This window comes from Vogesella urethralis (genome assembly GCF_007644045.2).
GTDB classification, from domain to species: domain Bacteria; phylum Pseudomonadota; class Gammaproteobacteria; order Burkholderiales; family Chromobacteriaceae; genus Vogesella; species Vogesella urethralis.
On record NZ_VMDW02000112.1, the window covers coordinates 1 to 56,168 of the forward strand.

Here is a 56,168-nt window from a genome sequence, read left to right on the forward strand (position 1 = left end):
GCGCCTGCGGCTTATGCCGGGCTACGGCTATCGATCTGGCAGCTGGCGGTTGGCAATGCTGTCATGAAAAAGCCCGCTGGCGCGGGCTTTCTATTCTTTGTTGGTACTCAGAGCAGGCGGTGGAAGAGCTTGTCGAGCCGGAAGCGGTTGAGTCTGGCCAGCAGCTTGCGCACTTTGTCGGGATAGTGCTCCAGGCGTTCCAGCTGGCGGTAATGGCTGAGTACGCTTGTGTGCTGGCGGATATTGGCCAGTTCGCGCTCGGTGATGCTTTGTAGTTGACCGTGCTGGTCGTGGATGAGCAGGCCGTTTTCCAGGTCGAGCCGGAAGGCGCGCGGGTTGAGGTTGTTGCCGGTGATCAGCTGCAGGTGCTGGTCTACCCATACCCCCTTCAGGTGATAACTGTTATCGCCGTCTTTCCACAGCCTTAGCTGGAGCTGTCCCCGGTCGATGGCCCCCTGATGCTGCCGGGCGAAGCGGCGCAGGTTCATTTCGTACAGGTACGGCAGGCCGCCGATTACCTTGAACGGCTCGCTGGGCGGGATGTAAAAGTCGTTGGCAGTCTTGTCGCCGACGATGATTTCCACCTGCACGCCCCGCACTAGTGCCTGATCGATCGCCTTCAGCAGCGGTTTGGGCAGGTTGAAATATGGGGTGCAAATGCTGATGCGTTGCTGGGCGCTGTGCAGCAGGCGTTCCAGTAGTTTGTTGAAGCGGTTATTGCGGCCAACACCGACTATCGGGTGGATGCTGAGCCCGCTATTGCAGGGAGCACTATCGACCACTTGGTATTGGCTGCGCGCCAGCTGTTTGCGGAACAATCGGGTAGCGCGGTTCTGGCTGCCTTTGTCGACGGTGATGGGCTGATCCAGGCGTAGTACGGCAGGCGCTGCGGCCAGATAGTCGAGCATGTACCCGGACAGGCTATCTGCCAGCGCCGGGCTGTGAATCAGATGGTAGCGGTCAAAGCGGTAGCGTTCGCCGACGTGCAGGTAGACATTGTTGAGGCTGGCGCCGCTGTATAGCACGGTATCGTCGACGACGTAGCCTTTCAGGTGCATGACACCAAACAGCTCGCGGGTTTGCACCGGTACGCCATAAATGGCCAGCCTTGGCTGCGGATGAGCTTGTGCCTGTTGGCGGTACCAGGCGGCATTGCCTTCCTGTTTGCCATGCCCGATGAGGCCGCGGCGGGCGCGGTGTGCATCGACAAACAGTTTGATGTCCAGGCGCGGGTTGGCCGCCGCCGCTGCGTACAGTGCATCCAGGATCTGCTGGCCGCCTTCGTCTTGTTGCAGGTACAGCGCGCACAGGTGGATACGGCGCTTGGCTTGCCGGATCAGCGCCAGCAGGTGTTCTCGGTAATCGGCGGCGTGGTGCAGGATGCTGACTGCGTCGGGGGCAAGGGAAATGCCGGGCAGCGAGCGCAGGGGATCGGTTGGCGCAAGAAACAGCATGAGGCCTTAATCGGGTTGGAATGCGATTAAAGCATGCTACCACCAGTGATAAAAAAAAGGGCCGGTTTCCCCGGCCCCTTGTGCTTATTTGCCTGTCTTGAACTCTTGCCACAGGCGGGTGGTAAGGCGCTGGGTCTTGGCATCCATCGAGGGCATCACGAAGCTCTTGGCGACCACGTCCTTGCCCGGGAAGATAGACGGGTTGGACAGGTGCTTCTTGTCGATGAACTGGCGGGCGGCCAGGCTGCCGGGGGCGTAAGTCACGGCGTTGGCGTTGGCCGCAGACACTTTCGGGTCCAGCACGTAGTTGATGTACGCCAGGGCGTTGTCGACGTTCTTGGCGTCTTTCGGGATGACCATGCTGTCAACCCAGATGCCGACGCCGGCTTTCGGTACCAGCGGCTGGATCTTCACGCCATTCTTGGCTTCTTCGGCGCGGGTCTTGGCGATGTTCAGGTCACCACCGTAGCCCAGTACCAGACACAGCGAGCCGCCGGACAGTTCGTTGATGTAACCGGACGACGAGAAGCGGGTGATGTACGGGCGCAGCGGCTTCAGCAGGGCAGCGGCGGCTTTGTAATCGGCCTCATTGGTGGTGGCCGGGTTTTTGCCCATGTAGTGCAGCACGATGGGGAACACTTCAGCCGGGGAGTCCAGCATGCTGACGCCGCAGCTTTTCAGCTTGGAGACGTTCTCGGCCTTGAACAGCAGGTCCCACTCGTTGGCCGGCAGCTTGCCGCCCAGCGCCTTGTTGACCTTGTCGCTGTTGATGCCGATGGTGTTCATGCCCCAGAAGTAGGGCACGGCAAACTTGTTGCCCGGGTCGAAGCTGGTCATCAGCTTCATCAGTTCCGGGTCCAGGTCTTTGTAGTTAGGGATCTTGGCCTTGTCGATCGGCTGGTACAGGTTGGCCTGGATCTGTTTGGCGAGGAAGGTATTGGACGGGTGTACCAGATCGTAGCCGGACTTGCCGGTCAGCATCTTGGCCTGCAGGATCTCGTTGCTGTCGTAGACGTCGTAGCGCACCTTGATGCCGGTGCTTTTCTGGAAGTTCGGCAGCGTGGACTCGGCAATGTAGTCCGACCAGTTGTAGACGTTCAGCTCCTTGCTGGCGGCCAGGGCGGTACCGGATACGGCGGTGAGAGCCAGCGTGGTGGCCAGAGCCAGAGTGGTTTGCTTCATCAAGTTCTCCTTGCAGTGTGACTGCTTATTTCATGTCGCGGCTTGATTATGCCGATGGGCCAATTAAAAACCTTTGCACAAAATTGCTCAACTACTACCTGACGCAGCCCGCATTGTAGCGTGCGGGGTCAGGCTTGGGGGGCGAGATACGCCCATTCCCAGGGGGTAACCTGTTGCTGGAAATGTGCCTGCTCAAGCTGTTTGAGCTCGGCGAATACCTGACAGAACCCGCTGCCCAGCAGTTCCTGCAGCGCGTCGCAGGCTTGCAGCGCGGCTAGCGCTTTGGCCTGGCTATCCGGCAAGGTGGCTGCTGCCGCGTAGGCGCTGTTGCTGCACGGTGGCGTGGCCTCGCGTTGTTCACGGATGCCAAGCAAGCCGCAGGCCAGGGTGGCCGCCAGTGCCAGGTAGGGGTTGGCGTCGATACCGGGCAGGCGGTTTTCCACGCGCCGGGCTTGCGGGCCGCTTTCCGGCACCCGCAGGCCGCAGGTACGGTTGTCGTAGCCCCATTCCACGTTGATGGGCGCGGCGGTGTGCGGCGCCAGCCGGCGATAGGCATTGGGGTTGGCCGCAAACAGCAGCATGGCGTGCGGCAGATAGTGTTGCAGGCCCGCGATATAGTGGCGGAAGCGCGGATGCTCGCTGCCGTCTGCCTGGCTGAAGGCATTGCGGCCATCGCTGTCCAGCAAGCTCTGGTGGATATGCATGGCGCTGCCGGCGTGGCGGGCAAACGGCTTGGCCATGAAGCAGGCCTGCAGACCGTGCTGGCGCGCCAGGTTGCGTAGCGTGCGTTTGAGCAAAAACACCTGGTCGGCCAGTTGTAGCGCCGGGCCGTGCTGCAAGTTCAGCTCGTACTGGCCGTTGCCTACCTCGTGCAGCAGGGTGTCGGTGGCGATGCCTTGCTGGTGGCAGTGCTGTTCCAGCTCGGCAAAGAAGGCTTCGTGTTGCCAGGCGTGGTCCAGCGCATAGGCCGGCGATACCGGCTCGTTCTGGCTGCCGTCGGCGGCCAACAGGTAGAACTCGATTTCCGGCGCCACGACCGGTGTCAGGCCATCGGCCGCAAACGCGGCCAGCACACGTTTGAGCACGTTGCGAGGCGCAAACGGCACCGGCGCGCCCTGGCGGTCGTGACAGTCGTGGATAAGCTGGGCAATACGTCGCCCCGTGCTGGGCTTGAGGCTCAGCGTTGTATCGTCGGGCAGCAAAACCAGATCGGGGTCGGTTTCGGGTACCAGCTGTTGTTGCGGGTCGCCCATCCAGCTCTGGATCAGGCTGACTTGCGGAAAGCGCAACTCGCCGCTGGCGGGGTAGTGGCTAACCGGTACCAGTTTGCCGCGCGCCTGGCCGTTGAGGTCGGCAAACAGGCATTCAATGTGGGTGATGGCGTGCTGTTGCAGCCAGTCGTGCAGGGTGCTCATGGGCAGGGTTCCTTGAAAGTGTCGAGACGATAGCCGGTGCCAACAGGCCGGCATTGCCGGTGGCACTTAGCGGTTGCTCGAACACGCCCAGGGAAACATGGCAAGGAATGCGTACGGTACAAAGCGGTAGCAGGTAACGCATGACAGGCCCTTGCGGAGGAGACAGCCCACAGTTTTAGGGGCTGCCAGTGTTGGGTGTCAATTATATTTAACGGTTTTGTATGGTTATGCAAAGCGATGTGACAACGATGCGACGGTGAGCCGTGCGCGGCGACGGGAAATGTGCAAAAATCCTGCCAACTAACGAATTTGCAGGTTTTTCCATGCTGGACCGGGACGGATACCGCCCCAATGTCGGAATCATCCTCATCAATCACAAGCATGAGGTGTTCTGGGGCAAGCGGGTGCGCGAGCACTCGTGGCAGTTTCCGCAAGGAGGCATCAAACCTGGCGAAAGCCCCGAGGCCGCGATGTATCGCGAGCTGCTGGAAGAAGTGGGCTTGCTGCCGCAACACGTCAAGATCCTGGGTCGCACCCGCGACTGGCTGCGCTACGACGTACCCACCAACTGGGTGCGTCGCGAGTGGCGCGGTAGCTATCGCGGGCAAAAGCAGATCTGGTTCTTGCTGAAGCTGGTAGGCCGGGATTGCGATGTATGCCTTCGTGCGACCAATCACCCCGAATTTGACGGCTGGCGCTGGAATGATTACTGGGCGCCGGTCGACGCGGTGATCGAGTTCAAGAAAGACGTCTACGAGCGGGCGCTCACCGAGCTGACCCGTTTCCTGAAAGGGGTAGAAAGCCGTCGTGATTACCTGGCGCGCATCGCCGGGGACGCGCCGAGCTTGCCAGACGAGGGCTAAGGCTTGCATACCGAACCTTTGCCACGGCCACGCACTGCGTTTGCAGTCGTGGCCGTTGTCGCTGCCTGGTCTGCCTGGCAGCCACATGACACCACTACCTGGTGGATGGAGGCCATTCCGGCCGTCGTCGGCCTGCCGCTGGCGTGGTTATGCTGGGGCCGTTACCCGTGGACCAGGTTGGCCGCATGGGCGATGGCGCTGCACGCCATCATCCTGCTGGTGGGCGCGCACTACACCTACGCGCTGACGCCGCTGGGCTTCTGGCTGCAGGACGCGTTTGATTTCAGCCGCAACCACTACGACCGTATCGGCCATCTGGCGCAGGGCTTCTTTCCTGCCATCCTGGCGCGGGAAGTGATCCAGCGCGGTACCGGCCTGGCCGGCCGCTGGCTGGCGTTTCTGGCAACCTGCTTCTGCCTGGCGTTCTCGGCGTTTTACGAATTGATCGAATGGTGGGCCGCGCTGGCCCTGGGCGCCGGTGCCGACGCGTTCCTCGCCACGCAGGGCGACCCGTGGGACACCCAGTGGGACATGTTCCTGGCGCTGTGTGGCGCCATCCTGGCCCAGCTGCTGCTGGCCCGCCGTCACCAACAACAACTGGCGTCGCTGCTGCGGCGCCCATCGTGCTGACAGACACATGACACAACAACATTACGACGAATCCTCGGTACGCGTACTCAAGGGGCTGGAGCCGGTCAAAGAGCGGCCCGGCATGTACACCCGTACCACCGATCCCACCCACATCTGCCAGGAAGTGATCGATAACGCCGCCGACGAGGCGCTGGGTGGCTTTGCCCGCAAGATCGCGGTCACCGTACACCTGGATGGTTCGCTGACCGTGGAAGACGACGGCCGCGGCATTCCGGTCGGCCTGCACCCGCAGGAAGGTGTACCGGTGGTGGAACTGGTGTTTACCCGCCTGCACGCCGGCGGCAAATTCAACAAGAAAGACGGCGGCGCCTACGCCTTCTCTGGCGGCCTGCACGGTGTGGGGGTGTCGGTCACCAACGCGCTGTCCACCCGGCTGGAGGTAGAGGTCAAACGCGAAGGCGGCGTGCACCGGCTGGTGTTTGCCGGCGGCGACGTCATCGAGCCGCTGGCCCGTGTGGGCGACTGCGGCCCGCGCACCAGCGGCACCCGCGTGCGGGTGTGGCCGGACGGTAAGTACTTTGAAAGCCCGCGCTACTCGATGCCGGAGCTGGAGCGCCTGCTGCGCGCCAAGGCGGTACTGCTGCCCGGCGTGGCGGTCACGCTGACCATCGAGCGCCCCAGCGGCGACGAGGTGAAGGTGTGGCAGTACCCGGAAGGCCTGAAGAGCTATCTGGCAGAGCTGTGCGGTGACGACGAGCCGATTGCGCCGCTGTTTGCCGGCGAGGCGTACATCGGCGAAGACCACGAGCAGTTCGCCAAGGGCGAGGGTGCACAATGGGCGATGGCCTGGTTCGAGGACGGTGCCAGCGGTGAAAGCTACGTCAACCTGATCCCCACACCGTCTGGCGGTACCCACGAAGCCGGCCTGCGCGCCGGCGTGTTCGAGGCGGTGAAAAGCTTTGTCGACCACCACAACCTGCTGCCGCGCGGCGTCAAGCTGATGGCGGAAGACGTCTGGAGCCGCGTGCGCTTTGTGCTGTCGGCCCGTGTGCTGGACCCGCAGTTCCAGGGCCAGACCAAGGACAAACTCACCAGCCGCGACGCGCTGAAGCTGGTGTCCGGCCTGGCGCGCGACCCGGTAGAGCTGTGGCTGAACCAGCACGTGGAAGCCGGCAAGAAGATCGCCGAGCTGGCCATCCGCCAGGCGCAAAGCCGGCTTAAGTCGGTGAAGAAGGTCGAGAAGAAAAAAGGCTCCGGCGTGGCCGTGCTGCCCGGCAAGCTCACCGATTGCGAGAGCGAGGATATCGAACGCAACGAGCTGTTCCTGGTTGAGGGTGACTCGGCTGGCGGTTCGGCCAAGCTGGCACGCGACAAGGAATACCAGGCCATCCTGCCGCTGCGCGGCAAGGTGCTGAACAGCTGGGAAACCGACAAGGACCAGTTGTTCTCCAACGCCGAAATCCACGATATCTCGGTGGCCATCGGTGTCGACCCGCACGGTGTGGACGACACGCCGGACCTGAGCGGCCTGCGTTACGGCAAGATCGCCATCCTGTCCGACGCCGACGTGGACGGTTCGCACATCCAGGTGCTGCTGCTGACGCTGTTCTTCCGCCACTTCCCCAAGTTGATCGAACAGGGCCATATCTACATCGCGCAGCCGCCGCTGTTCCGCGTGGATGTGCCCGGCCAGGGCAAGAACCGCCCGCCACGCAAGCTGTACGCGCTAGATGATGGCGAGATGGACGCCATCCTCGACCGCCTGCGCAGCGAGGGCGTCAAGGAAAGCGCGTGGAGCATCTCCCGCTTCAAGGGCTTGGGCGAGATGAACCCGGAGCAACTGAAGGACACCACCATGAACCCGGACACCCGCCGCCTGTCGCGCGTGCAGGTACGCCCCGGCGCCATGCAGACCACACGCGACATGTTCATCATGCTGATGGGCAAGGGCGAGGCCAGCAGTCGCCGCAGCTGGATGGAAGCCAAGGGTAACGAAGCCGAAGTGGACATCTGAGCCCGCCCGCTATTGCGCTCATCTCCGGCCCTGCTTGCTGTTGCATGCAGGGCTTTTTGCTGGCCGGCCGACGGCGGTAAGGTTGGCCGCAGCCGCTTGCGCCAGCGCAAGGCGAGGTGGCTGTCTGGTACTACAATGGTCTGCATCCATCCGGGAGATCATCATGCCACGCCTGCTCTATCTGCAATCCGGCGGCCCTACCGCCGTCCTCAACCGTTCGGCGCAAGGCGTCATCGAAACCGCGCGTACCCTTGGCGTGCCGGTCTGCGCGGCGGCCAACGGCCTGGCCGGCTTGCTGGCAGGCCAGCTGTACGACTGCAGCGCGGCAGCGGCGGCCAACATCCAGCGCCTGGGCTGGCTACCCGGCGCCAGCTTCGGTACCAGCCGCCAGATTCTGGCACCGTACGCGGCCGACCCGCAGTCGTGGCAGCAGCTGGCCGACGTGCTGCGCCGCTTCGATATCGGCTATGTGCTGCTCAACGGCGGCAACGGTTCGATGGAAACCGCGCTGGCGCTGGGCGAGCTGGCACAACGTTTCGACCTGCCATTGCAAGCGTTGGGCGTGCCCAAAACCATCGATAACGACCTGGAAGGCACCGACTTCAGCCCCGGCTTTCCGTCGGCAGCCAAATATCTGGCCAGCAGCCTGCGCGAGGTCATCCACGATATGCGCAGCATGGCGCGCGGCCGGGTATTCATCATGGAAACTATGGGTCGCCACGTCGGCTGGTTGGCCGCAGCCTGCAGCCTGGCGGCGCCGGATGGCGAGCCGGCGCCCTTGCTGTTGCTGCCCGAAGTAGCGTTTGACGAGGCCCGCGTACTGCAGGCGGTGCAGCAACGGCTGGCGCGGGACGGTTACTGCGCCATTGCGGTGGCCGAGGGGTTGCGCCAGGCCGATGGCCGTTTCGTGGCGCAGATGCACGCCGACGCGGTGTACGGCCACGAGCAGCTGGGCGGCGCTGGCGCCTGGCTTGCGCAACGGCTGCAAGCACAGCTGGGCGTGCACGCCCACGTGGCGCTGGTGGACTGCCAGCAGCGCGCCGCCATGCACCTGGCTTCGGCTACCGACGCCAGGCTGGCCTACGCCGCCGGGGCCGCCTGCGTGCACTGGGCGCTGGCCGGGCAGGGCGGGGTGATGGCAGGTCTGCAGCGCAGTGCGGACGACTGGATCGTGACGCCGGTGCCACTGGCCACGGTGGCCGGGCTGGAGCGCCGGCTGCCGGCCGCGTTTATCGCGGAGGATGGCCTGGCGGTGACGCCCGCTTTTGCCGAGCACGTGCGGCCGATGCTGCAAGGCGAAGTGGCACTGCCGTACGTGGACGGTCTGCCGGATTACCGCACGCTGAGCTGGCCGGTGCTCGCAGGGTGACGGCTGCCTAGGCGGGCGGCATAATGGCAGGCCACCCTCACACCGGACCCTTGCCGTGTTTGCTGCCTTCCGCCGATTGCCCGCCAATGATGTTGGCCGCGACTTTGTCGTGGGTGACGTGCACGGCTGCTTCGAGACGCTATCGCGCCTGCTGGGGCAGGTGCTGTTCGACCCGCAGCGCGACCGCCTGCTGTCGGTGGGCGACCTGGTAGACCGTGGCCCCGGCTCGCTGCAGGTGCTGGACTGGCTGGCGCAGATGTGGCTGTTTGCCGTGCGCGGTAACCACGAGCAGATGGCGATCGATTACGACGCCAGCCCGGCCTGGCGCGAGCGTTACCTGCGCAACGGCGGCGACTGGTTCATCGATATGCCCGACGGCCAGCAGCAACGCTACCGCAGCGTGTTTGCTGCCATGCCGCTGGCGATGGAAGTGGAGGTGGGTGGACGCAGCATCGGCCTGATTCATGCCGACTGCCCGGAAGACGACTGGATTGCCTTCCAGGCGCGGCTGGCTTCCGGCGAGCTGGCGCCGTGTCGCAGTGGCCAGACCGTGCGCCACGAAGCGTTATGGTCGCGGCAACGCCTGCGCGGCGAGCCACGCCAGCGCGTCGCCGGTATCGATATGTTGTGCGTCGGCCACACCCCGGTGCAGCTGGCGCGGCAGCGCGACAACGTGCTGTACCTCGACACCGGCGCAGTCTACGGCCGGGCGCTGACGCTGCTGTGCCTGAACGATATGAGCATCCATACCCTGGCGTGCGACGAGTGCGCTTTCCCCGACGATTGAACCTGCCACCCTTTCCGGGCTGTCATGCCCGTTGCGGCCAACTATGCTGAAGCAGCGTTGTCGTGAACGGAGGCCCCATGCTGCGTTGCGTGCTGATAGCCGTGTTGCTTGGCGGCGTGTGCCTGAACCTGCGTGCGGAAACGGTGCGTTTCTATCTGCCGTCCCTGCCCGGTATCTATGAAGAACGCGACGGCAAGCCGGCCGGCCTGTACGCCGACTTGCTGCAGCACATGGCCGGCCATGCCGGGGTGAGCTTGTCGATGTTCATCGCCAGCCGCCCGCGCATCCAGCAATCGATGCAGCTGCAAGACGATGCCTGCAGTGCGGTGACGCTACCGGCCAACGTGCCGGCGCCAGCAGGCATGCAGTACGTGTTTCCGATGGGGCAGACGCAGGCGCAGCTGTTCACTCGCCCTGGCGACGCCCTGGCCCTTAGCGAGCTGGCGACAGTCACGCTGACGCAGCAGATGGTGTTTGGCGAAGGCGTGGCCAGCGTGTTGCAGCAACGCGGGCTGCCGGTGCCGGCACGCAGCCAGTCGTTGCAGGAGGCCGTGGCCATGCTGCAGGGGCAGCGTATCCGGGTGCTGTTTGCCACCCGTGCCGCGCTGTCGCGGCTGGCGCCAGGCACCTTGGCGGCCGGCCCGGAACTGGGCGCGCTGGTGTCGTGGTTTACCTGTTCGGTGCACATGCCGCCGGCCATGGTGCAGCGCCTGGCCAGCGCCTGGCGCCAGGTGCCGCTGCCCCGTTTTTAGGGCCCGACAAGCTTCCCGCTGCGGCGTTGTCGGGCTGGCGCCGGGCATCGCCCAGCGCAGCGCCGATCTGTACATTGGATAACTTCCCGCTCCTGCGCTGCTGCAAGCAAGCGTGTCAACAGGCTCTAGTCAGCCAGCGCAATCACCACCCGTTTGTTACGCGCGCCCTTGCTTTCGATTTTCTTCACCAGCACCTGGCCGATTTCACCGGTCTGGCGCACGTGTGTGCCGCCACAGGGCTGCAGGTCGATACCGTCGATGGCGATCAGGCGGATCTCGGGCAGGTCCAGCGGCGGCGTCACCGACATGGTCTTGATCAGCTCGGGCTGCGCGCGCAGGGCCTCGCCGCTGGTCATCTGCACCGTTACCGCATGGTTGGCCGCAATCAGCGCGTTCAGTTCGCGTTCGATGTGGTCGCGGTCCAGCTCCATGCCTTCCGGCAGGTCGAAATCCAGCCGGCCGCTATCGGCGGTGAGGTTGCCGCCAGTGACGCCGGCGCGGATCACGCACGACAGCAAGTGCAGGCAGGTGTGTACGCGCATGTGGCGATGGCGGCGCGCCCAGTCGAGCTGCAGCGTCACAGCACTACCGGCGGCCAGCTGCGGGCTGCCGGCGGCCAGCTGGTGCACGATCTCGCGGCTGGCCTTGTCGCGGCGGGTGTCGGTGATAGCCAGCTGGCTGCCATCGGCCAGTTGCAGCGTGGCCGTATCACCCGGTTGGCCGCCACCCAGCGGGTAGCACAGCGTGTCGGCCAGCACCAGGCCGCGCTCATCGTGGCTGAGGACGGTGGTGTGCAGCGTGGTCTGGTACGGGTCGAGGTAGAAACGTTCCGGCATGGTGGGCTCTCTGCAGTCGGTGGAGGAAGCGTATGCCTATAGCGTGAGGCCGCGGTGTGCACATTTCAATAGGCGGTACGGTTTGCCGCTGCGCGTCAAAATGCCGGATAATCGCCGCCTGCTTTTTTGACCCTTGGCTGCCGATGAGCTCACCGCACACGCTGGAACACTACAACCCGCCGCCCGATACCGGCCTGTCGTTGTTGTATCAGGACGACTACCTGCTGGTGGTGGACAAGCCGGCGGGCTTGCTGTCGGTGCCGGGGCGCGGCGAGGCGCGTCAGGATTGCCTGATCCAGCGTGTACAGCGGCGTGTGCCGGACGCGCTGATCGTGCACCGGCTGGACATGGGCACCTCGGGTATCCTGCTGCTGGCGCGGGGGGAGGCGATGCAACGCACGCTGTCGATGGCATTTGCCGGCCGCCAGCTGCACAAGCGCTACGAGGCGATCGTCTGCGGCCAACTACAGCCCGCCAGCGGCGACATCCACCTGCCGCTGATTACCGACTGGCCCAACCGGCCGCGGCAGATTGTTGACCACGCCATCGGCAAGCCGTCGCATACCGGCTACCAGGTACTGGCCTACGACGCCGAACGCGACGTCAGCCGCGTGTCGCTGACGCCGCATACCGGCCGCACCCACCAGCTGCGCGTGCACATGCAGGCACTGGGCCACCCGATCCTGGGCGACGGGCTGTACGCCACGCCGGAAGGCCTGGCCGCCGCGCCACGGCTGTTGCTGCACGCTTGCCAGCTGGGCCTGCCGCACCCGGTAAGCGGCGAATGGCTGCAACTGGACTGCCCGGCGCCGTTTTAGAACAGCAGCGCGGTGGCAAACACCGCCAGCATGGCAAAAGCGCAGGCGATCTTGATCACGGTGCCGGCCAGAAAGCCGATGAAGGTAGCCACGCCCACCTTGCCCGCTTGCTGCAGCGAGCGGCGCGCCTGCAGCTCGCCGATGACGGCGCCGACGATGGGCCCGATGATGGCGCCCACCAAGCCCAGAAACATGCCGACCAAACCGCCGATGAAGGCGCCGATCAGCGCCTGCCGGCTGGCGCCGCTTTTCTGGGCGCCCAGAAAGCCGGCCAGGTTTTCCATCACCATGCCGAATACCGCCAGCACGGCGATGATGATCAGTGCAGTACTGCCCACCACGGCAAATTCTCCCAGCCAGGCCGCCAGCAGCATGCCGCCGCCCAGCAGCGCCAGGCCGGGCAGGGCGGGGTAAATGGTACCGGCCAGCCCGATCAGCATCATGATCACCGCCAGCGCGTAGCCGGCCCAGCTCCAGTCAAAGCTCATGCTTGCTCCTTATGTTGACCTTGCTAAGTAAAACGGCGCCGCCGGAAGTTCCGGGGCGCCGTGGCGGCCAACCTTGCGCGAGTGCTTAGCCGGTGTATTCCAGCAGCAGCGTTTCCTGTGCACAACGGCCCTTGCCGCGGGCAACGCGGCGGCGGTAGCTGCCGTCCGATTGCATTTCCCAGGCGTTGGTATTGTCTTCCAGGTACATCTTCAGGCCTTCGCGGATGATGCGGCGCTTGAGCTTGGCGTCCAGGATAGGCACGCAGGTTTCGATGCGGCGGAAGAAGTTGCGGCCCATCCAGTCGGCGCTGGAGATGAACAGGTCTTCGGCCTTGTCGTTGTAGAAATAGAACACGCGGGTGTGTTCCAGGAAGCGGCCAACGATGGAGCGCACCGAGATGTTTTCCGACAGCCCTTCCACGCCCGGACGCAGCGCGCAGACGCCACGCACGATCAGCGTGATCTTCACCCCGGCCTGGCTGGCGCGGTACAGCGCACGGATCACCTGCGGCTCCAGCAGCGCGTTCATCTTGGCGATGATCTGCGCCGGGCGGCCGGCTTGTGCGTGCTCGATCTCGCGGTCGATGGCGCTGATGATCATGTTGTGCAGCGTGAACGGCGACTGGTACAGGTGCTTCAGTTCGCCGGCACGGCCCAGGCCGGTAATCTGCACGAACAGGTCGTTGACGTCGGTGGCAATTTCTTCGTTGCAGGTCAGCAGGCCGAAGTCGGTATACAGGCGGGCGGTACGCGGGTGGTAGTTACCGGTGCCCAGGTGCACGTAGCGGCGCAGCTGGCCTTCCTCGCGGCGCACCACCAGCAGCATCTTGGCGTGGATCTTGTAGCCGAACACGCCGTATACCACGTGGGCACCGGCGTCTTCCAGGCGGGTGGCCCAGCTGATGTTGGCCTCTTCGTCGAAGCGCGCCATCAGCTCTACCACCACGGTCACTTGCTTGCCGGCGCGGGCGGCGGCGATCAGCGAGTCCATCAGTACCGAGTCGGTACCGGTGCGGTACACCGTCATCTTGATGGCGACCACGGCCGGGTCGCTGGCGGCCTGGGTCAGCAGGTCGATCACCGGCTGGAAGGTCTGGAACGGGTGGTGCAGCAGGATGTCACCCTTGCGGATGGCCTCGAACAGCGGGGTTTTCTTTTCCAGGATGGCCGGCAGCGTGGCCTGGAACGGCGCAAACTTGGTTTCCGGACGTTCGACGAAGTCTGGCACCTGCATCAGGCGCACCAGGTTTACCGGGCCGTCCACGCGGAAGACGTCCGGCTTTTGCAGGCCGAACGTGGTGAGCAGGAATTCTTCCATGTGTGCCGGGCAGGTGTCGGCAATCTCCAGCCGTACCGCGTCGCCGTACTGGCGCTGGCGCAGTTCGCCCTGCAGTGCGGTACGCAGGTTTTTCACGTCTTCGTCGTCTACCGACAGGTCGCTGTCGCGGGTGACGCGGAACTGGTAGCAGCCTTTCACCAGCATGCCGGGGAACAGCTCTTGCACGTGCGAGTGCAGGATGGACGACAGGAACACGAAGGTGTCGGCGCCGTCCGGGGCCAGCTCGGCCGGCAGCTTGATGACGCGCGGCAGGATGCGCGGCGCCTGCACGATGGCAATGCCGGACTCGCGGCCGAAGGCGTCGGTGCCTTCCAGCTCCACGATGAAGTTCAGGCTCTTGTTCAGCAGGCGCGGGAACGGGTGCGACGGGTCCAGACCGATAGGGGTAAGGATGGGCATCAGCTCGCGGAAGAAGTAGTCGCTGATCCAGGCTTTCTGCGCGGCATCCCACTCGTTACGGCGCAGGAACAGGATGTTTTCGTCACGCAGTGCCGGGAAGATTTCCTCGCGCAGCAGGCGGTATTGCTCGCGCACCAGTTCGTGTGCCGCGGCCGATACCTTGGCCAGCGCCTCGGCCGGCGTGCTGCCGTCGGCCAGAATGCGGTCCGGCGTGATCTGGGCGGCTTCTTTCAGCCATGCCACGCGCACCTCGTAGAACTCGTCCATATTGGACGAAACGATGCACAGGAATTTCAGCCGCTCCAGGATGGGCAGGCGTTCTTCTTCAGCCTGTGCCATCACGCGGCGGTTGAATTCGATCAGGCCCAGTTCGCGGTTGAGGAGGTTGTCGTGTGGCGTGGTCATGGTTTATGCAATGCTGGTAATGGGTGGTGCAAAAAAAGCCCTCGGACGAGGGCGGGGGCTTATTGCTGCGGGGTAAAGCCGGCAACCTGGTCGGCGCCCTGGCCGTAGAAGTAGGCTTCCAGTTGCGCTGCCAGGTACTGGCGGGCACGCGCGTCAGCCAGGCTGAGGCGGTTTTCGTTGATCAGCATGGTCTGGTAACGCAGCCAGCCTTGCCAGGCTTCCTTGGAAACGTCGGCGAAAACGCGCTGGCCCAGTGCGCCCGGCAGCGGCGGGAAGTCCATGCCTTCGGCTTCGCGACCGAGCTTAACGCAGTTAACCATTCTTGCCATGATGCATTCCTTGCTAAAAGTGGTGACACGATAGCTTTTTATTGTGTCACAGAGATGACGGGTAACCAACCGTGACAGCAGCAGGGGTACGCCCCTGCCGCATCATTTTCTTGTGGCAGCTCAATCCTGCAGCGGTTTGATCAGCACCTTGGAGCGGCGGTTGTGGTTGTAGAGTTCCCGCCGTGCCGCCGGCAGGTCGTCCACGCTGGCGGGCAGGAAGCCGCGCTCGGCGAACCAGTGCGCCGTTTGCGTGGTGAGGATGAACACTTTTTTCAGGCCGTGCAGCCGGGCCTGGTCTTCCACGTGCTTGAGCAGGCGGTCGCCGAAGCCGGCGTTGCGGCGCTCCTGGCTGATGGCCAGGCACGCCAGCTCGGCCATGCCGTCTTCGCGGAACGGCAGCATGGCTACGCAGCCGTAGATGCGCTCGTCGTGCTCCAGCACGGCGTAGTGGCGGATCTGCATTTCCAGGTGTTCGCGGCTGCGCTTGATCAGGATGCCTTGTTCCTGCAGCGGGCGGATCAGCGCCAGGATGTCACCCACGTCTTCGATGGTGGCTTCGCGTACCTTCACCAGCGAGTCGCGCGCGATCATGGTGCCGGTGCCGAAGTCGGTAAACAGCTCTACCAGCAGCGCGCCGTCTTCGTTGTGGCTGACCAGGTGCGAGCGCACCACGCCTTCGCGGGTGGCGCGGATGGCGTAGGGCAGGCTGATGCGTACTTCTTCGCTGTCGATGCCGCGCTGCGAGATGGTTTCGGCCTGTTCGGCCGAGATGGCGCTGTGCAGCACGCCATCGGCGTCCACCAGGCCATTGCTTTGCACCATGAAGATCAGCTTTTCCGCTTTCAGCTCGATAGCCGTCTGGCAGGCCACTTCTTCCATGGTCATGTTGAATGCTTCGCCGGTGGGCGAGTAGCCGATCAGCGACATCAGCACCAGCTCGCCCAGGTCCAGGCGCTTGTTGATGGCGGCGGTGTCGATCTTGCGCACGCGGCCGCTGAATTGCATGTCGGTACCGTCGATCACCCCTAGCGGCTGTGCGGTGACAAAGTTGCCACCCGCTACGCGCAGGCAGGCACCGTGCATCGGCGAATTGGGCATGCCCATCGACAGGAAGGCTTCCAGGTCGTGGCGTAGGCCACCCACGGCCGACTTCACCGCTTCCAGCGTTACCGCGTCGGTCACGCGGCGGCCGTTGTGGAACTGGCGCGGCACGCCGCGCAGGCGCAGTTGCTCTTCGATTTGCGGGCGGGCACCGTGCACCAGCACCACGCGCACTCCCAGGCTGACCAGCAGGTTGATATCCTGCGCCAGACCGTACAGGTTGCCGCGTGCCAGGCATTCGCCATTGACGGCAATGACGAAGGTCTTGCCGCGAAAATTATTGATGTAGGGTGCTGCTTCGCGGAAAGCCAGCACGAAATCGGGATGCAGCATGGGCAGCTCCAAACAGCTGAGGCCGGAAAAAACGCAAGAGTAGCAGGAATGCCGTTGCCCTGATATGGCATGGCTGTTACGACAGGTAAGGTTGGCCGCAGGCGTCGGCGCGGCTTATTTTTCCAGCCGCAGTTCTTCCGGGGTCTCGTCCTGGTCGCCGTGCGGGTGCTGCTGGTACAAGCGGGAAAACGCCTCGCGCCCCTTGGTGGCGGTGGGCGGGCATTGCAGGTTGTCCAGCTGTACCTGTTCGCAGTAACAGGCGAGGTGGCATTGCAGGCGGTGGATAGGGTGCGCGGCAAGGTGGATGCCGGCCTGGTCGAGGACCGCCAGCAGTTGCACCAGCGATTGCTGCGGCAGGGCGTACAGCAGGGTGAGTTGGCCGCTCTGAACGTCGGCACGGGTACGAATGCCGCACTGCTCGGCCAGCAAATGCGCGGCGTGTGCGGTCTGGCTGGGCTCGGCCAGCCTCAGCGTGCGGCATTTGAAATGGTCGGCGGTCTGCATGGCGTGCTCCCGGACGGAACACGCCATGCATGCCCGTCAGTTGCCGGCTTTCTTCAGCAGGATCTGCTGCACTTTCAGTACATTCAAGGCCTGATTGAGCTGGGTGTCAACCGGCTTGCCCTCGTCGTCAACGGCCGGTTTGGCCGCCGGTTTGGCGGCTGGTGTCGTGGTGCCAGCCTTGCTGTTGGCCGGTTTGGCGGCCGGTGCGGCTTCTTCGCCCGTCGGGTTGCTCAGGTGCTTTTCCAGATCGGCTTCGCGGATGCGGATGCCGCTGTTTTCGCTACCGTCCTCGGCGATGATGTCCGGCGTGATGCCCTTGGCCTGGATGGAGCGACCGCTCGGGGTGAAGTAACGGGCCGTGGTGAGCTTGATGCCACCTTCGTTGGACAGCGGCAGTACCGACTGTACCGAGCCCTTGCCGAAGGTTTGCGTGCCGACGATCAAGGCGCGCTTGTGGTCTTGCAGGGCGCCGGCCACGATTTCGGAAGCCGAAGCGGAGCCGCCGTTGACCAGCACCACCAGCGGCACGGTTTTCAGTTCGGCCGGGGTTTTGGCGTAGTAGTCCGGAGTGTTGCCGCGAAGGTAGTACTTGCTGTTGGCGTACAGGCGCATCTGCGCATCGGCAACGCGGCCTTCGGTGTACACCACCAGCGCGTCTTTGGGCAGGAAGGCGCTGGAAACGCCGACTGCACCGTTCAGCAGGCCGCCCGGGTCGTCACGCAGGTCCAGCACCAGGCCTTTCAGCGGTGCCTTGTTGTCCTTGTACAGGCCGCTCAGCGCCTGGGCGAAGTTCTCGACCGTGTGTTCCTGGAACTGGGCCACCCGCACGTAGCCGAAGCCCGGCTCCAGCAGGCGCGATTTCACGCTCTTGGTCTGGATGACGGCGCGGGTGAGGGTAAAGACCAGCGGTTTGGATTCGGTCTTGCGGGCGATGGTGAGCGTTACCTTGGTGCCCGGCTTGCCGCGCATGCGCTTGACCGCGTCGTTCAGCGACAGGCCGCGTACCGGGGTGTCGTCGATCTTCACGATCAGGTCGCCGCTCTTGATGCCGGCCTTCTGTGCTGGCGTGTCTTCGATGGGGGCTACCACTTTCACCAGGCCGTCTTCGGCGCCGATCTCGATGCCCAGGCCGCCGAACTCGCCCTGGGTGCCTTCGCGGAATTCCTTGAAAGCCTGCGGATCGAAGTAGTCCGAATGCGGGTCGAGGCCGGACAGCATGCCCTTGATCGCTTCGTTGATCAGCTTTTTGTCTTCGACCGGCTCGACGTAGTCCTGCTTGATGCGGCCGAACACCTCGGCAAAGATGCGCAGCTCGCTCAGCGGCAGCACGCTGTCGTTCTTGTCGGCAAACGCCTGCACGCTGAGGGTGAGGGCACCGCCCAGTACGGCACCGGTGGTCATCAGGGCTAGCTTGCTTGTACGTGATAGGGTCATGTTCAGTGTCTCTGCCCGGGTCAGCGTGCCCAGGATTGGGGATTGATTGGTCTGCCCATGTAGCGCAGCTCGAAATACAGGCCGGTTTCGCCGCTTTCCATGCTGCCGGTGGTGCCCAGCACATCGCCGGCCTTGACCGCGGCACCGTTGCCGCGGGCCATGGCCGAGAAGCCGGTGTACACGGTGAGGTAGTTGCCGCCATGGTCGATGATCATGGCGTTGCCAAAGCCTCGCAGCCAGTCAGCATAGACTACCGTACCATCAGCGACAACGCGTACCGGCGTACCCGGCGCGGTGCGGATAAACAGGCCTTTCCAGCTATTGCCTTCGCCGCGTGCGGCGCCAAAGCGACCGGCCACTTCGCCGGCCACCGGCAGCTTCATGCGGCCTTGCAGGCTCTTGAAGGCGCGGCCGGCGGCACTGCCGTCTACCACGTCGTCCACCACTTCCGGCTTGGCCGGTTTGGCCGGTTCCGGCGGCGGTTTCTTGCCCTGCTTCTTGGCCTCGGCAATCTGCTGGCGGCGCTTCTCTGCGGCCAACCTGGCGGCCTCTTCACGCGCTTTCTTGGCGGCGGCGGCTTTCTTGATGGCTTCCTGGCGACGGCGCTCGATCTCGGCATTGATGCGCGCGATCAGCACGGTCAGTTGTTTCTCGTCTTCCTTCAGCTGCTGCAGCCGGGTTTGCTGGGTGCGGATGCTGGCGTCCAGTTGACTGACCTGCGCTTCGCGCTGGTTCTTGGCGGCCTCGATGCGGCGCTTTTGCTGCACTTTTTCGGCCGACATGCGGCCCAGGCGTACCAACTCGTCTTCCAGGCGCTCGGTAATGGCTTGCAGCTGAATTTCTTGGTCGCGCAGCTTGGCAATCAGTTCCTGCTGCGCGCGCGAAATATGGGTGTAGTAGGTGAGGTCGCGTGCGGCCTGGTTGGGGTCGCCCTGATTGAACATCAGGTTCATCGCGTCGTGCTGGCCGCGTTTATAGGTGCTGGCCAGCAGCTTGCCCACGCGCTGGCGGGTTTCCGCCACCTTCATGCGGATGCCCAGCAGCTCCTGCTGGTATTGCTCCAGCTGGCTGCTGGAGTTGCCTTGCTTTTGCTCCAGCACGTTCAGCGCGGCGTGGGTCGCCTCCAGCGCCTCTTCCGATTCAGCGATGGCGGTGGCGGTTTGCTTGCGCGCGGCTTCCTTCTGCGCAATGTCCTGCTGCAGGGTGGTAATGGCCTTGCGCACGCTTTGCAGATCCTGCTGCGGGGCAGCAGGATCCAGCGCTTTGCCGGCCGGCGCCGCGAAGGCGGCGGCACTGGCCAGCAGGGTTAGCGACAGCAGTGTTTTCACTGGAACTCGATCAGCGATTGGCCGGTCATGTCGGCCGGTTGTTCAAGGCCCATCATGGCCAGCAGCGACGGTGCGATGTCGCGCAGCGCGCCACCGTCCTTGATGCGGGCCGGGCGGCCAACGTACAGGAACGGCACTTTCTGCAGCGTGTGCTGGGTGTGCGGCTGATGGTTCAGGTTGTCGAACATTTGCTCGCAGTTGCCGTGATCGGCGGTAACCAGCACTTCGCCCCCGGCGGCCAGCATGGCGTCCACGCAGCGTTGCACGCAGCTATCCAGCGCTTCCACGGCTTTGACAGCGGCGTCGAACACGCCGGAGTGGCCCACCATGTCGCCGTTGGCGTAGTTGCAGATGATGGCCGCGTACTGGCCGCTCTGGATGGCCGCCACGATCTTGTCGGTGACTTCCGGTGCGTTCATTTCCGGCTGCAGGTCGTAGGTGGCCACCTTCGGCGACGGTACCAGGATGCGGTCTTCGCCCGGGTAGACCTGTTCTTCGCCACCGTTGAAGAAGTAGGTGACGTGCGGGTATTTCTCGGTTTCGGCAATGCGCAGCTGCTTCAGGCCCAGGCCGGACAGGTATTCGCCCAGGCCGTTGCTGATTTTCTGCGGCGCGTAGGCCACCGGGTGTTTGTAGGCTTCGCCGTAGCTGGTGAGGCTGGCGTACAGCGCAAACTTGGGCTGGCGTACGGCAAAGCCGTCGAAGGCCGGGTCGGTCAGCGCGGTGGTCAGCTGGCGGGCGCGGTCGGCGCGGAAGTTCATGAACACGGCCACGTCGCCATCCTGCATTTTCAGCGGCGCGCCGATGACCGTGGGTTTGACGAACTCGTCGTTCTCGTCGCGGGCGTAGGCGGCGGCCAGTGCCTGCAGCGCGGTGTCGGCGTGGAATTCGGCTTCGCCTTCTACCACGGCGCGGTAGGCGCCTTCCATGCGCTCCCAGCGCTTGTCACGGTCCATGGCCCAGTAACGGCCGCTGACGCTGGCTACGCGGGCGTGCGGGCAGTCGGCCAGTACGTCCTGCAGGCGTTGCAGGTAGATTTCGGCGCTACGCGGCGGCGTGTCGCGGCCATCGAGGAAGGCGTGGACGGCAATGCGGCCAACCCCGGCCGCTTCGGCGGCGCGGATCAGCGCAAAAATGTGGTTTTCGTGGCTGTGCACGCCGCCGTCGGACTGCAGGCCCATCAGGTGCAGCGTGCTGCCGTTGGCTTTGGCGGTGGCGATGGCTTGTGCCAGGACTGGGTTGCTGGCAAAGGTGCCGGCTTCGATATCGCAATCGATGCGGCTGATGTCCTGCTGCACGATGCGGCCCGCGCCGATGTTGAGGTGGCCCACTTCGGAGTTGCCGAACTGGCCGCCGGGCAGGCCGACATTGTGTTCGGAGGCGTCGATGGTGCCGTAGGGATAGCGTGCTTTCAGCGCGTCCCAGTTCGGGGTGTTGGCGGCGAGGATGGCGTTGTCGTCGCCTTCCAGGCGGTGGCCGAAGCCGTCGAGAATCAGCAGTAGAACGGGCGTAACCTTGCTCATAAGTCTTCCGTGCGGGCGATCGTAAGGGCGCATGCAGGCCGGCTGCATGCAGGACTGACTGGGATAGTATTGTATCGCGCCTTGCCTGTCAGTGCTGCCGCAGGGGGCTGTTGGTAGGCCGCATGCTACATGCCGTTACCTGCCACCGGCTGGCTTAGCGGCCTTTCTTGCGCCGGATGTACAGCGTCTTGTGTACGCGGGCCACCACCTCGCCCTGGCTGTCCACCACGTCCACTTCCAGCTCCGGCAGGTATTTGTCGCCACCCGCGGTGGCGCCCCGTACTTCGTCCAGCCAGGCGTCCTGCAGCTGGAAACGGGCGGTTACCACGCCCTTGCCGGGTTTGATGTAGTCGACGCGGCCGGCTTTGTCCCACACGATGTAGTCGTTGCACAGGTTTTTCAGCGTCATCAGCATGTAGAACGGATCAGTCATGGCGTACAGGCTGCCGCCGAAGTGCACACCGACGTAATTGCGGTTGGAGAGGCCCAGACGCAGGCGCACTTCTACCTGCTTCCAGTCGGGGGCGATGCGCGATACACGGATGCCTGCGCCCCAGAACGGTGGCCACAAGTTGAAGACGGTTTTGGCGAGACGATGGTTCATGTGTGTGATGTGAAACGATTGTTTTAATTGTGCCATCGTCGATAATTTGTGCTGCTGCGTCAAGCGCTTGCTCTGGCAGCAGCTTGCCGGGTTGGCCGCGGCTGCGGCCAACCCGGTTCAGAACGGCAATTCGCTCTGTGTACCGCGCAGCGGTTCGATGCGGGCGGCGGTACGGCCTTCCGCCAGCTGGATCTGTACCTGCTCGCCGTGTTGCAGCTCGGCGGGGGAGCGCACCACGCGGCCGTCGGCGTGCTGCACGATGGCGTAGCCGCGGGCCAGCACCGCCTCGGGGTTCATTGCCAGCAGGGTGGCTTCCAGCTTGCCCAGCGCCAGCGTGGCCAAGCCCAGTTGCTGATGGGTAGCTGCGCGCAGCACCTGGCCGGCGTGTTGCAGGTGTTGCTGCTGGCGCGCAATGTCGGGGCGTTGCGTCGTCAGCCGCTGCTGCAGGCTGGCCACGTGCCACTGTCGGCGTTGCAGGCCTTGTTGCAGGCTGCGTTGCAGGCGGCCTTGCAGGTTGGCCAGTGCCTGTTGCTGGCGGCGCAGTTTCTCGCCCGGGTGTTGTAGGCGGCGGCCCAGGTAGTCCAGGCGCTGCATCTTGTCGGTGAGCAGGCGGCCCAGCGCGCGTTCCAGGTGGCGGCGAGTGAGGTCCAGCTGTTGCTGCATGGCTTCACGGCTGGGCGATACCATTTCGGCGGCGGCGGTGGGCGTGGGCGCGCGGCGGTCGGCCACGAAGTCGGCGATGGTGAAGTCGGTTTCATGGCCGACACCGCTGACCACCGGCAGCGTGCTGGCGGCGATGGCGCGGGCGACGGCTTCTTCATTGAACGCCCACAGGTCTTCGATGCTGCCACCGCCACGGCACACGATCAGCACGTCGACTTCCTGGCGGCGGTTGGCCGCAGCGATGGCGGCGGCAATCTGCTGCGCTGCTGTCTGGCCCTGTACCTGGCAGGGGTAGAGCACCACGTCAATGCTGGGCATGCGCCGGCGCAGGGTAGTCACCACATCGCGCAGCGCCGCGGCGGCAGGGGAGGTGACAATGCCCACCCGGCGCGGGTTGGCGGGCAGGGCCTGCTTGCGCCGATTGTCGAACAAGCCTTCGCGTTCCAGCTGCGCCTTCAGCCGCTCGTAGGCTTCATACAGTCGCCCCAGGCCGGCGGAGCGCATGCTGTCGACGTTGATCTGATAGTCGCCACGCGCTTCGTACAGGGTGACGGTGCCGCGCAGTTCGACCTGCATGCCTTCCTGCAGCCGGAAACCCAATGCCGCCAAGCGGTTACGGAACATCACGCAACGAACCTGGGCGCCGGCATCCTTGAGCGAGAAGTAGGCGTGGCCGGATGCCGCGAGCGTGAGGTTGGAGATTTCGCCGCCAATCCACAGCGGCGGCAGGCCGCTTTCCAGCAGGTCGCGGGCCATGCGGTTAAGGGAGCTGACGCTGATGACGTCGTTTTGTGATGCGCCGAAAATCATGCTTGTCAAGTCATCCACAGAGCGGGTGTAAGAAAAGGAAAGCCGATTGCTTATGCATGCGGGGTGCGTGTGTCGGAATTGAAAAAATCAAAAACGTTTAAAAACAATGGCTTATCTTGGTGGTGTAATTTGTGTGCAATGTAGCTGCAGGCTTGTTTTTACAGGCACATAGCGCCTTGTCTGGCCGTCATCCACAGAGTTATCCACAGTTTTTGTGGATGGCTGGCAAAACGCCTGAAAAAATCAGTACTTACGCTACACAGCTGACAGTGGCTCTAAGTTGGCCGCCTGGTGGCAATCGTGTTGCGCCGCCGCCGCCTACCCGATAAAGTTTAGCGCTTGCTCAATAAAGGGAGAAATCTCTCGTGCTGTCTATCATTGAAGCCGCCGGTTGGCCGATCTGGACCATCATCCTCGCTTCCGTCATCTCCCTGACCATTACCATTGAACGATTCTACAGCCTGCGCAGCGCGCTGGTGGTGCCCAAAGGCTTGCTGGCGCAAACGCTACAGCAGTTGCGCCGTGGCGGCGCCAGCCGGGACATGGTGGCCGAACTGCGCAGCCACTCGCCGCTGGGCCGTCTGTTGGCCGCCGGCCTGCGCCAGGCGGGTGCCCCGCGCGACGTGATGAAAGAAGCCATCGAGGACGAAGGCCGCATTGTGGCTCACGAACTGGAACGCTATCTGACCACGCTGGGCACCATCGCGGCCATGGCACCGTTGCTGGGGCTGCTGGGTACCGTCATCGGCATGATCGAGATTTTCGGTTCGCAATCGCCCGCCGGCACCGACCCGCGCGTACTGGCGCACGGTATCTCGGTGGCGCTGTACAACACCGCCTTCGGCTTGATCGTGGCGATCCCCAGCATGATCTTCTACCGCCACTTCCGTGCCCGCGTGGATGACTTCCTGGTGGAAATGGAAGCCCAGGCTGTACGCCTGGTGGAAGCCATCCACGGCGACCGCCACGGCGACTAGGAGCGGCCATGAACTTTCGTCGACGCGGCCATCGGGAAGAGCCGGAAATCAATTTCATCCCGCTGATCGACCTGCTGTTGGTGATCCTCATCTTCCTGATGGTGACCACCACGTACTCGCGCTTTTCGGAGCTGCAGGTCAGCCTGCCGCAGGCCGAAGGCAAGGCCGAGGAAAAGAAAAACGCCGAACTGCGGGTAGAAGTGAGCCGCGGTGGTGACTATCTGGTCAACGGCCGGCGCCCGGACGATAAATCGGTCGCGGCGCTGGCCAAACTGCTGCAAACGCTGTCGAGCGGCAAGCAGAGCCCGGTGGTGATTATTAGCGCTGACGCCCAGGCCACCCATCAGGCCGTGGTGTCGGTGATGGAGGCGGCCCGCGTGGCCGGCCTGTCGCAGCTGACCTTTGCCACGCAAACGGTGACGCCATGAGCCGCCTGGAGCGGCACTGGTACCGCCCGGTCTGGTGGATGACAGCCCTTCTGGCCCTGCCTGAAGGGCTGTTTGCGCTGTTGGCCGCGCTGCGCCGCCTGCTGTACCGCTGTGGCATCAAGACCGTGACCACGCTGCCGGTGCCGGTGGTGATCATCGGTAACATCAATGTCGGCGGCGTCGGCAAGACACCCCTCACCGAAAGCCTGCTGCGCGATTTTGCCGCGCGCGGCGTCAAGGCCGGGGTAATCAGCCGCGGTTACGGCGGCAGCCACCGCCAGCCCACGCTGGTGTCGGCGGCGACGCCAGCCAGCCTGGTCGGCGACGAGCCCTTGCTGCTGGCGGCTACCGGCGCGCCGGTAGCGGTGGGGCGCGATCGTATCGCCGCCGCCCGCCTGCTGCTGGCGCAGCATCCGGACCTGCAGCTGATCCTCAGTGACGACGGCCTGCAACACTACGCGCTGGGCCGTACGCTGGAAATTGCGGTGCTGGACGGGGAGCGCGGGCTGGGTAACGGCCACCTGTTGCCTGCCGGCCCCTTGCGCGAACCGCCGGCGCGCTTGCGCAGCGTGGACGCCATCGTGGTCAACGGTGGTGATGCCGGGCAGTTGGCGCTGCCGGCCTCGGTACCGTGCTTTCGCCAGACGCTGGCGCCGGGGGCCTTCTACCGTGCGGCCAACCCTGCCGAAATCCGCTGCGCGGCCGATTTTGCCGCCGAACAGGTGGTGGCGCTGGCCGGCATTGGCAACCCGCATCGATTCTTTGCCACCCTGCAACAGCAGGGAGTGGTTTTGCAACGCAGCATCGCACTGCCGGATCACCATCCGCTAGCAGAATCGGACTTGCCAGCCGATGCCGACGCCGTCATCGTTACCGCCAAGGACGCGGTGAAGTTGCAGTGCGTCAATCATGCTAGACTATGGGTTCTGCCTGTCATGGCCAGGCTGGAACCCGATCTGGCCGCGTGGATACTGTCCCGACTGAAAGAAAGCAATGGACGCAAAATTTCTTGAAATCCTGGTCTGCCCGCTGTGCAAGGGCCCGCTGGTACTGAACAAGGCCAACCAGGAACTGATCTGCAAGGGTGACCGCCTGGCGTTCCCCATCCGCGACGGCATCCCGATGATGCTGGAAGGCGAAGCCCGCGAGCTGCCGCCAGAGGAAGAAGTGCAATGAGCGGCTTCCTGGTGGTGATTCCGGCACGGCTGTCGTCCAGCCGCCTGCCGGAAAAGCCGCTGGCCGACATCGGCGGCAAGCCGATGGTGGTACGTGTGGCCGAGCGCGCGGCGCTGTCGGCCGCCAGCCGCGTGATCGTGGCAACCGATCATCCAAGCATTGTCGCGGCCTGCCAGGCCCATGGAGTGGAGGTGGTGCTGACCCGCGCCGACCACCCCAGCGGTACCGACCGCCTGGCCGAAGTGGCCAGCCTGCTGGCGCTGCCCGACGATGCGGTGGTGGTGAATGTGCAAGGCGACGAGCCGCTGATCGACCCCGCCCTGATCGACGCCCTGGCGGCGCTGATGCAGGACGGTACGCTGCCGATGGCGACGCTGGCGCACAACATTCACCTCGCAGAAGACATGTTCAACCCGAACGTGGTGAAGGTGGTGGTGAACAAACAGGGCAGGGCGCTGTACTTCAGCCGCGCCCCCATCCCATTTGCCCGCGACGCCTTCGCGGCCGACCGCAACACCCTGCCGGCCGGCCTGCCGGTGTACCGACATATCGGCATGTACGCCTACCGTGCCAGCCTGCTGCATACCTACAGCCAGCTGGCGCCGGCACCGCTGGAGCAGTTCGAGGCACTCGAACAGCTGCGCATGCTGTGGCACGGTTTCGATATTGCTGTCGAATGCGTAGCAGACGCGCCGCCGGCCGGTGTGGACACACCGGAAGACCTGGCCCGTGTTCGCGCCATCGTGGCGGCCAAGCTTTCCGATAACACAACAAGTGAATGATGGGAGTAAACGATGAAGTTGATTCTGTTGGGCGCACCGGGCGCCGGTAAGGGTACCCAGGCAAACTACATCAAGGAAAAATTCGGCATTCCGCAGATTTCCACCGGTGACATGCTGCGTGCTGCGGTAAAGGCCGGCACCCCGCTGGGCGTGGAAGCCAAGAAGATCATGGATGCCGGCGGCCTGGTCCGTGACGACATCATCATCGGTCTGGTGAAAGAGCGTATCGCCGAAGCCGATTGCGCCAACGGTTTCCTGTTTGACGGTTTCCCGCGCACCATCCCGCAAGCCGAAGCGATGAAAGAAGCCGGCGTGGATATCGACTACGTGGTCGAAATCGACGTGCCGGACGAAAACATCATCGATCGCATGTCCGGCCGCCGCGTGCACGTGGCTTCCGGCCGTACCTACCACGTCAAGTACAACCCGCCGAAAGCGGAAGGCGTGGACGACGAGACCGGCGAGCCGCTGGTACAGCGTGATGACGACAAGGCAGAAACCGTGAAGAAGCGCCTGGACGTGTACCACGAGCAGACAGAAGTGCTGGTGGGTTTCTACTCGCAGATGGCCGCTTCCGGCGACGCCAAAGCGCCGAAGTACGTGAAGATCGACGGTACCCAGGCGGTAGAAGTCGTTCGCGATACCGTACTGGCCGCCTTGGGCGCCTGAGCGTAGCCAAACGGCAAACAAAGGCGGGGGTAACCCCGCTTTTTTCGTTTGCAGCTGCCTGCCTGCTAAATAAAAAAGCCTGCCACACTGGCAGGCTTTTTTGTGGCCGGCGCGGGCTCAGTGGTCTGCCTTGTCGCGCTCCAGTGGCCCCAGCAGTGGTGCCGGCAGGCGGCGTTCGTTGACCAGCTGCATCAGTGCGGTGACCACATTGGGGTCGAACTGGGTATTGGCACGCCCGGCGATGTAATCCAGTACCTCCTGCAGCGGCCACGGTTCTTTGTACGGGCGCTTGTGCAGCAGCGCGTCGAACACGTCCACCACGGCCACAATACGGGCCGACAGCGGAATATCCTGGCCTTTGAGTTTGTGCGGGTAGCCGCTGCCGTCAAAGTATTCATGGTGGCCGCCGGCAATGTCGGCGCCCATCGACAGGTAGCTGACGCCTTCCACCATGGTGCTGGCCTTGCGCAGGATGTTGGCGCCGATAGTGGCGTGCTGCTCCATGATCAGGCGCTCTTCCGGGTCCAGGCGGCCGGGCTTGAACAGGATATGGTCCGGGGTTCCCACTTTGCCTACGTCGTGCAGGATACTGGCCATGCCGATCATTTCCATGAAGCGAGGTGTCAGATCTTGGCTATACACGCCCATGCGCTGCAGTTCGCCGGCAATGGCATCACTTAGCAGCTGAACGCGTAGTACGTGTTCACCGGTATCGGTATCGCGGAATTCGGCCAGATCGGCTAGCGCGACGACGGTGGCCTCCTGTGAGCTGATCAGCTGCGAGTACAGATACAGGTTGTCGTAGGCGGAAGAGATGCGCTGACAATACACCTCCAGCAGGCTGCGCTCCACGTCTTCCAGCGGCCACGGCGGCGAGAAGTGCACCACGAATTCGCGACCGTTCTGCGACGAGATGTACAGGATATCCAGCGGGTGGCGGTAGACGTTCACCTTGTTGCTTAACGCTTCCTTGATGGCGGCGTGCAGGTCGGGGAAGTTGCGGGCGATTTCGCTATCGTTCTTGTTCAGCAAGCCCTCAAACGCACCGGTAGCGGCCAGTACTTCCAGCTGTGGGCGGCCGGCATTGTGCGTGTTTTCCATGCACAGCACGCCATCCGTTCCCACGTCCAGAATGGCGCTGATCTGCTTCAGTACGCCGGACGCAAACTCTTTCAGCGAGCGCAGCCGGTACAGGTCGCTGGCGCCTTCCAGGATCTTGGACAGGCCCTGGCGGTTTTTCTCGATGGCGATCAGGTTTTCGTAAGCGCGCAGCGAGGCGATGACGGTGGTGAACAGCTTTTGCACCGTCAGCTCGGTTTTGGTTTTGTAGTCGTTGATGTCGTAATTGAGGATGACTTCCTGCTCTGGCGCCTGCCCGGGCTGACCGGTACGCAGCACGATACGCGACACGGTATTGCCCAGTTCATTGCGGATGCGCTCCACCAGGCGCAAACCGGCGTCGTCGGTTTCCATCACCACGTCTAACAGGATCAGCGCGATATCGGGGTGCTGGCGCAGTAGCTCGAAGCCTTCGGCGGCGCTGTAAGCACTGTGCAGGGCGAGCGGACGTTCTTTGTAGCGCAGGTCCTTGATGGCGAGGCGAGTAGCACTGTGGACGTCCTTTTCATCATCGATGATCAGCACGTTCCAAGGGCGGCGTTGCGGTGTACCGCATTCCGGTTCGCTAATGTCATCCAGCAGCCAGTCTTCGTTGTTGTTCAGTTCGCTCATGCTGGTTCCTTACGCTTGTTGTTCTGGTGCCACGCAGGGCAGGGTTACGGTAAAGCGGGTCCCCTCTCCCACCATACTGTCCACGGTAATGTTACCCCCCAGGCGCTTGAAGACAATATTGAAGACGATGTGCAAGCCCAGACCGCTGCCGCCATTGCCCCGCTTGGTAGTGAAGAAGGGCTCGAAAATGCGTTCCAGATTGTCTTTGGGGATGCCGCGACCGTCGTCGCTGACCAGCAAGCGCACCCGGTTGCCGGACAAGGTATCGGCTTTCAGCAAGATGGTGCCTTCCTGCTCTTCATCATAGGCATGAAGCAGGGCATTCATCACCAGATTTGTGACCACCTGCGACAAGGCGCCGGGAAAACTGTCCATATCCAGCCCTTCCGGGCAGTCGATTTCCACCTGGATGTGCGAACGTCGCAGCTTGGGCCGCAGGCTGGTAATGACTTCGTGCAGGTATTCGTTCAGGTCGAAGGTGCGGCGCGCCTCGCTGGTCTGGTCTACCGCCACTTGCTTGAAGCTGTGGATCAGGTTGGCCGCCCGTTCGGCGTTACTCAGGATCAGGGCCGACGATTCTTCCGCATTTTGCAGGTAATCCTGCAACTCGCTTTTCTTGATCTGGCCGCTGCTGAACTGGCTGACAATCTGCTGGGTTGCCAGCGACAGGTGCGAGGCGGCGGTGAGGGTAATGCCGACCGGGGTATTGATCTCGTGTGCCACGCCGGCTACCAGTCCGCCTAGCGAGGCCAGCTTTTCGGTGCGGATCAGCGTGTCCTGGGTATCCAGCAGTTGCTGATAGGCGCTTTCGGCGCGTTCTTTTTGCTCAAGTGCGCCGGACTCGGCGTCGCGGCGTAGTACCAGTTCCTTGCTGATTTTCTGGGTAATGGCATTGACGCCGTGTACCAGCTCCGAAAACTCGGAAAAGCGGGCTTCCGGCAGCATGATGTTTTCGTTGGCCTCCAGCCGCGAGGCCCGCACCAGCGCAGCGTGCAGCTCCTTGATCGGCGAGAACACATAGCCGCGCAGCAGCAACATCAGGATGATGGACAGGCTGACGGCCACCAGCACCGCCTGTATCACCTGGCGCAGGATTTCGCTTTCAATGCGGTCGTTGATACGGGCGCGCGACAGATAGATGGTGACATTGCCCAGGTTATCGCGCTGCTGGTACAGCACCGGTAGCACCAGGCTCTCGTCGGCTTTGACCGTTTCGTCTTTCTTCAGATTGACCACTCGGCCATCGGGCAGGTTCTGGTGGCCCAGGTACAGGCCGGCGTCGCCTTCGACCCGCATACCCACCACGGCGGCAGATTCCAGCTCGGCGTCCAGCGTGAGGCGGATGAACTCGTCGTCCAGCTGCCATACGCCGTGCGGCAGCGACAGCGCCAGCCGTTGTTTCAGGCCGTCCTTCAGCGCTTGGTAATCCTGTTCTTCCAGCGCCAGCGTACTGCGGTACTAGGCAAAGCCGGTAGCGCCCAGTACCAGCAGCAGGGCAAACAGGATCCAGATCAGCAAGCGTACCTTGATGCTATGCATGGTCGTTCCGTATTTCGGTTTGTTGTTTCATCTTACGACAGCGTGGCGGTGCTTTTGCGCAAAAAAGCGTACGGGTCTGGCCGTGGTGTGATGGACGTCGCCAAAATGCCGCAGCGGCCAACCCTGCCAGCGGTAGGGGTTGGGGGCTTGAAATCGGTGCGGCCAACCCTATCTTGCGCTTACCGTCGTTAATTACTCAGACAGACACTATGAGCGCACAGAAAGAAACCCTGGGTTTTCAGACCGAAGTCAAACAGCTTTTGAAGCTGATGATCCACTCCCTGTACTCCAACAAGGAGATCTTCCTGCGTGAGCTGGTTTCCAACGCCAGCGATGCGGCCGACAAGCTGCGTTTCGAGGGCCTGAACAATGCGGCCCTGTTCGAGAACGACCCGGATCTGAAAATCCGCATCGCGGTAGACAGCGATGCCAAGACCATCACCATCACCGACAACGGCATCGGCATGAGCCGTGACGAAGTGATCGCCAACATCGGTACCATCGCCAAGTCCGGTACCAAGGCTTTCTTCGAGCAGCTGTCCGGCGACGCCAAGAAAGACGCCAACCTGATCGGCCAGTTCGGTGTGGGCTTTTACTCGGCCTTCATCGTGGCCGACAAGGTCACGCTGACCACCCGCCGTGCCGGCGCTGCTGCCAGTGAAGGCGTGCGCTGGGAGTCGGCCGGTGAGGGCGACTTCACGCTGGAGCAGGTAGAAAAAGCCGAGCGCGGTACCGAGATCGTGCTGCACCTGAAAGAGGGCAACGAGGAATTCCTCAACGACTGGTCGCTGAAGCGCATCGTGCGTACCTATTCCGACCACATCTCCATCCCCATCGAGATGAAAAAGGGCAACAGCTACGGCGAAAACGGCGAAGTCATCGTCAGCGACGACTTTGAAACCGTCAACGAAGCCTCCGCGCTGTGGACCCGCAGCAAGAACGACATCAGCGAAGAGCAGTACAAGGAGTTCTACAAGCACGTTGCCCACGACTTCACCGACCCGCTGGCCTGGAGCCACGCCCGCGTCGAAGGCCGCCAGGAGTACACCGAGCTGCTGTACATCCCGTCGCGCGCCCCGTTCGACATGTGGGACCGCGACCGCAAGCAGGGTGTGAAACTGTACGTGCGCCGCGTGTTCATCATGGAAGACAGCAACAAGCTGATGCCGCAGTACCTGCGCTTCGTGCGCGGCGTTATCGACAGCAACGACCTGCCGCTGAACGTGTCGCGCGAAATCCTGCAGGAATCGAAGGACATCGACGCCATCCGCGCCGGCTGCGTGAAGAAAGTGCTGGGCCTGCTGGAAGACCTGGCCAATAACCAGCCGGAAAAATACGCCGACTTCTGGAAAGAATTCGGCCAGGTGCTGAAAGAAGGCGTCGGCGAAGACTTCGGCAACAAGGAGCGCATCGCCAAGCTGCTGCGCTTCGTGTCCACCGCGAGCGACGGCGACGTACCCACCGTGTCGCTGGCGGACTATGTTGGCCGCATGAAAGAAGGCCAGGACAAAATCTACTTCATCACTGCCGATACGCTGTCTGCCGCGCGTAACAGCCCGCACCTGGAAGTATTCAAGAAGAAGGGTGTGGAGGTGCTGCTGCTGACCGACCGCGTCGACGAGTGGGTGACCGGCTCGCTGACCGAGTTTGATGGCAAGAAGCTGCAATCGGTGGCCAAAGGCGCGCTGGACTTGGGCGCGCTGGAAGACGAAGCCGACAAGGAAGCGCAAAAGCAGGTGGAAGAAGCCGCCAAGCCGGTGGTAGAGCTGGTACAGAAAGCGCTGGGCGAACGTGTGAAGGACGTCCGTGCCACCGCCCGCCTGACCGATAGCCCGGCTTGCCTGGTGGTGGGCGAGCACGACATGAGTGCCCACCTAGAGCGCATGCTGAAAGCCGCCGGCCAGCCGGTACCGGAAGGTGCCAAGCCGACGCTGGAAATCAACCCCGAGCACGTGCTGGTGAAACGCCTGGCCGCCGAGTCCGACGACAACCGTCGCGAAGACCTGGCCAATGTGCTGTACGACCAGGCGCTGCTGGCCGAAGGCGGCAAGCTGGAAGACCCGGCCGCGTTCGTGAAGCGCATCAACAAGCTGATGCTGGAACTGTCGGCCTGAGGCTGAAGGTTGGCCGCACGCTGCTAGCCGCTCTTCGGGGCGGCTTTTTCTTGCCTGCCGGCGGCCCGCGACGGCTAGCCGGTCTGCCGTTCGCTTTTCTTTGCGTGTCTTTTTGCCGATTCTGTGGCAAAAAGACGCTTTGCCCGTTTGCCGTTATCGCCATGAAGATTACCCGCCATATCCCGAAAGAAGAAATCAAGGCGCTGCCGCCGTTTGCCGCGCTGGGCCTGGCGCAGATCACGCTGGTACGCGACGACGCCGCGCTGGCGGCCGCCATTGACGCCCTGCAGGGCCACACCGTGCTGGGTTTTGATACCGAGTCGCGGCCAACCTTCCACAAGGGCCAGCAGCCCACCGGGCCGCACCTGGTGCAGTTGGCCAGCGCCGACCACGCCTGGCTGTTTCCGCTGGGGGAGGGGCCGATGCCGGCGCCGCTGGCCCAGTTGCTGTCACGCCCGGGCCTGACGCTGGCCGGTTTCGACCTCAGCTCCGACCGTGCCCACCTGAAAAACCGCTTCGGCGTGACTGATCTGAACCTGCTGGACCTGGGCAACCTGTTCCAGTGCGAGGACAAGCGGCTGACCATTGGCGCCGTGCAGGCAGTGGCGCAGCTGTTCGGCCAGTATTTCCGCAAGTCGAAAAAGCAGTCCACCTCCAACTGGTCGCTGCGCGAGCTGTCCGACGCGCAGCAGCTGTACGCGGCCAACGATGCTTGGGTAGCATGGCGGGTGTGGCAGGCGCTGCAGCCGGCTTGACCCCGGCTGTCACTGTGATAGGCTGCGCCTCCTGCCTGCGGGCAGCCTTCACGTCGAATTTTCCGAGTATTTTCAATGCTGTTTGAGCAAGCCCTGGCCATCGTGGACCTGGAAACCACCGGTGGCCATATCACCCGCGACCGGATTACCGAAGTCGGCCTGATCCTGGTGGACGGCGAGCGCGTGGAGCGCATCGACTTCCTGGTCAACCCGGGGCAGACCATCCCCGCCTTCATCGAACAGATGACCGGCATCAGCAATGCGATGGTGGCCGACGCGCCGCCGTTTGCCGACATCGCCGCCGAGCTGCTGGAAAAGCTGCAGGGCCGCCTGTTCATCGCGCACAACGTGCGTTTCGACTACGGCTTCCTGAAGAACGAATTCAAACGCGTCGGCCTGAGCTTCCGCAGCGACGTGCTATGCACCGTCAAGCTGTCGCGCCGGCTGTACCCGCAGCACTACAAGCACAACCTCGACAGCATCATCGCCCGCCACGGCATTGTGCTGGCCGAACGCCATCGCGCGCTGGCCGACGCCGAAGCGGTGTACCAGTTCTTGCAGCAAACGTTGCAGACGCTGGGCCGGCAGACGGTGGAAGATGCCGCCCGCGAACTGATGGCCTTGCCGTCGGTGCCGCCGGGGCTGGACCCGGAAGTGGTGGACAACCTGCCCGACGTGCCCGGCGTCTACCTGTTCTTTGACGAGAAGCGGCTGCCGCTGTACGTGGGCAAGAGCGTCAACCTGCGCAGCCGCGTGTTGTCGCACTTCAGCGGTGACCACCGCCAGCACAAGGAAATGCGCATCAGCCAGGAAATCCGGCACGTGGAGTGGGTGGAGACCGTGGGCGAGTTCGGCGCCTTGCTGCTGGAACTGCAGCTGATCAAGGACAAGAAGCCGCTGCACAACCAGCGCGGCCGGCTGGAACAGGAGCTGTGCACGTTGCAGTTGGCGCGCGATGGCGATGGCTTTCTGCTGCCGCGCATCGTCTACGCCCGCGATATGGACTTTGCCCGCCTGGATGCCATTTACGGCCTGTTCCGTACCCAGAAAGAGGCCAAAAAGGCGCTGACCGAGCTGTGCGAGGCCAACGGCCTCTGCCAGACCTGTCTGCAGCTGGAAAAGCGCGGCGCACGCAAGGGCGCCTGCTTTGCCTACCAGATCGGCCGCTGCAAGGGCGCCTGTATCGGCAAGGAAGACGCCGACCATCACAACCTGCGCCTGCTGCATGCGCTGGGCAAGATCAAGGTGAAAAGCTGGCCGTACCCGGGGCCGGTGGCGGTACGCGAGACCGACCCGGTGAGCGGCGAGTGGGAAGAGCACCTGTTCGACCGCTGGTGTTACCTGGGTAGCCGCCGCGACGAGGCGCAGGCGCCGCAGGGCACGCCGCGCTTTGATGTGGATACCTATAAGCTGCTGGCGTCGTTCATCAAGAAGCCGATGGACAACGCCGAGCTGCGCCAGCTGGCGCCTGCCAGCGCTTCTGTTGCATAAAGCACAAGGCCACCCGCAGGGTTAATGCCAGTCAGTTAGGCGAATGTGCTTGGTTTTCAAGTAGCAGGACGTGAGTGAAGCGCCCCATCCCGTTGGCGCGAGCCGGTCAAAATGGTGCGCCCCAGGTTTTAAGACGCCGATTTGTTTGAGCCCCGAGCCGTTAGCGAGGGGCGAGTTCGGCGGCGCCTGGGGCGTGCCATTTTGGACGGGGTTTCGAGCAGCCCCGGGTTGCGGGGGAATGAAAAGGGGGCGGCAATCCGCCCCCTTTCCCGTCTGCCGGGCGGAACCGGCATGTAAACATCGTCCGCATCGCGGACACAAAAGCATTCCTGAAAGCAGCAAACTCCTAGCCAAAAAGACGCCAGTCAGCGTTAACTGACTAGCATTAACCCGCAGGGTGGCCTTGTGCTTTTAACGGCGTGTGATTAGCTGTTGATGCTGGCAAAACCGCGCAGCCGGGCCTCGATCAGGCGCGGGTTTTCGCCGTTGGCGATGGCCACTACGCCTTCCATCACCAGCTCCTTGGCAGTACTTTCCAGCCGGATCAGGTGTTTCAGCTTGGTGGCCATCGGCAGGAACAGCAGGTTGGCCGCACCCACACCGTACACGGTGGCGACGAAAGCCACGGCAATGCCGCCACCCAGCTTCGACGGGTCGGACAGGTTTTCCATCACGTGGATCAGGCCCAGCACGGCCCCCAGAATACCCATGGTGGGCGAGTAGCCACCGGCCGATTCCCAGATCTTGGCGGCTTGCTTGCGGCTGTGTTCGTGGCTATCCAGCTCGGTTTCCAGTACTTCGCGGATGCTTTGCGGCTCGCCACCGTCCACCAGCATCTGCAATGCCTTCTTGGTGAACGGGTCTTTCTGGCTGTTGACGAAGCCTTCCAGCGCCAGCAGGCCGCCACGGCGCGAGGTCTGGCTCCAGGTGACGATCTCGCGGATCTGCTTGTCGTATTCGAACAGCGGCGGGCTGAATACCCAGCGTGCCATGCGCAGGCCGGTGACAAACTGCTTGGGCGTGCTTTGCAGCATCACCGCGCTGGCCGTGCCACCGATAACGATAAGAAAGGCAGTGAGCTGCAGCAGCGAGCCCAGGTGGCCGCCTTCCAGCGCCTGGCCGGCCAGGATGGCGGTGAGGCCACCCAGCACGGCAACGATACTGATCTTGTCCAAAGTCGGTTTTCTCTAGGTTCAGGTCCACTCGCGCAGGCGGGTGCGCAAGCGGGCGATGGCTTGGCTGTGCAGCTGACAGACGCGCGATTCGGATACACCGAGCACGGCGCCGATTTCCTTCAGGTTCAACTCCTGCTCGTAATACAGCGCCATCACCAGCTGGTCGCGCTCCGGCAGCAGCTTGATGGCATCTACCAGGGCGCTGCGGAAACCGTCGTCGCTGAGTACGGCCAGCGGTTCGATGCCATTATCGTCGGCAATATTGTCGATACCGTGGGTGGGGTTGCCGTCGTCGTCCTGGAAGTCTTCAAAGTGCACCAAGCCCACGCCACGGCACTCGCCCAGCATGGCCTGGTATTCGTCCAGCGGCAGCTGCATGAAATCGGCGATTTCGCTTTCGATCGGCGAACGGCCCAGTTGCTGTTCCAGCTTGTGGATGGCGTCTTCGATCTGGCGGCTGTTGCGGCGCGTCTGGCGCGGCATCCAGTCTTCGCGGCGCAGCTCGTCCAGCATGGCGCCACGGATGCGCTGGCTGGCAAAGGTTTCGAATTGCACACCCTGCGCCGGGTCGAACTGTTTGGCGGCCTCCATCAGGCCGATCACGCCGACCTGGATCAGGTCGTTGATGTCGACGCTGGCCGGCAGCCGTGCCACCAGCATGCTGGCCAGCTTTTTCACCAGCGGCGTGTACTGCTCGATGTCGATCGCCGGGCGGGTTTCGGCCGCCTGGGCGTATGCCCGCATTTTGTGATGCACTGCCATGTCAGGGCCCTGTCAAGTCTGCAAGCGATTTGGTGGTCATCAGTAAGTGTTCCAGATAACTGCTGCGCGGCGCACTCTGGTCGGGCGCGTGCCAGCGCGGCAGCATCTCGGCCAGCTGGCGATAGGCCAGCGCAGCCTCGCAGTCGGCAAACGCTTCTACCGTGGGGCGGCGCAGCGTCTGGCTCTTGCGTACAGTATTGTCCAGCGGCACGAAGCCTACCCAGCGCAATGCTACCGACAGGTAGTCGCCGGCCACGCTGTTCAGGCGGTTGAACACCGCCTGGGCTTCGCCAAAATCCTGCGCCCGGTTTACCAGTATATTGAATCGGCGCCGTGCGTACTCGGCGGCCAAGCGCTTCAGGCTGGCGTAGCCCTGGGTCAGGCTGTCGGCGTCCGGGCTCAGTACCAGCACCAGATTATCGGCAATGCAGGCCGGCGCCGGGTCTTCGGCGATGGCCGGGCAGTCGATCAGCAGCACGCTGCTGTCGGCTTCTACCGAGGCAAACTCGTTGGCCAGCCGTCGCCACAGCCTGGGCGACAGCCGCGTGCGGTCGTCGCTGCTGGCTGCCAGGTTGACCAGATTGAGGCCATAACGGTTCGCCACCATCAGCTCGTTGATACCACCCAGGCTAATGGCCAGGCTGGCAAAGGTGCCGGTGGCCGGTAAGCCCAGGCGCCGTGCTTGCTGGTGGCCGGGCTGGTGTTCTATCAGCAGCGGGCGCCCGCCGGCCAGTGCCAGGCTGGCGGCCAACTCGCCCACCAGCGTACTGACACCGCTGCCTTCGCCGCCGATGAAGGCGAAGCTGGGTGGGTAGTCGGCCTTGGCGCGTTGCAGGCGCAGGCTGGACGCTTGATCGCTCATGGTGTCAGCCCAGCCAGCCCGATTGCGCGGCGTTGAGGATGGCCATTTCGTCGCCGGCGGGGTTGAACGGCGAGTTCTGCTGCGCGGCGCGCAGGGCGCGGTCGATCAGTAGCTCGGCGTGGGCGGCGTGAATGTCTTCCGGCACGCGCTGGCCGTTGGTCACGTAGAACAGGCGCAGCCGGTTGCGGATGACCACGTCCAAGCTGGGGCCCAGCGCCAGCGCCTCGTCGATCTTGGATACGATGGCGCCGGTCAGGCCGTCGCCCTTGTAGTGACGTACCACGTCTTCCAGCGTATGGCCGTCGGCGTTGGCCGCCAGCAGCAGCAGGCGCTGTACCGGGCGGCCGGCCTGGTTGAACATCTCGAGCTGGCTTTGCACGCGCGCGTCGCGTTGGCCCATGCCGACGGTGTCGATCAGTACCACCTTGCGCGGCGTCAGGTCAGCCAGCGTCAATTGCAGGTCACCTTCGTTTTGCACCGAAAACACCGGCACGCCCAGAATCTTGCCGTAGATGCGCAGCTGGTCCTGCGCGCCGATACGATAGGTATCGGTGGTAATCAGCGCCACGCTCTGCGCGCCGTAGCGCATGGTGGCGCGTGCGGCCAACTTGGCGACGGTAGTGGTCTTGCCGACGCCGGTAGGGCCGACCAGCGCGTAGATGCCGCCGGCTTCGATCGGGTCGTGCAGCGGGTCCATGCACTTCAGGTTGTGGATCAGCGCCGAGCGCGCCCACTTTTGCGCGACGTCGCCGTCGTATTGCGGTGGCAACTTTTGCGTCAGCTGGCGGATCAGCGCCGAGCTGAAGCCGGCAGTCAGCAGGTGGCGAAACAGTTCGGTGCGATTGGGGGCACGCTGCTCCATGTCAGACCAGGCAAAGCCGGCCAACTGGCTTTGCAGCAGGCTGCGCAGCTGCTTGATCTCGTCGCTGATCTGCTTCAGCTCTTGCGCCATCTGCTCGCGGTCCTGCTCGGCCGCGGGGTCGGCACGTCGCGGGTTGGCCGCTGCGGCTGGCTGGGCGGCCGTGCGGCGGCTACTGGCCTGCACGTGCTCCAGAAACGGTTGCGGCTGATTGCGTGGCGGTTCTGGCGGTGGTGGGGGCGGCGGCGGCGGGGCTGGCGGCTCTTCCAGCGGTTCCACCGGCATGGCGTAGGTGCGTGCCAGCGCGCGGTTGACCGCTGGCGATACTTGCTGTTGCGGTGCGGGGCTGACGGGGGCCGGCTGTTGCGGCACGTTGCGTGGCGGTTTGGGCTGCGAAGGCGGCGTCAGCGTGGTGGCCAGTGCCGACACGTCGGCATCGGCTACGGCCATGATCTCTACCCCGCCGCCCAACGTGGGACGGTTGGACAGGATCAACGCGTCAGCGCCAAGCTCTTCCCGAACCTGGCGCAATGCATCGCGTGTGGTTTTGCCGTAGAACTTTCTGACGACCATCTATTAGCCTTTGCTCCCCCCAATCACCGCAATTATACGAATGGATTTGCTGTCTGGAATCTCATTATGCGAAATCACACGCAGTTGTGGCAGTGCCCTGCGCAGAAAGCGTGCCAGTAGTGGTCGCAAACCCGGCGGTGTCAGCAAGACTGGATTGTAACCCTGATTTTCAACATTTTCTGTTTGCTGTGCGGCGTTGGCTAGCAGGTTCTCTGCAAGACCGGGTTCCAGCCCGCCGCCGGCCTTGCTGTTGACGGCCTGTAGCAGGATGCCTTCCAGTGACGGTTCCAGCGTCATCAGCGGCAGCTCCTGCTCGCCAGGGAACAGCTGCTGCACGATGGCGCGCGACAGGGCGGTACGCACCGCGCTGGTCAGCTCGTCGATATCCTGCGTCATCGCGACGTGGTCGGCCAGCGTTTCGATGATGGTACGGATGTCGCGCAGGTTGATGCCGTCGGTCAGCAGCTGCTGCAGCACTTTTTGCAGAATGCCCACCGATACCACTTTCGGCACCAGGTCTTCGATGAGTTTGGGCGCTTCCTTGGCCACGTGGTCGATCAGGGCCTGCACTTCCTCGCGACCCAGCAGCTCGGCAGCGTGCGCCTGCAGCAGGTTGGAGATATGAGTGGCTACCACGGTGCTGGCGTCGACCACGGTGTAGCCCATGTTCTGCGCTTCTTCGCGGCGGCCGGCTTCGATCCACACCGCCGGCAGGCCAAAGGCCGGGTCGGTGGTGGGCATGCCCTGCAGCTCGCCGCTGACCTGGCCGGGGTTGATTGCCAGGAACTGGCCCAGATAGGCTTCGCCGGTACCGATTTCCACGCCCTTGAGCAGAATGCGGTAGGCGTTGGGGCGGATTTCCAGGTTGTCGCGGATGTGAACCGGCGGCACCAGGAAACCGAGTTCCTGCGCCATTTTCTTGCGGATGCCACGGATACGGCGCAGCAGCTCGCCGTCCTGCTCGCGGTCCACCAGCGGGATCAGGCGGTAGCCCACCTCCAGCCCCAGCGGGTCCACGGCTTGCACGTCTTTCCAGCTGACCTCGGCCAGCGGCTGCTCCAGGATGGCCGGTGGTGGCGTGTCCGGCTGGGCTGGTGCCTGGGCTTTGCGTGTTGCGTTCTTTTCCAGCCAGCGCGCGATGCCGGCCAGGATGGCCGCGATCATCAGGAAGGCGGCGTGCGGCATGTTGGGGATCAGCCCCAGCATGCCGATGACGGCGGCGGTCAGGTACAGGATGGTGGGGTTGGCAAACAGTTGGCCGCCCAGCTGCTCGGACAAGCCTTTTTCGGTGCCGACGCGGGCCACCACCATACCGGCGGCGGTGGAAATGATCAGCGCCGGGATCTGCGCCACCAGGCCGTCACCGATGGTGAGCAGGGTATAGGTTTCGGCCGCGTCGGCCACCGCCATGTCGTGCTGCAGGATGCCGATGATGAGGCCGCCGACGATGTTGATCACGATGATCAGGATGCCGGCCATGGCATCGCCGCGCACGAACTTGGACGCACCGTCCATCGAGCCGAAGAAGTTGGCCTCTTCGGCAATCTTGGCGCGGCGGATGCGGGCTTCGTCTTCGCCGATCATGCCGGCGTTGAGGTCGGCGTCGATGGCCATCTGCTTGCCGGGCATGGCGTCCAGCGCGAAGCGGGCGGATACCTCGGCGATACGGCCGGCGCCCTTGGTGATGACCACGAAGTTGATGATGGTGAGAATGATGAACACCACGATACCGATGGTAACGTTGTCACCGATCAGGAAGTGGGCAAACGATTCGATCACCGCGCCGGCAGCACCGGTGCCGGTGTGGCCTTCCAGCAGGATGACGCGGCTGGACGCCACGTTCAGCGACAGCCGCAGCAGGGTGGTAATCAGCAGTACCGACGGAAACGACGAGAATTCCAGCGGCTCGCGGGTATTGATGCCCACCATCAGCACGATGATGGAGACCGCGATGTTGAAGGTGAAGAAGATGTCCAGCAGCAGCGGCGGCAGCGGCAGTACCATCATCGACAACACCAGGATGATCAGGACCGGGCCTGCCAGGGTGTTGATGTCGATCTTCTTCAGGAATTCCAGCAGCTTGTCCATGCCTTATCAATGGTTTCCGGTGGGCGCAGTATGTTGAGTGTGTTTGCTTTCAGGGTCAAGCTCGGGCGGTACTTCCAGTTTTTCGGGGAAAACCGGTGACAGGCCACCCTGTTTCTCATAGTGCTTCAGCTGGTGAACGTAGGCCAGCACCTGCGCGGCGGCGGTATACAGCTTGCTCGGCACTTCCTCGCCCAGCTCCACGTTAAAGTACAGTGCCCGCGCAAACGGCGGCGCCCGCAGTACCATCACCTGGTGTTCGCGACCCTTCTCGATGATCTTTTCCGCCATTTTCAGCGAGCCCTTGGCCACCAGTTTGGGGGCGTTCATGCCTTCCTCATAGCTGAGGGCCACCGCATAGTGGGTAGGGTTGGTGACGATCACGTTGGCCTTCGGAATTTCCTGCATCATGCGCCGGCGTGCCGCCTCGCGCTGCATCTGGCGGATGCGGCCCTTGACCTCGGGCGAGCCTTCTTGTTCCTTGTATTCCTGCTTCACTTCCTCTTTGGTCATGCGCAATTGCTTGTTGTACTGCCATAGCTGGAACGGCACATCGAACAGCACCAGCAGCAGCATGGCGCCCACCACAATCAGGAAGGTGTGCTCCATCAAGCCGATCAGGTGAATCTGGGCGCGGTCCAGCGGCATGCTGACCAGGCCGATCAGGTCGCCGCGTTCGTTCCAGATCACCCAGGTGGCCACGCCGCCGATCAGCGCGCTTTTCAGAATGCCTTTCAGACCTTCGCTGGCGGCCTGGATGGAAAACAGGCGGGCCACGCCGCTGATGGGGTTGAGCTTGCCGAAGTTCGGCATGATGGCTTTGGTGGTGAAGTTCCAGCCGCCGATCAGGATCGGGGTGAGGGCAGCCACCAGAAACAGGGCGCCCAGCATCGGCGCCATCGCTTTCAGGCCGTCGAACAGCGTGGCGCGGAACTGCTCCAGGATGATGTCGCTGCTTTTGGCGCGCGCGGCGTCGAACCCCAGCCAGTCGTGCATTACCTTCAGCAGGTACTGATAAATGCTCTGGCCGGTCGCCATCAGCATGGCCAGACCGGTAACGGTGACAGCAAAGGTATTCAGTTCCCGCGATCGGGGAACGTTACCTTCCTCCCGGGCCTGGCTGATCCGCCGTCCCGAGGGGGCTTCTGTCTTGTCTTCCTGGTCGCTGTCGGCCATGTTGCGTCGTAATGGAAATGGGAAATCAAGCGGGCATGGTAGCCGATTGTGCCGCCGCGTGCTGCTATCGCATCAAGGTTGGCCGCAGCCAGCGCCAGCCAATGGTAAAATCCGGCGATTCCCCTTTTATTTATCGTTGCCCATGAAACAGTATCTCGAACTGATGCGCCACGTGCTGGAACACGGCACCGACAAGTCCGACCGCACCGGCACCGGCACCCGCTCGGTGTTCGGCTACCAGATGCGCTTTAACCTGGCCGACGGCTTTCCGCTGGTGACCACCAAGAAGTGCCACCTGCGCTCCATCATTCACGAGCTGCTGTGGTTCTTGTCCGGCGACACCAATATCCGCTACCTGAAAGAGAACGGCGTGCGCATTTGGGACGAGTGGGCCGATGAAAACGGCGACCTCGGCCCGGTGTACGGCTACCAGTGGCGCAGCTGGCCAGCGCCGGATGGCCGCCACATCGACCAGATTGCCAACCTGCTGGACATGCTGCGCCGCAACCCTGATTCGCGCCGCCTGATCGTGTCGGCGTGGAACCCTGCGCTGGTCGACGACATGGCGCTGCCGCCGTGCCACAGCCTGTTCCAGTTCTACGTGGCCGACGGCAAGCTGTCGTGCCAGCTGTACCAGCGTTCGGCCGACATCTTCCTGGGCGTGCCGTTCAACATTGCCAGCTACGCCTTGCTGACGCTGATGATTGCCCAGGTATGCGAGCTGCAGCCGGGTGAATTCATCCACACGCTGGGCGACGCCCACCTGTACAGCAACCATCTGGAGCAGGCACGCCTGCAACTGACGCGCGAGCCGCGCCCGCTGCCGGTGATGAAGCTGAACCCCGACGTGCGCGACTTGTTTGCCTTCCGCTTCGACGACTTCACGCTGGAAGGCTACGACCCGCACCCGCACATCAAGGCCGAGGTGGCGGTATGAGCCCGCGCATCGTGCTGGTGGCCGCCATGGCCAACGACCGCGTCATCGGTATCGACAACACGCTGCCATGGCATCTGCCGGAAGACCTGAAACACTTCAAGGCGGTAACGCTGGGCAAGCCGGTGATCATGGGGCGCAAAACCTTCGACTCCATCGGCCGGCCGCTGCCGGGGCGACTCAATATCGTCATCACCCGCCAGACCGACTGGCAGCAAGACGGCGTGACGGTGGCGCACTCGCTGCCCGATGCGCTGGCGCTGGCCGGCGACGCGCCGGAAGTGTGCATCATCGGCGGGGCCAATCTGTACGCCCAGGCTTTGCCGCTGGCCGACGCCATGGCGCTGACGCACATTACGCTGCAGATTGCCGGTGACGCCCACTTCCCGGCCTGGGACGCGCAGCAATGGCAGGTGGCGTGGCAGCCACAGCAAGTGGCGGCCAACGGTTTGACGTACCAGTTTGCCGATTACACGCGGCGTTAAGGTGCCGGCGGGCAGGTAAAAAAAGGGAGGCGCAGGCCTCCCTTTTTACATGGCGCGTGACGTGTGTCAGCGCGTCAATTCTTCTGCCGCAGCCTGTGCCAGCTGGCTGTACGCCGCGCCGAACGCCGGCACCATCTGGCGCAATGCCGCTTCGTCGCGGGCGATGATGGCTTTGAGCAGGTTGTCGAGGAAGCTGTGGGTGCGCTCCAGCTGGCTTTTGCCGGTACGCAGGATGGCGTACAGGCAGCGCTGAGCCTGCGGCAGCAGATCGAACAGCGTCTGTTGCGTATAGCGGTTGCCGGCGTGCTGGTACAGCAGGCTGAGGAAGTTAACCCCGCTGGTGTAGAACGCCTCGGTATCGCCTTTGCGGTGCTGCTCGCCCAGCTCGGTCATCAGCTCGATGAAGCCGGCCAGGTCGTCGTTCTGCCAGTGGCCGGACAAATGGACGGCCACTTCCTCCAGCAGCAGGAACCACAGCGCAAACAGCTCGCGCACGTCGTCGCGGCTGATGCTGGATACGATGGCGCCGCGGCGCGGGTAAATTTCCACCAGATGGCGGCGTTGCAGGATCAGCAGTGCTTCGCGCACCGAGCCGCGGCTGACGTCTAGCTCGGCGGCAATGCGCAGCTCCTGCACGCGGGCGCCGGGAGCGATGTCGCCGGTGACGATCTTGTTGCCCAGATAGCGCGCAATCTGTTCGGTTAATGAGTCGTTAGCCTTGAAGCTCAAGACGGCCTCCTGAGGATGCATTTTATCGTTGTCTTTATTTTGTCCGGCAATCGGACCATGGACGGATTCTAGCACTGCCCGGCAGCACGGGGATACGGCGGGAAAACCTGTACATTCAGTCAGGTAGCGTTGGTGGGTGTTGTGTAAAGCCATCAGCCACTCGGTGACGTAAACGGACAAAGCTTGCTGTGGATCAGGGAAAACCCGTACTATTCAAACGCTTGTTTAAGCGAGGCCGCGCGAGGGAATCAGGGGCTAACACTACAAAGTGGCTCGCAAGGTGCTTGTTTGAACAGCTGCTTCAAGAGTGATAGTGAAAGCTATTGCGTGTTCCTCAGGGAACCTTGCAGGTACGACACGGGTGTTTGCCTCTCCCACTGCGGGAGAGGCATTTTTTTTGTTTGTGGCGCGCGCCTTGTCACCGTGCCAGTGGTGACGGGCGGCGGATTGGATGGTTTATCCAGCGTGCGGCCAACTTAGCGCTGGCGTTTGGCGTCGGCGGCGGCCAGGTCGGACAGCAGGATGTTCAGCGCGTCGGTCGACATGCGCAGTTCCAGCAGCGACAGCGCCAGCGAGCCGATCAGCAGCAACAGGCTGATACCGAAGATGTACTGCGCCGCCAGCGGCCAACCGGTGTAGATCATGAACATTGCCACCACGCACAGGAACAGGCTGCCCACGCCCAGGCTTTGCATGCCCTTGATCAGCGCAATACGGCGGCGCAGGTTGCCGATCTGCTGTACCAGCTTGTCGTTGGGCGTTTGCTGGTAGTCGTCGTACAGGCCGCGGATGATGCTGGCCAGCGCCAGGTAGCGGTTGGTGTAGGCCAGCATCAGCAGCGAAATGGCGGGGAACAGCAGGGCAGGGGTGGTGAGGCTCAGCATGGTTACAGGTTTTCGTTGATGAAGACGTCGATGCCGTTGGCGGTGATGTCGTACAGGTCGATGATATCGTCGCCGCGCATGCGTACGCAGCCACGCGAGGTGGGGGTGCCGAAGGCAACGTGCTCGCCGGCGCCGTGCAGGTAGATGGCGCGGTCGTAGCTATCCACGTCGCCGCCCTGGTTGACGCCTGGCTCCTGGCCGCACAGCCACAGGATGCGGGTGAGGATCCAGTCTTTGTTCGGGTACTCGGCGTGCAGCTGCGGGGTGTACTTCCATGGCGTGATCTGGCGGCGGTAGATGATGGTGTCGCGTTCTATACCATCGCCGATGCGCTCGCACACCTTGTGCCAGCCGCGTGGCGTCTGGTAGCTGTTGACGCGCTCGCCCACACCCTTGCTGGCGGTAGACACCACGTATTGCCGTACCGGCACGCCGCGCTCGTCGTATAGCGCCAGCTGCTGGCTGCGCACGCCCACCTCCAGCCACGGTGTGCCGGGGGTGCGCGGGTTGGGCTTTAGCTGTACCGGCTGCAGCGGGGTAGCTTGCAGTGCCGTGATCAGGCTGGCGTCGTCGGCCAGTGCCGGGCCGGCCAGCAAGGCCAGCAGGGTGAGCCAGGTTTTCATGGGTTGGTGTCCGTACGCCGTGTGGCGAAAAAGGCGGTCAGCAGTTGCCGGCTGTCGTCGGCCAGCACACCACCATCGATGGCGGTATGACTGTTCAGGCGGCGGTCGGCAAACAGGTCGATCACGCTGCCGGCGGCGCCGGTGCGGGCTTCGCGGGCACCGTAGATCACGTGGTCCAGCCTGCTGTGCAGTATGGCACCGCTGCACATGGCGCAGGGTTCCAGTGTGACGTACAGCGTGCAGCCGTGCAGCCGGTAGTTGCCGAGTGCCTGTGCTGCCTGCCGTAGCGCCACCATCTCGGCGTGCGCGCTGGGGTCGTGGCTGCCTACCGGCTGATTGTGGCCGCGGCCGATGATGCGGCCATCCTTGACTACCACCGCGCCGACCGGCACTTCGCCGTTGGCCGCAGCGGTGGCGGCCAGTTGCAGCGCCTGCTGCATGTGGCTGGCCTGTTCGTTGGCCGGCGGCAGCGGCCGCACCGGCGCGTGCCGGGCGGCGGCCTGGCGTAGCCACTGGCGGTCGGTCTCACTCAGCGCGGACCAATGCACGCCGCGGGCGGCGGCCTCCAGCGCGAACAGCAGCTTGTCGGTGGCCGTGTGGCCGGCGGCCTTTAGCAACAGGAAGGCGCGCACGCTGCCGCAGGCCTGCAAGGCGCTGCGGTCCTGAATACCCAGCTCGGCCAGCCAGTGCAGGGCCTTGGGCGGCAACGGGGGAGAGGTGAGCATGCGGGCTCCATGAATGACGTGCGGCCAACCTTGCCGCAAGGCAGGGTTGGCCGCAAGGGAAACCGCCGGCCTCAGGCCAGGCGGCGGGTGGCGATCAGGTAGTTGACGTCGGTATCGTCGCCCAGGCTGTAGATGCGGGTGAGCGGGTTGTAGCTCATGCCGCGCAGGGTTTCGATACCCAGGCCGGCGTTGCGCGCCATGCGCGACAGCTCCGACGGCTTCAGGAAACGGGCGTAGTCATGCGTGCCCTTGGGCAGCATGTTCAGCACGTATTCGGCGCCCAGTACCGCCAGCATATAGGCTTTGGCATTGCGGTTGAGGGTGGAGAAAAACACCCAGCCGCCCGGCTTTACCAGCTGCGCGCAGGCGCGTACCACGCTTTGCGGGTCCGGCACGTGCTCCAGCATTTCCATGCAGGTCACCACGTCGAAGCTGGCCGGTGCTTCGGCGGCCAGGTCTTCTACTGCCACGCAGCGGTAGCTGACGCTGACGCCCGATTCCAGGCTGTGCAGCTGCGCCACTTTCAGCGATTTCTTGGCCAGGTCGATACCGGTCACGCTGGCGCCGCGCGCCGCCATGCTCTCGGCCAGGATGCCGCCGCCGCAGCCCACGTCCAGCACCGTTTTGCCGGCGATTGCGGCGAAGTCATCGATAAAGCCCAGACGCAGCGGGTTGATCTCGTGCAGCGGTTTGAACTCGCTATCGGTATCCCACCACTTGTGGGCCAGCTGGCTGAATTTATCCAGTTCCAGTTCGTCTACGTTGCTCATGCGGTTTCCTGCTTATTTGGCCAGAATGCGAACGCGCCAGGCATCGGCACGGGCTTTCAGATCGGCTTCGTCCAGCGTGGTGAGCTGGCGTTCGCGCAGCACGTTGCGGCCGTTCACCCACACGTGGCTTACCTGCTCGCGGCCAGCAGCGTACACGATGTGCGAAATCGGGTCGAAGCTGGGGCTGGTTTCGATCTGCGCCAGGTCCACGGCGATCAGGTCGGCCTGCTTGCCCACGCTGACGCTACCCACCTTGTCGCCGATATGCAGCGCGTCGGCACCCAGCTGGGTGGCCATGCGGATGGCAGTGGCGGCCGGTACCGCTACCGGGTTCAGCGTGCCTACCTTGGCCAGCAGCGCGCCCATGCGGGTTTCGCTCAGCATGTCCAGCTTGTTGTTGGAGGCGGCACCGTCGGTGCCGATGCCCACGGTCACGCCGGCGTCCAGCAGCTGTTGTACCGGGGCGATGCCGGAGGCCAGCTTCATGTTGGACGTGGGGTTGTGGGCGATGGCCACGCCACGCTCGGCACACAGCGCGATTTCCTCGTCGGTGAGGTGCACCATGTGGGCGGCGATCAGGCGCGGGCTGAGCATGCCCAGCTTGTCCAGGCGCGTCAGCGGGCGCACGCCGTGTTCGGCCACGCCGCCGTTCACTTCATCCTGGGTTTCGTGGATGTGGCAGTGGATCAGCATGTCGTGCTCTTCTGCCAGTGCCACTACTTTGCGGAAGGTATCGTCGGACACGGTGTACGGCGCGTGTGGGGCCAGCGTGAAGGTGATCAGCTCGTTGCCCTGGTAGTTGGCCGCATCGGCCAGGCCCTTGGCAATGTAGTCGTCGGCGTTCTGGCCGTAGGCGGTGGGGAATTCCAGGATCGAACAGCCCACGAAAGTCCGCATGCCGGCTTGCAGGCCGGCGCGTGCCATCGCGTCATGGAAGAAGTACATGTCGTTGATGGTGGTGGTGCCGCTGCGGAACATCTCGCCCATCGCCAGCAGCGCGCCGTCATAGACGAACTCGTCGCTGACGTGTTTGCCTTCGGCCGGCCAGATGTGGTTTTGCAGCCAGTCCATCAGTGCCTTGTCGTCGGCCATGCCGCGCAGCAGGGTCATGGCGCTGTGGCCGTGCAGGTTTACCAGGCCGGGCATCAGCACATGATTACCCAGTTCGATACGTTCTGCTGCGTCGGCGCCGGCAATCTGCTCCGGGGAGAGGATGGCGGCAATGCGGCCGTCGGCGATGGCGACAGCGTGGTTTTCCAGCACCACACCATCTTGTTCCACCGTGATGATCCAGCGCGCGGAAATCAGCTGGTCGAAGCGTTTGTTTTGCATGGGTAATCTGCCTTTCAAATCGTTAGCGGGCGATTGTAGGCGCCCTGTTCGGCATTCGGCAACCGGCCTTCCCTGTGTATACTATGCATATAGCGTCTTTGCGCATCGTCGCAAGGGCGCTTATTCTGTGTAAATAACTGTTAAAAGCCAGCGGCTCACGCCCTGGGGGTAAAAGATTCCATGACCCAGAAGCCAGACAACTTCGACAGCTACCTGATCGGTTCGCGCTTGTCTATGCGCCAGGTGTTCCTGATGGCGCTCGTGCTGGGTTTGCTGATACCGGCGGTCATCATCACCGTGCTCAGCTTCAACCTGCAGCGCGAACGCATGGAAAACCAGCTGGCAGTAGACCAGAAGCGCCTGCTGGATATCGTGGCGCTGGGCATGCAGGAACCCTTGTGGAACCTTAGCCGCCAGGCCGGCGCGCCGCTGGTGTCATCGGTGATGGACGATCCGCGGGTGATCTCCATCCGTGTCTCCGACACCCAGTCCAACACCGTGTTCCTCTCTACGCTGCGCAGCGAGCGCCGTATCGGCAGCGTGGCCTTCGTGCAGAAAGACGTGGTGTACCGTGGCGAGGCCATCGGCCAGGTCAGCATCGAATTCGATACCGAGCACTTGGCGATCGACCAGCGCAACCAGCTGAAGAACCTGCTGATGATCGTGGTGGCGCAGCTGCTGTTGTCGGTGCTGCTGATCATGACCATCCTGCACTCGCGCTTCCTGCGCCCGATCCGCCAGCTGTCGGACCAGGCCACGCAGTTGGCCGCACTGAAGCTGGACGAGCCTTTCCACTGGGGCCGCCACGACGAAATCGGCACCGTCGGCAAGCACCTGGAATGGATGCGCGCCGAGCTGAAGCGCCTGATCGACGAGTTGAAATCCAAAACGCTGGCGCTGGAAGCCGATATCGAACGCCGCCGCGAGGTGGAAGACGCGCTGCGCCGCTCCGAAAACAAATACCGCGAACTGTTCTGGTCCAACCTGGACGGCATCGTCATCAGCTCGCTGGAAGGGCAGATCATCGACGCCAACCCGGCTTTCCTCAGCCTGCTGGGTTACAGCCTCGACCAACTGAAACTGCAAAACTTCTGGAGCCTGCTGGACCGCGAGAGCGAGCCGCAGGAGCGCTACAACCTGGACCACAAGGTGATGCGCTTCGGCTTCTGCGACGAATTCGAAGTGCAGTACATCAACCGCGTCGGCAACCCGATTCCGGTCAGCGTCAAGACCGTGGCCATGCGCGACGCCGCCGGCCGCATTACCGCCGTATGGCGCATGGTGCGCGATATTTCCGAGCGCCGCGCCGCCGAAGAGCGCATGCAGTTGGCCGCCAAGGTGTTCGAGAACACTGCCGAAGGCATCATGATTACCGACGCCGACGTGCAGATCCGCTCGGTCAACCGCGCCTTCACCGAAATCACCGGCTTTGCCCAGGATGAAGTGCTGGGCCAGCGCCCCACCGTGCTCACCTCCGGCCGCCACAGCAGCGACTTCTACGAAGCGATGTGGAAAGAGCTGCGCGAGGAAGGCTTCTGGCAGGGAGAAGTCTGGAACCGCCGCAAGAACGGCGAGGTATACCCGGAATGGCTGGCCATCAACGTGGTGAAGAGCCCGGCCGGCGAAGTGACCCATTACGTGGCCATCTTCAGCGACCAGTCCGAGCGCAAGGCCGCTGACGAGCGCATCCAGTTCCTGGCCCACTTCGACGTGCTGACCGGCCTGCCCAACCGCGGCCACCTGCAAGACCGGGCGCTGCTGGCCATCCAGAACGCGGTGCGCGACAACGGCAAGCTGGCCATCCTGCTGCTGGACTTGGACCGCTTCAAGACCATCAACGAGTCGCTGGGCCACGCCGCCGGCGACATCCTGCTGAAAATGGCGTCGGAACGCATCCGCAAGGTACTGGGTACCGGCGAGGTGGTGGCGCGCCAGGGCGGCGACGAATTCATCGTGCTGCTGCCGCTGATCAGCGACGCCGCCGTGGCCGCCCACGTGGCCGAGCGCATCCTGGCCGAGTTCGGCGTGCCGCTGGAGGTGTACAACCACACGCTGTCGATCAGCGGCAGTATCGGCATCAGCATCTTCCCCGACGACGGGCGCGACTTCGACACCCTGGTGCGCAACGCCGACGCCGCGATGTACCACGCCAAGTCCAGCGGCCGTAACAACTACAAGTTCTACACCGCCGACCTGAACGCCCGCGCCCGCGAGATCCTGGCCATCGAAAGCCAGCTGCGCTACGCGGTGGAGCACAACGAGTTTGTGCTGCACTACCAGCCGCAGGTGGACATTGCCAGCGGCAAGATCATCGGCGCCGAAGCGCTGATCCGCTGGAACCACCCGTCGCTGGGCCTGTTGGGGCCGATGCACTTCATCGACGTGGCCGAAGAGCGCGGCTTCATCGTGCAGATCGGCAACTGGGTCATCCGCGAAGCCTGCCGCCAGATTGCCGCCTGGCACGCGGCCGGCCTGCCGCTGGTAACGGTAGGCGTCAACCTGTCGGCGCTGCAGTTCCGCCACCAGGACCTGGTGCAAGTGCTGAGCAACGCCTTGGCCGCCTACCAGCTGCCGGGTAGCTGCCTGGACGTGGAGGTAACCGAAAGCGTGATCATGGACGACATGGACGCCACCATCCAGACCATTCGCGCCATCCAGTCGATGGGCATCCGCATGTCGATCGACGACTTCGGCACCGGTTACTCCAGCCTGGCCTACCTGAAGCGCTTCAAGGCCGACAAGCTGAAGATTGACCGCTCCTTCGTGCGCGACATCCCGGAAGACCAGGACGACACCGCCATTACCCGCGCCATCATCAACATGGCGAAAAACCTGAACATGCAGGTAGTGGCCGAAGGCGTGGAAACCATCGAGCAGTGGCGCTTCCTGGAAGAACACGGTTGCGACCAGGTACAGGGCTACCTGCTGGCCAAGCCGATGGCGGCCGAGCTGGTGGAACCGCTGCTGCGGCAGGAATCGCTGCGCCCGCCGGCGCCGTAAGCGGCTGCTGCCGCAGGCCGCTCCGCACCCGGCGCTAGCCGGGTGTGTGCTTTTGCGGCCAACCTTTGTTACACAAGCTATACAGTGCGCATTTGATAGCGCGCCCTGTTCAAATTAGAATTCGAGCCATTAATCTAACTTTCGAGACCCGATCAGTGAACGCACCGACCTCTCTGCGCGACCTCCCGCAAGGCAAACTCTTCCGCCAAGGCGACGTTTTCGTCCTGTTTGGCGAGCTGTTCGGCCGTGGCTACGCCAACGGCCTGATCAACGAAGCCCGCGCAGCCGGCATGACCATCATCGGCCTGACCGTTGGCCGCCGCGACGCCGACAACAGCCTGCGTCCGCTGAATGCCGAAGAGCTGGCCGAAGCCGAAGCCCGCATTGGTGGCAAGGTGATCAACGTGCCGCTGATGGCCGGTTTCGACCTGGACGCGCCGGCCGGCGAGCCGACGCCTACCGAGCTGCTGTCGGTACTGACCCTGAAAAACTGGCAAGACGAAAAGCTGGACTGGGCGCAGATCGAACGCTGCCGTGAAGCCGGCGTCGCCCGCTTCAAGAGCAGCGTGGCCGAAGTGATGGCCCAGCTGGAGCCGCTGGTGGCCGACGGCAGCAATGTGTTCTTTGCCCACACCATGGCCGGTGGCATCCCGAAAGTGAAAGTGTTCCTGGCCATCGCCAACCGCATCTACAAAGGCCGTGGCGACCGCTTCATGTCGTCCCGTGCGCTGCTGGACAGCGACCTGGGCAAGCTGATCCTGATGAACTTCGACGAAGTCACCGCCAACACCTTCCAGTACCTGATCGACGGCAGCGCCGCGCTGCGCCAGCGTCTGGAAGCCAGCGGGGGCCAGGTGCGCTACACCGCCTACGGCTACCACGGCACCGAGATCCTGATCGACGGCCAGTACCAGTGGCAGACCTACACCAACTACACCCAGGGCGGCGCCAAGAAACGCCTGGAAGACCACGCGCGTACCGCCTGGCAGCAGGGCGTGAAGGCCACCGTGTTCAACTGCCCGGAAATACGCACCAACTCGTCCGACATCTTCGTGGGCGTGGAGCTGTCGCTGTTCCCGCTGCTGAAAGCGCTGCGCCAGGAAGCCCCGGGCGAGTGGACCGAGGCGCAATGGGCGGCCTGCAACGCGCTGCTGCAAGACGGTTACAGCATTGACGACCTGCTGGCGCAGATCGAAGCCTACAACACCCACGCCACCATGCTGGCCTTCCGCGACTTTGCCGCCTGGCCGATGGACAACTCCCCCGAGCTGGCCGAGGTGATGATCGGCACCTCCGACGACATCACCAGCAAGCACAAAGACCGCAACGCGCTGGTCACCGACCACCTCAGCGCGCTGGTGCTGGAAGGCACCGGCCCGCTGATGTTCGGCGAAGCGGCCAACCCGGCCGGCCCGGTGCTGTGGCTGAACCACGACGTGATCGCCAAGCAACTGGCCAAGCTGCACGGCTAAGCGTTTGGTTGTTTGCCCACCGGCAACGCAAAACCCCGGTCCTGTGACCGGGGTTTTTTCATGCGCGTAGCGGGTGTAGTTGGCCGCAAGGATGCGCGGCGATACTGGCCAAACCCTGCCGCCAGCGCCGGCGCCACGCGCTTATTTGTAATTGACAATCCTATTCATGCTATTGAATTCAATGAATATGCATGAAATGCACAGCCATTGATTTGGCTACTCGCCAAAGCCCGCTGCGCATGATCAGATAGCGGCGGTTCATGAACGGGCGGGATGGAGGACAAGGCATGTTCAGCAACGAGCAGATGCTGCTACTGGTGCTATTCGGTGCGCTGCTGCACAGCTGGCTGGGCGCGGTGCTGCGCTACGTCTGGCGCCATCGGCAGACGGCACCGGGCTTCCAGTACTGGGCCTGGAGCGAAGGCCTGCTCGGCATGGCCTATCTGGTGATGCTGGTGTTTTTCCTGCTGCCCAACCATGCCATCCTGCTGGCCAGCACGCTGTTGCTGACGCTTAGCCCGCTGGCGTACGAACACGGCCTGCGCCGCTTTTTTGACGATGCCCGCCTGCTGCCGGCCTGGGGCGGGTACGCCATCGCCAGCGTGGGTTTGCTGCTGCAGGCCGCCGCCATGCTGTGGGTAGACGACGTCGCGCTGCGCCGCGCCACCGTCAACGGCAGCTCGCTGCTGCAATTATTGTGGTTGTGGCCGCAGGTTTGGCTGGCCCGGCGTTCGCGCCCCTACGCGCAGCCGCTGCGGGCCTTGCTCTGGGGCCTGGCGCTGTTGGCCGCGCTGCAAGGCTGGCGCGTGTACGACGACATCCGGCAATCGCTGTCCGGGCAGGTGGCCGCGCACGACACGCTGGTGGGGCTGGTGGTGTTGCTGTCGTTGATGGTGTCCATCATGCGCAGCCTCACCGATCTGGTGCTGGTACACGCCCGGCTGGAAGCGGCGCTGCTGGCCACGCAGGCCACCCTGGCGCAGCGCGCCAATACCGACAGCCTGTCCGGCCTGGCCAGCCGCCACGCCTTTGAGCACGCATTGCAGCAACTGCCCGACAGCCAGCCGCCGCAGCATGTGTTGCTGCTGATCGATATCGACCACTTCAAGCACATCAACGACAGCCAGGGCCACCACGCCGGCGACCGCACCCTGGCCTTGCTGGGCAGCCTGCTACAAGCACAGTTGGCCGCAGGCGAGCTGGCCGGCCGCCTGGGCGGGGACGAGCTGGCCGTACTGCTACACGGCAGCCCGCAGCGTGCGGCCAACTTCATCCGCCAGCTGCAGCAAGCCATAGCCGGGCAGGGCGGCGACTTCACCCTCAGCATCGGCATCAGCCCCTTGCACGGGGGCAGCGACTACCTGCGCGCCTACCAGCACGCCGACCAGGCGCTGTACGCCGCCAAAAACGCCGGCCGCAACCGGGCCTACCAGCACGACGGCCAGCTGACGCTGCCGATGCTGCAGCCGGCGTAGCACGGCCGCCGCGCCGGGCACCGGCGGGTGATCAAAGCAGGGCAGCCCCGCACGCAGCGGGCCTGTGGGGCGCCACCCGTGCAAAGTGCCTTCTGAGCAGCGGGTGGCGGCTGCGCTGGCCGCTGGCGGTATAGCCAAGCCGGAGCCAGCATGCGGCCAAGCTTGGTCAATGCCACAGCACGATCGCTACCACACCGGCCACGCCGGTCAGCAGCGCGATCGCCAGCAATAGCACACTGCGCCACAGCACCCCACGCGCCAGCGCCGGGTGCTCGCTTACCGCCGCCAGCGCCAACAACACAAAGCTCGCCGCCCACAGGTAATACGCGCCGTGCAGCCGCAGGCTGGGCAGCAGCGCCACCAGCGGCCGGATCAGCATCACGTTATGTACCGCCACCGCCAGCAACAGCAGCAGCGCGCCCAGGCCGGTAGTGGGCCGCAGTGGCTGCCGCTGGCGGCGCAGCTCGGCCAGCATCAGCCCGTTACTGAGCACCCCCAGCCACAGCCACGGAGAGCCTAGCAAAGTCACCGGCAGCCACGCCGCCAACAGCAGCGTGCCGCTAGCCAGTAGCTGGATACCCAGCAGCGTATCGCCGTGCGGCGAAATCGCCGCCGGCCACAGCAGGCTGGCCAGCCACAGGGCCAGCGCGGCCAAGCGAAGCGCTTGCGTCATCGGTATGCACCATCAAAGGAACGCCGACAGCATACGCGATGGCGCGGCGGTTGGCAGGAGGTTGGTGGGATGGTTGGTGTGCAGGCCAGGAGGGCGCAAGGTTGGCCGCATGGGCTGCATCGGGTATCTGGACGAGTGGTGGCGGGTGATGCGTTGGTTGGCCGATTTTGTTAGATATGGCTGAGTGAGTGAGTGGCCGGAAAGATGAGCCTTACAGTCTCGGCCAACGCTGTCTTTCGACAGATGGGTGGAAAACGACTGGTTTACACAGCATTACGGACAGACATCATTCCCGATGCCTGACGCCCAAGTTCAGGGTCGCCCGATTAGCGTGGCCGAAGCGTGCTGTGGTGGGCGCGGCCCCTGCAACACCCAGTTAGGCACTGGTGGATATCCGTTACTGCTGCGCATTGAGAATGCTGCGCAGTTCATGGCGCTCTGCCGTGGTCAGGCTTAGTTGTGAGTTTCCCAAAGTAATGGTGGAACTCATGACGTTGGGGCTGTCCGAATTTTTGTGTAAACAGGGTTTAGGTTACGCCTGTGGAATACGTTCCTCGAATTGAATGGTAAA

General features: G+C 63.5%; 51 protein-coding genes. 22 read left to right on the forward strand and 29 right to left on the reverse strand.

All coding sequences use genetic code 11. The features are described from left to right. Nucleotides 1–107: 107 nt before the first annotated feature. From pssA to FLQ03_RS14490, 3 genes are all read right to left on the reverse strand, one after another. Entirely contained in the window at nucleotides 108–1,454 is a 1,347-nt protein-coding gene (gene pssA / locus FLQ03_RS14480) for a CDP-diacylglycerol--serine O-phosphatidyltransferase (RefSeq protein ID WP_144373635.1), read from the reverse strand. Nucleotides 1,455–1,538: 84 nt separating this feature from the next. Then, a complete protein-coding gene (locus FLQ03_RS14485) occupies nucleotides 1,539–2,636 on the reverse strand; it encodes a polyamine ABC transporter substrate-binding protein (protein ID WP_144373636.1) in 1,098 nt (365 codons plus the stop codon). Nucleotides 2,637–2,764: 128 nt separating this feature from the next. Continuing rightward, on the reverse strand, nucleotides 2,765–4,051 hold the full coding sequence (locus tag FLQ03_RS14490; protein WP_144373637.1) for a glutamine synthetase family protein: 1,287 nt from the start codon (nucleotides 4,049–4,051) through the stop codon (nucleotides 2,765–2,767). A 323-nt stretch (nucleotides 4,052–4,374) separates the two neighbouring features. Here FLQ03_RS14490 and FLQ03_RS14495 point away from each other — a divergent pair, with 323 nt between their 5' ends. From FLQ03_RS14495 to FLQ03_RS14520, 6 genes are all read left to right on the forward strand, one after another. Further along, nucleotides 4,375–4,914: an RNA pyrophosphohydrolase gene (locus FLQ03_RS14495; protein ID WP_144373638.1), complete on the forward strand. Its 540-nt coding sequence runs from the start codon at nucleotides 4,375–4,377 to the stop codon at nucleotides 4,912–4,914. A gap of 18 nt (nucleotides 4,915–4,932) precedes the next feature. Next, on the forward strand, nucleotides 4,933–5,544 hold the full coding sequence (locus FLQ03_RS14500) for a DUF2238 domain-containing protein (RefSeq protein WP_472210038.1): 612 nt from the start codon (nucleotides 4,933–4,935) through the stop codon (nucleotides 5,542–5,544). Between the two features lie 7 nt (nucleotides 5,545–5,551). Next, a complete protein-coding gene (gene parE / locus FLQ03_RS14505; RefSeq protein ID WP_144373640.1) occupies nucleotides 5,552–7,519 on the forward strand; it encodes a DNA topoisomerase IV subunit B in 1,968 nt (655 codons plus the stop codon). A gap of 163 nt (nucleotides 7,520–7,682) precedes the next feature. Next, on the forward strand, nucleotides 7,683–8,888 hold the full coding sequence (locus FLQ03_RS14510) for a diphosphate--fructose-6-phosphate 1-phosphotransferase (RefSeq protein ID WP_144373641.1): 1,206 nt from the start codon (nucleotides 7,683–7,685) through the stop codon (nucleotides 8,886–8,888). 55 nt (nucleotides 8,889–8,943) lie between these two features. Further along, a complete protein-coding gene (locus FLQ03_RS14515) occupies nucleotides 8,944–9,675 on the forward strand; it encodes a metallophosphoesterase (protein ID WP_144373642.1) in 732 nt (243 codons plus the stop codon). A gap of 62 nt (nucleotides 9,676–9,737) precedes the next feature. After that, nucleotides 9,738–10,427 carry a hypothetical protein gene (locus FLQ03_RS14520; RefSeq protein ID WP_147674748.1) on the forward strand — a complete coding sequence of 230 codons (690 nt, stop codon included), beginning with the start codon at nucleotides 9,738–9,740 and terminating at the stop codon, nucleotides 10,425–10,427. A gap of 125 nt (nucleotides 10,428–10,552) precedes the next feature. Here FLQ03_RS14520 and FLQ03_RS14525 read toward each other — a convergent pair whose 3' ends face one another. Continuing rightward, entirely contained in the window at nucleotides 10,553–11,263 is a 711-nt protein-coding gene (locus FLQ03_RS14525) for an alanyl-tRNA editing protein (RefSeq protein WP_144373644.1), read from the reverse strand. A 143-nt stretch (nucleotides 11,264–11,406) separates the two neighbouring features. Between FLQ03_RS14525 and FLQ03_RS14530 the strand changes: the two genes are divergently transcribed. Then, nucleotides 11,407–12,081, forward strand: a complete 675-nt coding sequence (locus FLQ03_RS14530) for a pseudouridine synthase (protein ID WP_144373645.1) — start codon at nucleotides 11,407–11,409, stop codon at nucleotides 12,079–12,081. On the opposite strand, the gene FLQ03_RS14535 is transcribed toward FLQ03_RS14530, so the two are convergent. The 10 genes from FLQ03_RS14535 to xseA form a co-directional block, all read right to left on the reverse strand. After that, on the reverse strand, nucleotides 12,078–12,569 hold the full coding sequence (locus FLQ03_RS14535) for a DUF456 domain-containing protein (protein ID WP_144373646.1): 492 nt from the start codon (nucleotides 12,567–12,569) through the stop codon (nucleotides 12,078–12,080). The two genes, FLQ03_RS14530 and FLQ03_RS14535, sit on opposite strands and share 4 nt — an antisense overlap. A gap of 85 nt (nucleotides 12,570–12,654) precedes the next feature. Continuing rightward, a complete protein-coding gene (gene ppk1 / locus FLQ03_RS14540) occupies nucleotides 12,655–14,712 on the reverse strand; it encodes a polyphosphate kinase 1 (RefSeq protein ID WP_144373647.1) in 2,058 nt (685 codons plus the stop codon). A gap of 59 nt (nucleotides 14,713–14,771) precedes the next feature. Beyond that, nucleotides 14,772–15,041, reverse strand: a complete 270-nt coding sequence (locus FLQ03_RS14545) for an oxidative damage protection protein (protein WP_144373648.1) — start codon at nucleotides 15,039–15,041, stop codon at nucleotides 14,772–14,774. Between the two features lie 120 nt (nucleotides 15,042–15,161). Next, nucleotides 15,162–16,475, reverse strand: a complete 1,314-nt coding sequence (argA, locus tag FLQ03_RS14550) for an amino-acid N-acetyltransferase (RefSeq protein ID WP_144373649.1) — start codon at nucleotides 16,473–16,475, stop codon at nucleotides 15,162–15,164. A 114-nt stretch (nucleotides 16,476–16,589) separates the two neighbouring features. Beyond that, nucleotides 16,590–16,979, reverse strand: coding sequence for a hypothetical protein (locus FLQ03_RS14555; RefSeq protein WP_144373650.1), 390 nt, complete (start codon nucleotides 16,977–16,979; stop codon nucleotides 16,590–16,592). Between the two features lie 36 nt (nucleotides 16,980–17,015). Continuing rightward, nucleotides 17,016–18,413 carry a S41 family peptidase gene (locus FLQ03_RS14560; protein WP_144373651.1) on the reverse strand — a complete coding sequence of 466 codons (1,398 nt, stop codon included), beginning with the start codon at nucleotides 18,411–18,413 and terminating at the stop codon, nucleotides 17,016–17,018. 20 nt (nucleotides 18,414–18,433) lie between these two features. After that, nucleotides 18,434–19,741: a murein hydrolase activator EnvC family protein gene (locus tag FLQ03_RS14565; protein ID WP_144373652.1), complete on the reverse strand. Its 1,308-nt coding sequence runs from the start codon at nucleotides 19,739–19,741 to the stop codon at nucleotides 18,434–18,436. Then, complete coding sequence (gpmI, locus tag FLQ03_RS14570; protein ID WP_144373653.1) at nucleotides 19,738–21,264, reverse strand: 2,3-bisphosphoglycerate-independent phosphoglycerate mutase; 1,527 nt, start codon at nucleotides 21,262–21,264, stop codon at nucleotides 19,738–19,740. The genes FLQ03_RS14565 and gpmI overlap by 4 nt, the downstream gene beginning before the upstream one ends. A gap of 154 nt (nucleotides 21,265–21,418) precedes the next feature. Further along, nucleotides 21,419–21,868, reverse strand: a complete 450-nt coding sequence (locus tag FLQ03_RS14575; protein ID WP_144373654.1) for a DUF4442 domain-containing protein — start codon at nucleotides 21,866–21,868, stop codon at nucleotides 21,419–21,421. Nucleotides 21,869–21,985: 117 nt separating this feature from the next. Beyond that, nucleotides 21,986–23,341, reverse strand: a complete 1,356-nt coding sequence (gene xseA, locus FLQ03_RS14580; RefSeq protein WP_144373685.1) for an exodeoxyribonuclease VII large subunit — start codon at nucleotides 23,339–23,341, stop codon at nucleotides 21,986–21,988. Nucleotides 23,342–23,706: 365 nt separating this feature from the next. Between xseA and FLQ03_RS14585 the strand changes: the two genes are divergently transcribed. From FLQ03_RS14585 to adk, 6 genes are read left to right on the forward strand one after another with little or no spacing between them, the layout of a single operon-like run. Next, nucleotides 23,707–24,318 carry a MotA/TolQ/ExbB proton channel family protein gene (locus FLQ03_RS14585; RefSeq protein ID WP_144373655.1) on the forward strand — a complete coding sequence of 204 codons (612 nt, stop codon included), beginning with the start codon at nucleotides 23,707–23,709 and terminating at the stop codon, nucleotides 24,316–24,318. A gap of 8 nt (nucleotides 24,319–24,326) precedes the next feature. Next, a complete protein-coding gene (locus tag FLQ03_RS14590; RefSeq protein ID WP_144373656.1) occupies nucleotides 24,327–24,746 on the forward strand; it encodes an ExbD/TolR family protein in 420 nt (139 codons plus the stop codon). Then, nucleotides 24,743–25,759, forward strand: a complete 1,017-nt coding sequence (gene lpxK, locus FLQ03_RS14595; RefSeq protein ID WP_144373657.1) for a tetraacyldisaccharide 4'-kinase — start codon at nucleotides 24,743–24,745, stop codon at nucleotides 25,757–25,759. Before FLQ03_RS14590 ends, lpxK begins: the two co-directional genes overlap by 4 nt. After that, nucleotides 25,740–25,922: a Trm112 family protein gene (locus tag FLQ03_RS14600; RefSeq protein ID WP_144373658.1), complete on the forward strand. Its 183-nt coding sequence runs from the start codon at nucleotides 25,740–25,742 to the stop codon at nucleotides 25,920–25,922. The genes lpxK and FLQ03_RS14600 overlap by 20 nt, the downstream gene beginning before the upstream one ends. Beyond that, nucleotides 25,919–26,704, forward strand: a complete 786-nt coding sequence (gene kdsB, locus FLQ03_RS14605; RefSeq protein WP_144373659.1) for a 3-deoxy-manno-octulosonate cytidylyltransferase — start codon at nucleotides 25,919–25,921, stop codon at nucleotides 26,702–26,704. Before FLQ03_RS14600 ends, kdsB begins: the two co-directional genes overlap by 4 nt. A 12-nt stretch (nucleotides 26,705–26,716) precedes the next feature. After that, a complete protein-coding gene (adk, locus tag FLQ03_RS14610) occupies nucleotides 26,717–27,373 on the forward strand; it encodes an adenylate kinase (protein ID WP_144373660.1) in 657 nt (218 codons plus the stop codon). Between the two features lie 117 nt (nucleotides 27,374–27,490). Here adk and FLQ03_RS14615 read toward each other — a convergent pair whose 3' ends face one another. After that, nucleotides 27,491–29,104 carry a DUF3369 domain-containing protein gene (locus FLQ03_RS14615; RefSeq protein ID WP_144373661.1) on the reverse strand — a complete coding sequence of 538 codons (1,614 nt, stop codon included), beginning with the start codon at nucleotides 29,102–29,104 and terminating at the stop codon, nucleotides 27,491–27,493. Nucleotides 29,105–29,113: 9 nt separating this feature from the next. Then, nucleotides 29,114–30,400: a sensor histidine kinase gene (locus FLQ03_RS14620; protein ID WP_144373662.1), complete on the reverse strand. Its 1,287-nt coding sequence runs from the start codon at nucleotides 30,398–30,400 to the stop codon at nucleotides 29,114–29,116. Between FLQ03_RS14620 and FLQ03_RS14625 the strand changes: the two genes are divergently transcribed. From FLQ03_RS14625 to FLQ03_RS14640, 4 genes are all read left to right on the forward strand, one after another. Continuing rightward, entirely contained in the window at nucleotides 30,362–30,835 is a 474-nt protein-coding gene (locus tag FLQ03_RS14625) for a hypothetical protein (protein ID WP_144373663.1), read from the forward strand. The two genes, FLQ03_RS14620 and FLQ03_RS14625, sit on opposite strands and share 39 nt — an antisense overlap. 17 nt (nucleotides 30,836–30,852) lie before the next feature. Next, complete coding sequence (gene htpG / locus FLQ03_RS14630; RefSeq protein ID WP_144373664.1) at nucleotides 30,853–32,757, forward strand: molecular chaperone HtpG; 1,905 nt, start codon at nucleotides 30,853–30,855, stop codon at nucleotides 32,755–32,757. Nucleotides 32,758–32,918: 161 nt separating this feature from the next. Continuing rightward, nucleotides 32,919–33,512 (forward strand): 3'-5' exonuclease, encoded by a 594-nt coding sequence (locus FLQ03_RS14635; protein ID WP_144373665.1) that lies wholly within the window; start codon nucleotides 32,919–32,921, stop codon nucleotides 33,510–33,512. Between the two features lie 75 nt (nucleotides 33,513–33,587). Further along, on the forward strand, nucleotides 33,588–35,003 hold the full coding sequence (locus FLQ03_RS14640; protein WP_144373666.1) for an exonuclease domain-containing protein: 1,416 nt from the start codon (nucleotides 33,588–33,590) through the stop codon (nucleotides 35,001–35,003). Between the two features lie 425 nt (nucleotides 35,004–35,428). Here FLQ03_RS14640 and FLQ03_RS14645 read toward each other — a convergent pair whose 3' ends face one another. The 6 genes from FLQ03_RS14645 to flhB are packed head-to-tail and all read right to left on the reverse strand — an operon-like array spanning nucleotide 35,429 to nucleotide 42,495. Beyond that, the gene (locus FLQ03_RS14645; protein ID WP_144373667.1) at nucleotides 35,429–36,178 is read right to left on the reverse strand and encodes a flagellar motor protein; all 750 of its coding nucleotides are present in this window, start codon (nucleotides 36,176–36,178) and stop codon (nucleotides 35,429–35,431) included. A gap of 18 nt (nucleotides 36,179–36,196) precedes the next feature. Continuing rightward, a complete protein-coding gene (locus FLQ03_RS14650; protein WP_240802282.1) occupies nucleotides 36,197–36,922 on the reverse strand; it encodes an RNA polymerase sigma factor FliA in 726 nt (241 codons plus the stop codon). A 19-nt stretch (nucleotides 36,923–36,941) separates the two neighbouring features. Continuing rightward, on the reverse strand, nucleotides 36,942–37,802 hold the full coding sequence (locus tag FLQ03_RS14655) for a MinD/ParA family ATP-binding protein (protein WP_144373669.1): 861 nt from the start codon (nucleotides 37,800–37,802) through the stop codon (nucleotides 36,942–36,944). A 4-nt stretch (nucleotides 37,803–37,806) separates the two neighbouring features. Next, nucleotides 37,807–39,234, reverse strand: coding sequence for a flagellar biosynthesis GTPase FlhF (gene flhF / locus FLQ03_RS14660; protein ID WP_144373670.1), 1,428 nt, complete (start codon nucleotides 39,232–39,234; stop codon nucleotides 37,807–37,809). Between the two features lie 3 nt (nucleotides 39,235–39,237). Beyond that, nucleotides 39,238–41,322: a flagellar biosynthesis protein FlhA gene (gene flhA, locus FLQ03_RS14665; protein ID WP_144373671.1), complete on the reverse strand. Its 2,085-nt coding sequence runs from the start codon at nucleotides 41,320–41,322 to the stop codon at nucleotides 39,238–39,240. A 6-nt stretch (nucleotides 41,323–41,328) separates the two neighbouring features. Then, complete coding sequence (gene flhB, locus FLQ03_RS14670) at nucleotides 41,329–42,495, reverse strand: flagellar biosynthesis protein FlhB (RefSeq protein WP_144373672.1); 1,167 nt, start codon at nucleotides 42,493–42,495, stop codon at nucleotides 41,329–41,331. Between the two features lie 142 nt (nucleotides 42,496–42,637). On the opposite strand from flhB, the gene FLQ03_RS14675 reads away from it, so the two are divergent. Then, nucleotides 42,638–43,432: a thymidylate synthase gene (locus FLQ03_RS14675; protein WP_144373673.1), complete on the forward strand. Its 795-nt coding sequence runs from the start codon at nucleotides 42,638–42,640 to the stop codon at nucleotides 43,430–43,432. Further along, nucleotides 43,429–43,914, forward strand: coding sequence for a dihydrofolate reductase (locus tag FLQ03_RS14680; RefSeq protein WP_144373674.1), 486 nt, complete (start codon nucleotides 43,429–43,431; stop codon nucleotides 43,912–43,914). Before FLQ03_RS14675 ends, FLQ03_RS14680 begins: the two co-directional genes overlap by 4 nt. 66 nt (nucleotides 43,915–43,980) lie before the next feature. On the opposite strand, the gene FLQ03_RS14685 is transcribed toward FLQ03_RS14680, so the two are convergent. From FLQ03_RS14685 to FLQ03_RS14710, 6 genes are all read right to left on the reverse strand, one after another. Next, a complete protein-coding gene (locus FLQ03_RS14685; protein WP_144373675.1) occupies nucleotides 43,981–44,643 on the reverse strand; it encodes a GntR family transcriptional regulator in 663 nt (220 codons plus the stop codon). A 476-nt stretch (nucleotides 44,644–45,119) separates the two neighbouring features. After that, nucleotides 45,120–45,527, reverse strand: a complete 408-nt coding sequence (locus tag FLQ03_RS14690; protein WP_144373676.1) for a DUF2721 domain-containing protein — start codon at nucleotides 45,525–45,527, stop codon at nucleotides 45,120–45,122. Nucleotides 45,528–45,529: 2 nt separating this feature from the next. Next, complete coding sequence (locus tag FLQ03_RS14695) at nucleotides 45,530–46,150, reverse strand: L,D-transpeptidase (RefSeq protein ID WP_144373677.1); 621 nt, start codon at nucleotides 46,148–46,150, stop codon at nucleotides 45,530–45,532. After that, the gene (tadA, locus tag FLQ03_RS14700; protein WP_144373678.1) at nucleotides 46,147–46,875 is read right to left on the reverse strand and encodes a tRNA adenosine(34) deaminase TadA; all 729 of its coding nucleotides are present in this window, start codon (nucleotides 46,873–46,875) and stop codon (nucleotides 46,147–46,149) included. Before tadA ends, FLQ03_RS14695 begins: the two co-directional genes overlap by 4 nt. 71 nt (nucleotides 46,876–46,946) lie before the next feature. Then, nucleotides 46,947–47,645 carry a bifunctional 2-polyprenyl-6-hydroxyphenol methylase/3-demethylubiquinol 3-O-methyltransferase UbiG gene (ubiG, locus tag FLQ03_RS14705; protein ID WP_144373679.1) on the reverse strand — a complete coding sequence of 233 codons (699 nt, stop codon included), beginning with the start codon at nucleotides 47,643–47,645 and terminating at the stop codon, nucleotides 46,947–46,949. Nucleotides 47,646–47,657: 12 nt separating this feature from the next. Beyond that, on the reverse strand, nucleotides 47,658–48,977 hold the full coding sequence (locus FLQ03_RS14710; RefSeq protein WP_144373680.1) for a TRZ/ATZ family hydrolase: 1,320 nt from the start codon (nucleotides 48,975–48,977) through the stop codon (nucleotides 47,658–47,660). 180 nt (nucleotides 48,978–49,157) lie between these two features. On the opposite strand from FLQ03_RS14710, the gene FLQ03_RS14715 reads away from it, so the two are divergent. The 3 genes from FLQ03_RS14715 to FLQ03_RS14725 all read left to right on the forward strand — a co-directional run bounded on the left by FLQ03_RS14715 (nucleotide 49,158) and on the right by FLQ03_RS14725 (nucleotide 54,924). Beyond that, nucleotides 49,158–51,977 (forward strand): EAL domain-containing protein, encoded by a 2,820-nt coding sequence (locus tag FLQ03_RS14715; protein ID WP_144373681.1) that lies wholly within the window; start codon nucleotides 49,158–49,160, stop codon nucleotides 51,975–51,977. A 155-nt stretch (nucleotides 51,978–52,132) separates the two neighbouring features. Next, entirely contained in the window at nucleotides 52,133–53,449 is a 1,317-nt protein-coding gene (locus FLQ03_RS14720; protein WP_144373682.1) for an enoyl ACP reductase FabMG family protein, read from the forward strand. Nucleotides 53,450–53,736: 287 nt separating this feature from the next. After that, nucleotides 53,737–54,924, forward strand: coding sequence for a GGDEF domain-containing protein (locus FLQ03_RS14725; protein WP_170252431.1), 1,188 nt, complete (start codon nucleotides 53,737–53,739; stop codon nucleotides 54,922–54,924). Nucleotides 54,925–55,090: 166 nt separating this feature from the next. Here the strand turns inward: FLQ03_RS14725 and FLQ03_RS14730 are convergent, their stop codons facing one another. Further along, complete coding sequence (locus FLQ03_RS14730; protein WP_144373684.1) at nucleotides 55,091–55,597, reverse strand: hypothetical protein; 507 nt, start codon at nucleotides 55,595–55,597, stop codon at nucleotides 55,091–55,093. Nucleotides 55,598–56,168 lie beyond the last annotated feature (571 nt).

Excerpts from the sequence above, each read along its gene's own strand:
- FLQ03_RS14530 (WP_144373645.1), top strand. The coding sequence starts at position 11,407 with ATGAGCTCACCGCACACGCTGGAACACTACAACCCGCCGCCCGATACC.
- FLQ03_RS14680 (WP_144373674.1), top strand. The coding sequence starts at position 43,429 with ATGAGCCCGCGCATCGTGCTGGTGGCCGCCATGGCCAACGACCGCGTC.
- FLQ03_RS14655 (WP_144373669.1), bottom strand. The coding sequence starts at position 37,802 with ATGAGCGATCAAGCGTCCAGCCTGCGCCTGCAACGCGCCAAGGCCGAC.
- flhA (WP_144373671.1), bottom strand. The coding sequence starts at position 41,322 with ATGGACAAGCTGCTGGAATTCCTGAAGAAGATCGACATCAACACCCTG.
- flhB (WP_144373672.1), bottom strand. The coding sequence starts at position 42,495 with ATGGCCGACAGCGACCAGGAAGACAAGACAGAAGCCCCCTCGGGACGG.
- htpG (WP_144373664.1), top strand. The coding sequence starts at position 30,853 with ATGAGCGCACAGAAAGAAACCCTGGGTTTTCAGACCGAAGTCAAACAG.
- FLQ03_RS14675 (WP_144373673.1), top strand. The coding sequence starts at position 42,638 with ATGAAACAGTATCTCGAACTGATGCGCCACGTGCTGGAACACGGCACC.
- FLQ03_RS14615 (WP_144373661.1), bottom strand. The coding sequence starts at position 29,104 with ATGAGCGAACTGAACAACAACGAAGACTGGCTGCTGGATGACATTAGC.
- argA (WP_144373649.1), bottom strand. The coding sequence starts at position 16,475 with ATGCTGCATCCCGATTTCGTGCTGGCTTTCCGCGAAGCAGCACCCTAC.
- xseA (WP_144373685.1), bottom strand. The coding sequence starts at position 23,341 with ATGATTTTCGGCGCATCACAAAACGACGTCATCAGCGTCAGCTCCCTT.
- FLQ03_RS14640 (WP_144373666.1), top strand. The coding sequence starts at position 33,588 with ATGCTGTTTGAGCAAGCCCTGGCCATCGTGGACCTGGAAACCACCGGT.
- FLQ03_RS14650 (WP_240802282.1), bottom strand. The coding sequence starts at position 36,922 with ATGCGGGCATACGCCCAGGCGGCCGAAACCCGCCCGGCGATCGACATC.
- FLQ03_RS14525 (WP_144373644.1), bottom strand. The coding sequence starts at position 11,263 with ATGCCGGAACGTTTCTACCTCGACCCGTACCAGACCACGCTGCACACC.
- FLQ03_RS14690 (WP_144373676.1), bottom strand. The coding sequence starts at position 45,527 with ATGCTGAGCCTCACCACCCCTGCCCTGCTGTTCCCCGCCATTTCGCTG.
- FLQ03_RS14635 (WP_144373665.1), top strand. The coding sequence starts at position 32,919 with ATGAAGATTACCCGCCATATCCCGAAAGAAGAAATCAAGGCGCTGCCG.
- FLQ03_RS14710 (WP_144373680.1), bottom strand. The coding sequence starts at position 48,977 with ATGCAAAACAAACGCTTCGACCAGCTGATTTCCGCGCGCTGGATCATC.
- gpmI (WP_144373653.1), bottom strand. The coding sequence starts at position 21,264 with ATGAGCAAGGTTACGCCCGTTCTACTGCTGATTCTCGACGGCTTCGGC.
- flhF (WP_144373670.1), bottom strand. The coding sequence starts at position 39,234 with ATGGTCGTCAGAAAGTTCTACGGCAAAACCACACGCGATGCATTGCGC.
- FLQ03_RS14510 (WP_144373641.1), top strand. The coding sequence starts at position 7,683 with ATGCCACGCCTGCTCTATCTGCAATCCGGCGGCCCTACCGCCGTCCTC.
- pssA (WP_144373635.1), bottom strand. The coding sequence starts at position 1,454 with ATGCTGTTTCTTGCGCCAACCGATCCCCTGCGCTCGCTGCCCGGCATT.
- FLQ03_RS14620 (WP_144373662.1), bottom strand. The coding sequence starts at position 30,400 with ATGCGGGTCGAAGGCGACGCCGGCCTGTACCTGGGCCACCAGAACCTG.
- FLQ03_RS14695 (WP_144373677.1), bottom strand. The coding sequence starts at position 46,150 with ATGAAAACCTGGCTCACCCTGCTGGCCTTGCTGGCCGGCCCGGCACTG.
- FLQ03_RS14485 (WP_144373636.1), bottom strand. The coding sequence starts at position 2,636 with ATGAAGCAAACCACTCTGGCTCTGGCCACCACGCTGGCTCTCACCGCC.
- FLQ03_RS14490 (WP_144373637.1), bottom strand. The coding sequence starts at position 4,051 with ATGAGCACCCTGCACGACTGGCTGCAACAGCACGCCATCACCCACATT.
- FLQ03_RS14560 (WP_144373651.1), bottom strand. The coding sequence starts at position 18,413 with ATGACCCTATCACGTACAAGCAAGCTAGCCCTGATGACCACCGGTGCC.
- FLQ03_RS14590 (WP_144373656.1), top strand. The coding sequence starts at position 24,327 with ATGAACTTTCGTCGACGCGGCCATCGGGAAGAGCCGGAAATCAATTTC.
- FLQ03_RS14730 (WP_144373684.1), bottom strand. The coding sequence starts at position 55,597 with ATGACGCAAGCGCTTCGCTTGGCCGCGCTGGCCCTGTGGCTGGCCAGC.
- FLQ03_RS14535 (WP_144373646.1), bottom strand. The coding sequence starts at position 12,569 with ATGAGCTTTGACTGGAGCTGGGCCGGCTACGCGCTGGCGGTGATCATG.
- kdsB (WP_144373659.1), top strand. The coding sequence starts at position 25,919 with ATGAGCGGCTTCCTGGTGGTGATTCCGGCACGGCTGTCGTCCAGCCGC.
- FLQ03_RS14495 (WP_144373638.1), top strand. The coding sequence starts at position 4,375 with ATGCTGGACCGGGACGGATACCGCCCCAATGTCGGAATCATCCTCATC.
- FLQ03_RS14715 (WP_144373681.1), top strand. The coding sequence starts at position 49,158 with ATGACCCAGAAGCCAGACAACTTCGACAGCTACCTGATCGGTTCGCGC.
- FLQ03_RS14600 (WP_144373658.1), top strand. The coding sequence starts at position 25,740 with ATGGACGCAAAATTTCTTGAAATCCTGGTCTGCCCGCTGTGCAAGGGC.
- adk (WP_144373660.1), top strand. The coding sequence starts at position 26,717 with ATGAAGTTGATTCTGTTGGGCGCACCGGGCGCCGGTAAGGGTACCCAG.
- lpxK (WP_144373657.1), top strand. The coding sequence starts at position 24,743 with ATGAGCCGCCTGGAGCGGCACTGGTACCGCCCGGTCTGGTGGATGACA.
- FLQ03_RS14575 (WP_144373654.1), bottom strand. The coding sequence starts at position 21,868 with ATGAACCATCGTCTCGCCAAAACCGTCTTCAACTTGTGGCCACCGTTC.
- tadA (WP_144373678.1), bottom strand. The coding sequence starts at position 46,875 with ATGCTCACCTCTCCCCCGTTGCCGCCCAAGGCCCTGCACTGGCTGGCC.
- FLQ03_RS14545 (WP_144373648.1), bottom strand. The coding sequence starts at position 15,041 with ATGGCAAGAATGGTTAACTGCGTTAAGCTCGGTCGCGAAGCCGAAGGC.
- FLQ03_RS14555 (WP_144373650.1), bottom strand. The coding sequence starts at position 16,979 with ATGCAGACCGCCGACCATTTCAAATGCCGCACGCTGAGGCTGGCCGAG.
- parE (WP_144373640.1), top strand. The coding sequence starts at position 5,552 with ATGACACAACAACATTACGACGAATCCTCGGTACGCGTACTCAAGGGG.
- FLQ03_RS14725 (WP_170252431.1), top strand. The coding sequence starts at position 53,737 with ATGTTCAGCAACGAGCAGATGCTGCTACTGGTGCTATTCGGTGCGCTG.
- ubiG (WP_144373679.1), bottom strand. The coding sequence starts at position 47,645 with ATGAGCAACGTAGACGAACTGGAACTGGATAAATTCAGCCAGCTGGCC.
- ppk1 (WP_144373647.1), bottom strand. The coding sequence starts at position 14,712 with ATGACCACGCCACACGACAACCTCCTCAACCGCGAACTGGGCCTGATC.